Origin of the sequence: Nitrosomonas sp. (assembly GCF_019752095.1) — a bacterium.
GTDB lineage: Bacteria > Pseudomonadota > Gammaproteobacteria > Burkholderiales > Nitrosomonadaceae > Nitrosomonas.
The window spans coordinates 1-57,671 of record NZ_JAIEMO010000032.1 but is presented as its reverse complement, the minus strand read 5'-3'; the positions used below and the strand labels follow the sequence as shown (position 1 = coordinate 57,671).

Here is a 57,671-nt window from a genome sequence, read left to right as displayed (position 1 = left end):
CCAGGAACTGATTGCGTCCAAATAGCGATTGCCGTCCGCATCATGAAGCCATGCGCCTTTTCCGCTGACCACTGGAACGAGCGGACAAGTTTCGTGTTGCTTCATTTGCGTGCATGGATGCCATACGGTGTCAAGGCTTCGCTGTTGCAGAGATGATGTGGCTACGAGCGTGCTGTGATTAATTTTCGTCATGTGTATTTGTTAACTGGAACACGTGAATCCTAGAAGATTGTGCTGCCAATTATCGACAGTCGTAAATGACAATTGTAGACTAAGAGCCGCTGTTTTTCTGTATTTTTGACCTTGTGCTGAATCCTTGGTACATTCAGGCTTTCCAATAAAATTTGACGCTTCCCGCAGCTATGGGTCCAGAAATTAATACGTATTTGTCCAATTTGTTGCCCGGCAACGACCCGCAACGTGAGTTGCTGCATAATGAAGTGCATGCCCGTCCGAGTCAGCGTATCCAGCTGCCCGCATTGGTAATCAATGTTGTTGTAATCAATGCGGGTATTACGCGCGAACAAGAATGCGAGCATTTGCGCCGTCTTCCTGGACAGCAGGCTTTGATGCCTGAACAATTGCAAAATAATTTTTTACAATTGTATCTGCAGGATTATGTTGTGAGATGGGAGCGCCACTCGGAGTTCACACGCTATTCATTATTACAGCACTTGCCTGAAACTGTGCAATTAGGTGCAGCAGATCCCGAGTTACTGTTTTATATCGTGTTACCGCAAGGATGGTTGGCCGGAATTCCTGGAAGAACCTTTGCGGCTATCGAGTTGGCGATGATGGAGGGTGAAATAAGTCAAGCGGACAAAACGCTTGAGAAAGCGCGCAATTGGTTTGGCGATAATCGCGTGGTAGCGTCACTGATGGGAAGAGATGGACACTCGCTTGCAGTCACGGATTTTATGTTGCGTTCAAGCGGTTTTGAACGTATGTTGGTGATTATGTCGGCTGATGTATCCGAGACACGCGCTGGGCGTGTTGCGCAGCGTCTGCTGGAAATTGAAACATATCGGTTAATGGCGTTGAAAGGATTGCCGTTTGCTAAGCGACTTATTCCTGAATTAACGCGTGCCGAGCAGCAATTATCTGATATCACGGCGCAGCTCGAAAATAAAGCAAGCTCGGATCAGGAATTGCTTGATACATTGATCTATTTAGCTGCGCGCATTGAGCGCGCTACGGTTGAGCATGGCTATCGTTTTGCAGCGACACAAGCTTATAACAAGCTGGTGGCACAACGTATTAGAGAACTTAGAGAGCAGGCTATACCCAGCACGCCAACCATTGGAGAATTCATGCAGCGGCGACTTTCTCCGGCGATAGCAACCGTGGATGCGACCGCACAACGCATGAGCTATCTTTCCGCGCGCGTATCTCGGGCCAGTGCTTTGTTGCGCACACGCGTTGATATCCAGACAGAAACCCAGAATCAACAGTTATTGGAAAAACTTACCCGTGGTCAGGAATTACAATTGCGCTTACAAACCACAGTAGAAGGCCTATCGATCGCGGCGATTTCGTACTATGTCATCAGTTTGCTGCTGTATCTGGCTAAGGCAGGCAAAGCAGCCAATTTGCCGATACAGCCTGAGCTCGTGACCGGATTGATGATTCCTGTCGTCGTGTGGCTAGTCTGGCGTACCACACGACGCATTCATGATAAGTTTTTTAAGTTACCTTAACCGTTTTCGTTTTTCATACTGTTATTGCAAGAAGCGGTCAAATGGTTGCAATGGTTTCGTCCTGCCCTCAGCGCCGATAGCCGGAATAAACAGAAACTGATCGGCTGCAAGCGCCGCATTCATGGGGCTGGACTTGGTGATTGATGAGTTGTCTCCAACATGACCGTGCGGTACCCGTATTTCCGGATGGTCAAAGGGCGCTCTCTCATAGCGTACGCGATCATCCGTCAAACTTTTTAGAAAATTGAGCAGATCTTTGCGCTTTTGCGGTGTGAGTCGTAAATCAACCAGCGCGAAAATTTTGGCAAACTCTTTCGGTGGTGTTGCAAAATTACCGCCTCGTGTATAAAACTCCAATACTTCATCCAATGTTGCCATGCCACCGTTATGCATGTAAGGGCCGGTCAAATCAATGTTTCTTAGACTGGGGATTTTGTATGAGCCTTTGGCTGCGCTCAAGAATCGCTTTCTATTGGGTTTGCCCAATTCTGCCAATGCGGCATTAATCGTTGGTACAAATATGCCCGCCGGATTAAAACAGTTGATAGTATTTTGTTTTTGTCTTTGAATCCCATCCACGCGTGTGAAAAGTAAAGCGTGCGGATTGTCACTTTCGACAGCAATCGACGTATCCAGATCACAAGGCCTTACGTCTGCAACATAGGGATCTACGACTCCGGATGCGTTGCCTGCCAGAAGTTGTAAGTATTGATCAGAGAATGAAAATGGATTGCCGAAGGGGTCAGTTCCACCCAAACCAATATCATTTCTTACTGGAGTGACACCGGTGCCGGAAAAACCAGTATCTTGAAACATCATTCCACCGGTTAAAGATAAACTGGTCACTACAGTTGTCGTGCTGACGCGGAAAGCAGGATTACCGAAAGCATGCGGGTTTGATTTTTGCAAAATGCCATTGGTTACCACAGCTGATGATGTAAAGTTAGGACCAATATGACAAAGCGCGCAGTGCGAATCGCGGAAAATATCCATTCCACGCTGTGCCGATGCATTTAAATCGATGGGCATGCCATGCTCGTCCACAGCGCTGCGATCAAAGGGGGAATCATCGGATATCAAGGTCGATTGATATATTTGGATCGCAAGCGCAAAGAACATGGCAAAATTAGCTTCTACCTGGCGATAAGGTATGCCATGCGTTGCAGAGCTAGGCGGTGGAGCGCCAAATTGGCCAGTATGGTTATAATCCCAATATTTGGGATTGAATGCTTCCATGATCAATTGGTAGTAGTTTGTATTTAACCCTTTCTGCAAATTATTGGGTGTGCTGTATGCCAATCCACCCAGTACACTATCATTCCAGTGCACACGCTGATGTTCGAGTGGCTTACGCTCTAATAGTTTACGACCCAGATCAGCAAAGGTGCGTCCATGACAACTCATTTCGAAGTCATCCAAGGGAGGAGAGACAGCTAGGGAAGCCAGAGCAGAATTGATGAGTCTCAAGCGCTCTTTGGCAACAGTACCATCACCATTTCTAACCCAAACGCCGGCATCGGGATCACGATCTCCCCAGGGACTGCTGCCGTTAAAAATATTGTTGGCACGGCCATCCCAGAAGTTACGAAAATTGAAAACGGCATTAATGACAGTAGGTGTATTTCGTGGCTCAACTTTACGGGTACCTTTTGCGCCGACATGAAAAACTGGATCGGAACTGCGATTACATTGATCATTTGTCGCTGCAATCGATTTGGCATCTCGGTATTCGCCGCCAAAAGTTCCCGAGGAAGAAACCACATCATCGCTGTTATAGATAGGGGTACCGGTGGGGTTAAGCGGATTATCGGTTTGGAAAAAAGGAAAGTCGCTTCTTTTCAGGATTGCATTGGCCCCACGCAGGGTTCCATCGCTTGCAAGTTCAAATTCCCGCGGCAAATCACTATTTCGACCAATCGGTGCTATTTGATTTTTAGTGCGTCGATCTGCGCCTGCATGAAAATGGCAGCTGGCGCACGCGATACCATCGCTTCCGATATTAATATCCCAGAATAAGGCTTTGCCAAGTATTAACGCTTTATTTTTGTTGATGATGATAGGGTCAGCGCCACCCACCAAGCCAGGCACATTGGGAACCGGCGCTCCTTTTAAAGTCATGGGAATAGGGCCGAAACCGTCAGCCTGAACGAGTGAACCTGCAAAAAAAGTGAGAAAACCTATCTTGGTGAGTGTGCTTATAATTTTTTTTATATTGTTTAGCATGATCGCATTCCTTTGCTAGGCATGTACATCAAGGAACTTCAGGGTGCTTGTGCGTTTTATTGAGTACGTGCTAATGACTTATTGATTAAACGTAATTCACATCACTCTTGCGTGAATTATTTTGTGCCTAGGTAAAAATTTATTCTTCCCGGTAAAAACGGAGCGATTCGGTAAAGCGCTCCGTTTTTGCTATGGCTTTACGACTATTTATTTAAGCTGGAACACTAAGATTCAATGTTTTTTCCCGGTTTCTCAGGCGCCAGGTAACTAGACCTAAGCCTGCCAGCAACATAGCGTAAGTTTCTGGTTCAGGTATTGGACTAACAGTCGAGTCAACAGTCAAACCAAATGCCCCGCCTGCAGTGGCATTGTTAGTGCCGCCGATGTACATCGCATACCAGCCTGGTGCTAAATCATCGAATACAAGCGACGCAGAATTAGCTCCAGTGCTGCCACCGACGCCGTTTTCAAAAGTACTTGTCAAGCTCACGTCGTTTGCGCCTGTGAGAATGGTTTCGCCCCATCCGGTTCCAGCGGTATGCGATGGGCCGGAAACCGCATAACCTAGAGTTTCGAGCGCATTGCCTCCGTTGCCGTTGGCCATCCATAACGTACCTGCATCGCCCATGGCTCCCGTTGCATTAAAGGTATGCGGCGTGCCAAATCCTGCCGAACTGAGTTCGCCGCCAAAACCGGTGGTTCCACCATCGAATGCAGTGCCTCCAGTAGCCCAAACCGTAACGCCGGGAGCAAAACCGGAATCTCCGGTAACTGTTATGGTAACATCGGACTGGCTGTTGTTCTGAAAGGTATACCAATCTCCGGTATGCGCCCAGGCAGAATTATTCAAGAGTGGATTATCTGAATAGGCACTTTGCAGACCGGTCTCAGTGGCGGAAATACTGCCGCCCAAGTTAAGTACATTAGCGCCGCTATTCCAAGCTTTAAATCCTACGGCATCAGTAGCATGTACATTGGTATTCAGCGCGGCAATAGAAATGATCGCTGCTGAAATAAGCAGACTTGTTTTCTTTACATGTTGTTTTTTCATCTGGAATCTCCAATAATAATTGAGTATTTTTTGAATCGGTTTCACTGCTGGTCTTCATGCACCGCTAGCTATGTGTTGAATTAGTGAACAATAGCTTCCGGCATTTGATTGACGAATGATGGTCTGAAGTCGATAGATTTTATACTGTTCGATTCAGTGACTCCCATCACTCACGGGAGGCAACCCAGCCGTCTCATTTGGGGAGATCTGTAGGCTTTCCGAACTTGCCTTGCGACAAGGGTGGCTATATCTAGTTATTATCAATTTTATTGTGTATTGATAAAAATACAATGCGACAAATTGTCGCTGCGGCAAATTGTCGCACCTTGAATTGACAGGGCATTACCGGTGAGAACTTGCTGGAATTGTCTGAATATCATCTTTAGTTCAAAGCAGGCATGCTAAAATTCTGGCTTCAAAAAAATTTAAAACATCATGAACTTCCCGGTTATTACAGCGTTGTCCCCACTGGATGGCCGCTACCACAACAAAGTTGAAGCTTTACGATCCTATTTCAGCGAATTTGCTTTGATTCGTTTTCGTGTGCATGTTGAAATTGCATGGATTAAAGCATTAAGCAGCGAGGCTGGGATTGTCGAAGTGCCTTTTTTTTCAGATCAAACTAACCGTGAACTGGATGATTTAGCGGAAAATTTCTCGCTGGTAGATGGCGAGGCGATTAAAACTATTGAGGCGACGACCAATCATGATGTAAAAGCGATCGAGTATTGGTTAAAGCAGAAACTGTCCAACAATGTTGAGGTGGCCAGAGTCAGTGAATTCATTCATTTTGCTTGTACTTCTGAGGATATTAATAACTTGTCACATGGCTTGATGCTCAAAACCAGTTTGCAGCATGTTATGTTGCCCGCGCTCGGTAGGGTTATTGATCGGTTAATCGAGTTGGCACATCAATTCGCCGATATTCCAATGTTGGCCCGTACTCACGGACAACCCGCTACGCCGACAACATTGGGTAAAGAAATTGCCAATGCGACTTATCGCCTGCAACGTGGAAGAAAACAACTTGAATCTGTCGCAATTCTAGGAAAGATTAACGGCGCGGTAGGTAATTACAATGCGCATTTATCCGCTTATCCGGATTTGGATTGGGAAAAATTTGCGCAATTGTTTGTTGAAAGGTTAGGGCTGGAATTTAATCCCTACACGACCCAGATTGAGCCTCATGACACGATGGCAGAATTGTTTGATGCGTATGCAAGGATTAATACAATCTTGCTGGATTTGAATCGCGATATTTGGGGATATATTTCGCTGGGTTATTTTAAACAAGAAACCAAAGCAGATGAAATCGGATCTTCGACGATGCCGCATAAAGTCAACCCGATCGATTTTGAGAATTCGGAGGGTAATCTGGGCATTGCTAATGCGCTATTGCGTCACTTGAGCGAAAAATTGCCGATATCGCGCTGGCAAAGGGACTTAACCGATTCCACAGTACTTCGCAATATGGGCGTAGCATTAGGGTATACCTTGTTAGCTTATGATTCTTGTATCAAAGGGTTAAATAAACTGGAAGTTAATACATCCGGAATAATGGTTGATCTGAATAATACCTGGGAGGTTCTGGCGGAGCCGATTCAAACTGTAATGCGACGTTATGGTGTGGCTAATCCTTATGAGCAATTGAAAGCTTTAACACGGGGTAAGAATGGAATTACTCAGGAAACATTGCATCAGTTTATTAACGCTTTGAGTATTCCAGAAGCCGAGAAAGCTCGTTTGTTGACATTAACTCCTCAGAATTATATCGGTAAGGCAAATATTTTGGCCTTAAGAATAAAGAATTAATCCTTAATTCGAATAGAAATCTGAAGCAAACCGGTGAATTTTTTCTGGCGAGTTTGCTGGCAGTATAAAAAATTTCGTTTAAGGCTTGAAATTTCATTGTGTAATCCCAATATCGCCTGCACACTCATTTGGAGGTAAGATGCAAAATCCAGAAAATACACACAACACAGAAAGTAATCAAGCTGATGCGGCTGATATAAAAGAAGAAATCAATGTTCCTGGAATAACCAGCGATGCAACCATACAAACTGGTGAAATTAAAGATTCGCAACCTAGTCTCGAACAGTTGTTGAAAGAAGCGGAGATCAAATCGGCCGAGCATCATGATGCTTGGATGCGTGCAAAAGCGGAAACGGAAAATATTCGCAAGCGTTCACAAAGTGATATCACAAATGCACATAAATATGCCATCGAGAATTTTTCTACAGAATTGTTGGGCGTAATGGATAGCTTGGAAGCAGCGCTGATAGTTGAAAATGCCAGTGTAGAGAATTTCAAGAATGGTATTGAATTAACCCAAAAACAGCTGATAAGTGTGTTTGAAAAATTCAACATTAAGGTGATTGATCCGACTGGAGAAAAGTTCGATCCCCATCAACACCAGGCAATGTGTATCGTTGATTCGGATTCGGCTCCCAATACGGTCGTCCAAGTCATGCAGAAAGGTTACAAATTGCATGATCGTATTATCCGTCCTGCACTTGTTTCGGTTTCGAAAGCGCAAGGTTCTTGAATTTTTATCAGGCATCTCCATTTCTAAACCAATGGACAGACAGAACAATCTCTTTAAAAGGATCTAAAATATGGCAAAAATTATCGGTATCGATTTAGGCACTACTAACTCTTGTGTATCCGTAATGGAAAATGGCAAGCCTAAAGTTATAGAGAACTCGGAAGGCACGCGGACAACACCTTCTATTGTTGCCTACACTGAAGAAAATGAAGTGCTTGTTGGTGCTTCAGCTAAACGTCAGGCGATTACCAATCCAAAAAATACTTTATTTGCGGTTAAGAGGCTTATTGGGCGACGTTTTGATGAAGATATGGTTCAGCGGGATATCAAAATGGTGCCATATAGCATTGTCAAAGCCGAAAACAATGATGCATGGGTGGAAGTGCGTGGTAAGAAGATTGCGCCTCCAGAGGTGTCCGCGCAAGTGTTGATGAAAATGAAAAAAACTGCCGAAGATTATCTTGGTGAAGAGGTGACCGAGGCGGTGATCACGGTGCCTGCATATTTTAATGATTCACAGCGTCAGGCAACGAAAGATGCAGGAAGAATTGCCGGTTTGGAAGTAAAGAGAATTATTAATGAGCCAACGGCTGCGGCATTGGCATTTGGTTTGGATAAGAAGGAAGGTGATCGGAAGATCGCAGTATATGACTTGGGTGGTGGTACTTTTGATATTTCCATTATTGAAATTGCCGAAGTTGAAGGCGAACATCAGTTTGAAGTGCTGGCAACCAATGGTGATACATTTCTGGGTGGTGAAGATTTTGATATGCTTGTGATTGAATATCTGGTGGATGAGTTCAAGAAAGAAAGTGGTATTGATCTGAAGAAAGACATGCTGGCATTGCAACGTTTGAAAGATGCTGCAGAGAAAACCAAAATCGAATTGTCATCCAGCCAGCAAACTGAAGTCAATTTACCCTATATTACTGCTGACGCCTCGGGGCCGAAACATCTGGCCGTTAAGATAACTCGTGCCAAATTGGAAAGCTTGGTGGAAGACTTGATAGAACGTACCGTCGGGCCTTGTCGCACGGCGATTAAAGACGCTGGCCTGACTGCCTCCGATATCGACGATGTGATCTTGGTTGGTGGACAAACGCGGATGCCAAAAGTGCAAGATAAGGTCAAGGAGATATTTGGCAAGGAACCACGCAAGGATGTTAATCCTGATGAAGCGGTAGCTGTGGGTGCAGCCATTCAAGGTGGTGTGTTGAAAGGGGATGTGAAGGATGTTCTGTTACTTGATGTGACACCTTTATCACTGGGTATCGAAACATTGGGTGGTGTAATGACCAAGCTGATTCAGAAGAACACTACTATTCCAACTAAGGCGCAGCAGGTATTCTCCACTGCGGAAGATAATCAGACTGCGGTGACGATTCATGTGTTACAGGGTGAACGTGAGATGGCTTCAGGCAATAAAAGCTTGGGCCAATTTAATTTGAGTGATATTCCATCATCGCCACGAGGTATGCCGCAGATTGAAGTGACGTTTGATATTGATGCCAATGGTATTTTGCACGTTTCTGCTAAAGATAAGGCGACCGGTAAAGAAAACAAGATTAAAATTCAGGCAAGTTCTGGATTGTCGGATGAAGAAATTGATCGAATGGTACAAGATGCAGAAGCGCATGCTGAAGAAGATCACAAAGCATTAGAGTTGATTTCCAGCCGTAATCAGTGTGATGCGATGATCCATTCTGTTAAAAAATCCTTGAAAGAGTATGGTGATCAGTTAAGTAGTGATGAAAAAGCCAAAATTGAGACCGCACTGAAAGATGCTGAAGATGTGCTCAAGACTGATAATAAAGACGAAATTGATGCAAAAACCCAGGCTTTGACCGAAGCAGCGCATAAATTGGCTGAGAAGATGTATCAGCAAAAAGATCAGCAGGATCCACAAGCGCAGCCTGGATCAGAATCTTCCTCTAGCTCTAGCCATAGCGAAAAGCCTGTCGAAGGCGAAGTGGTCGACGCAGAATTTGAAGAAGTTAAGAACAAGAAATAATTCCTGTTAATACGTACTGGGCGCAGAAGCGCATGATGAGAATTTTGAATCTCTTCTGCGTGTTCTGCGTTTTAGTATTTGATGCGAAATTAAAAACATCGTATAAACTCAAACTCCACGAAATTAATTACAGCGGCAGGAAATCAATATGAGTAAGCGCGATTACTATCATGTACTCGGTGTCAGTCGTGATGCCGACGAAAATACAATAAAAAAAGCTTATCGTAAGCTGGCAATGAAATATCATCCCGATCGGAATGCAGGTGATGTTAAATCGGAAGAAATGTTTAAAGAAGCCAAGGAAGCTTATGAAATATTGACTGATTCGAATAAACGTGCGGCTTATGATCAATTTGGTCATGCGGGTGTCGATACGAATACGGCTGGTGGAGGCGGTGCACAAGGTTTCGGTGATGCATTCAGTGATATTTTCGGGGATATTTTTGGTGGCCGTAGTACACGCTCAAATATGCATCGTGGTTCCGATTTACGCTATAACCTGGAAATTACTCTGGAGCAGGCTGCACACGGGACTGAAACGAAAATTCGCATTCCGACCATGGAAAATTGTGATACTTGTCATGGCAGCGGATCCAAGCCAGGAAGCTCGCCCAAAACCTGCTCTACTTGTAATGGTCATGGACAGGTAAGAATGCAACAGGGTTTTTTCTCTATTCAGCAAACTTGCCCTAAATGTCATGGCAGCGGAAAAGTGATAGCGAATCCTTGCGTATCGTGTCATGGAGTAGGACGAATTAAACAACAGAAAACACTCAATGTAAAAATCCCGGTGGGTGTCGATGATGGCGATCGCATCCGTATTTCTGGGGAAGGAGAAGCTGGTGTGAATGGCGGTCCATCGGGCGATCTCTATGTCGTGGTTCACCTATCGGCGCATTCGGTTTTTCGTCGTGATGGGGATAATTTGCACTGTGAAATACCAATCAGTTATACAGTGGCCGCATTAGGAGGAGAAATTGAAGTGCCTACACTTGATGGGCACGCTAAGATTAAGGTGCCGGAAGAGACTCAGACGGGTAAAATTTTTCGTTTGCGTGGTAAAGGGATAAAAGGTGTGCGTAGCCATGATAAAGGGGATTTACTTTGCCATGTTGCCGTAGAAACTCCGGTTAAGTTGACCGCGCGTCAAAAAGAATTATTGGAAGAGCTAGAATCAATCAGTCTAAAAGATGGGCCTCGCCACAGTCCTCGCGCTAAATCATGGATGGATAAAGCGCGAGAATTTTTCTCGGAATAACAAAGGTGATTTAATTATTGAGATCCGCTACGTGTGAAATACTCTGAGAAATTGATGGATGCTTCTGTATTTTGGCTTACTGCGCGCATCTGTAATAATGTTGATTTATCTGGATTTTTTTACTGATGAAATATGATTTGTAAAGAATAGAGATAAATGACTTGTTATATAATGTTTTTTCTGATATTAGTACAAAATTTTTATACACTACCCCACTGCTGGAAGAGATAGGAGCCTTAAAAGATGCCAAAAGAACTACAAAGTAAACAAGTGACTCCCTATGAACCAAAATCAGGTGAAGAATATATGAGTCCTGATCAGTTGTTGCATTTTCGCAAAATATTGGAGGGTATGAAAATTGAACTTAGTCAAGAAATTGATCGTGCTGTTCATACTATGCAGGATGACGCGACAGTTTTTGCTGACCCTAATGATCGTGCAAGTCAAGAGTCTGACATGACGCTTGAGTTGCGCAATCGTGATCGTGAACGCAAGCTCATTAAAAAGATTGATGAAATTGTTGGTAAGATTGATTCTGAGGATTATGGCTATTGTGAGAGCTGCGGTGTAGAAATTGGATTAAAAAGACTTGAGGCTAGGCCAACAGCAACGCTTTGTATTGATTGCAAGACATTGGATGAAATGCGTGAAAGACAGATAGCTAAGTAGCGTAATAAGTAATAATATAAAGCTAAATCATTATAAGTTAATGAGAACCCTGTAAGAATACAGGGTTTTTGGGTATATTTAAGTGAGAAATTTTATCTCACGACTCTTCTTCCGCAACAGAATTAGAATCAGGTTGATTTCCATCAGAAGATACAGCTTTCATGCTTAATCGCAGTCTTCCTTTGTCGTCAGCCTCAAGAACTTTAACGCGCACCTGTTGGCCTTCGTTAAGGTGATCAGAAACGTTATTGACTCGTTCATTGGCAATCTGGGAAATATGAAGTAATCCATCTTTACCAGGGAGTACACTCACTATAGCTCCAAAGTCAAGCAGTTTTAGAATTACACCATCATAAATTTTTCCAACTTCAACTTCTGCAGTAATATCTTCTATACGTTTTTTTGCGATTTCACCGCCCTCGGCATTGACACATGCAATTGTTACCTGGCCATCGTCGGTGATATCAATCGTGGTGCCTGTTTCTTCTGTAAGCGCACGAATGACAGCACCACCTTTCCCGATTACGTCACGAATCTTTTCTGGATTGATCTTGAGTCTAATGATACGTGGCGCATGCACCGATATATCTTCGCGAGTTGAAGGTAAAGCTTGTTTCATAATTTGCAGAATATGCATTCGCCCTTCATGAGCTTGTATCAATGCCGCATGCATGATTTCTTGGGTTATGCCTTGTATCTTAATATCCATTTGTAACGCGGTAATACCTTTTTCGGTACCAGCAACTTTAAAATCCATATCACCCAGATGATCTTCGTCGCCGAGAATATCCGTAAGGACCGCAAAGCGGTTTCCATCTTTAATTAACCCCATGGCAATACCTGCGACATGAGCTTTTAATGGTACACCTGCGTCCATCAGTGCGAGACAGCCGCCACAAACAGAAGCCATTGAGCTAGAGCCATTGGACTCGGTAATTTCAGATACGACTCGTAAAGAATAGCCGAACTCTTCAGGCGAAGGAAGAACGGCGACAAGAGCGCGTTTAGCCAAGCGTCCATGACCAATCTCACGGCGCTTGGGTGTGCCAACGCGACCTGTTTCCCCGGTGGCATAAGGAGGCATATTATAGTGCAGCATAAATCGTTCGTTATAGTCACCTTGTAGCGAGTCAATTTTTTGCTCGTCACGAGCGGTGCCTAAAGTAGCAATAGCAAGGGCTTGCGTTTCTCCACGGGTAAAGAGTGCCGAGCCATGTGTTCGAGGTAATACACCATTACGAATCGTTATAGCTCTGACTGTGCGAGTACCTCGACCATCGATACGAGGTTCACCATCCAGTATTTGATTGCGGACGATTTTTGATTCCAGTGAAAAAAATGCTTCCATAAAAACTTGTGATTCTGGTCCGTTTTCTGTGCCGATCTTAAGTTCATCCGATATACGTTCTCTAGTTGCTTTGATTGCTTCAGAACGGGCTTGTTTTTGTTTTATCTTGTATGCTTGTCGTAAATCAGCTTCTGCCATACTGGCGATTTTTTCTTCAAATGCCATGTCTTTTGCTGGTGGTGTCCAATCCCATGTGGTCACTCCTGCTTCATCAGCAAATTCATTGACTGCATTAATAACAATTTGCATTTGCTCATGGCCATATGTTACAGCGCCAAGCATAATATCCTCCGACAGCTCTATTGCTTCAGATTCAACCATTAGAACTGCATGTTGTGTTCCTGCAACGACCAGATTTAATTGTGTATCTTTAAGTTCTGAAGTGGTTGGGTTTAAGACATACTCATTATTGACGTAGCCAATGCGAGCTGCACCGAGGGGGCCATCAAAGGGGATCCCGGAGAGAGTTAGAGCGGCAGATGTACCAATAATCGCAGGAATATCAGGATCTATTTCATTGTCGGCCGACATGACAGTGGCTACAATTTGTACCTCGTTATAGAAGCCTTCGGGGAAAAGAGGACGAATAGGGCGATCAATTAAACGCGAAGTTAATGTTTCTTTTTCGGATGGACGACCTTCACGCTTAAAAAAACTGCCTGGTATTCTACCTGCTGCATAAGATCTTTCTTGGTAATCAACGGTAAGTGGGAAAAAGTCCTGACCGGGTTTTGCATTTTTTGCACCCACTACGGTAACAAGTACTACGGTATCATCCATCGTAACCACTACGGCGCCATGTGCTTGCCTCGCTATTTCACCTGTTTCCAGTGTAAGTTTATGCCGTCCGTAAGTGATACTCTTCTTTATAGATTTCAATTAATAATCCTTTTTCCTTTTGAATAAATTGTTCCAAATTTTGAATTGCCTGCAAGACAATGTATTGATTTCATGACAACTTATATGGGATGGATTTGTTCGGATAGCTGCCAACCCAGTGCATGAAATACATTTATTTACGTAAACCAAGTCGTTCAATCAATGTTTGGTAAGTGTCTGTATTACACTGTTTTAAATAATCAAGTAGCTTGCGACGACGACCGACCATGCGTAATAAGCCGCGGCGGGAGTGATGATCCTTAACATGAATCTTGAAGTGTCCTATCAAGTCATTGATTCTGGCTGTTAAAAGTGCAACTTGGACTTCTGGAGAGCCAGTATCTCCTTCGGCTCTTTGATAGTCTCGCACTACCTGTGCTTTTTGGTCGATTGTAACTGACATAAATTTCTCCGATTTAATTACCCTATTTAAAAGCCCCGAATTTTACTCTTTAATATTGCGCTTGTCCAAACCAGATAAGGTATCTTGCATTAAATTTCGAGACAATGATTGGCGGTGGTGATGATTGCAAAAATAAATATAGGCATGAGTAAGCGACAAGTTGTGATAATTCTTGACTCACTTTAGTGAGTATTTACTGTGTCATAGAATACTTCAGTGCTTATATAGAGTGTGGCAATAAAATCTAATTCCGAGTAACAACGATATTAAACACGTAGCACACATGGGTGACGTTTTTTTGTTTGTTAGTCGGATAAAATAAAGAAAAATGATGCGATAAATTCTCTATGAACCTGAATTAAATCTTTATGCTTGTGAGTTTTTACCTCCATTGCCTGAGGGATTAGTGAATTGATCATTTAACGCCTGAATGTAATCGTTAGCTTCGTTAATGATTTCATCAATTGTTTGCTGCGTAATTTCATTCCAGCCCGCAGGATTTTTTAGCAACATTGGGCGATATGCTGCTGTGCTTTTGTTGAATGCATGTAGATATTGTTTAAATGTTTCATGGTCATTTCCCAACTCTCTACACAGTTTTCTCAGCAATCGATTGGCAACAGTACGTCGGATAGAAAAATGTACATAAATGATACCGATCAAAAGAAATGCTGCAATAGCAACTGCTGCAGTTTCGCCTTGCATGAGTTGAGTCTGAAATGTTTTGAGAAGACTCCAGGATTTGTTCATAGTCAAGACGGTACCTGCCAATATTGCCAGAGTGCCGAATACCAATCCATCAAACAGTATGACTTTATTTTTCCACTGTTTTAACATTTCAGATAGCTTATTAATCTTTTGATTTTTTATATCTTTTGCTGTTTGTTCGAGTTTCCCGACGATTCGGTAGGAACGTTCCACTTCGATTTGGTGCATCCGTGCATCGATATCCGCCATATCTTCTTCGCGTTTTTTCTCAAAGCGTTCTCGAACATGTTGATTAGCGATTGGAACAGCTGCGCTTGGATTATAAATACGATAAAAGCGTCCACTGATCAGCCCTACTTCTGCGAGAGAGCGTTGCCAAGCTGATACAACTTCTTCAGGATTATCTTCTTGTGCGGTAACATCGATTTGATTCAGAATGTATAGAAATTTATTAGCATCAGCTCGGTTTACACTGGCAGATACCAGGTAAGCCAATGTATCTTGCATGGCTTTTGGCTCTGGGTGGCGTGCATCAAAAAACACCAACACAAGATCTGATAAATTGATGATGTGCTGAGTTAAGCGCAATGTAGATGCACGCTGATTGTCAGCATCAAAACCTGGAGAATCAATGATAATTTTCCCGCGTATGTTTTCAGATGGACAGGTTTTTAATTGTAAATAAGCATCGATACGTTCTTGCCCAGCCTCAGAGATCTCATCAATACTGCGGCTAATCTGGAAAAATGGAAATCGTGGATCCGCATCAAGTGCAATACCAGGAAGAGTTTTTGCTTCATTGTGGCGGCTGAAGCAAATCACCGTGAATTTATCATCAACAGCCTGATTGCCAGTACGTTGCAGCGGCATATTCAAATAAGAATTAATATAGGTTGATTTGCCCGCAGAAAATGTACCCAATACTGCAATCATGGGCCACCATGTCACACATGTCGCATAAGATTCATCTTTATTAATTAGCCCCATACTTTGGCCTACATAGTCCATTTTCCTGAAACTTTTTACCGCATTGGCCAGAGTCGGATTGTCTGGGTGCTCATCGACAAGATGTTTTTGTAGACTTTTCAGGTGCTTATTAATTTGGGTCGAGTTGTGTGACATAACAATCCCTTTTCGTTTTTATAAAAAGTGTATTCTGAGCATGGAATAGATGATGAATTTTAGTAAATTCATTTTGCTTGTCTGTAGTTAACCTTTTTCTAATGAGTTATTTGATCTTCTATAAGAGGAATGTAAGTTCACTAGACTATTCTATATACATACAGTAAAAAGATATTCGCATCGCAGTAGATTTAACGCATTAATGCAGACTTAATGTTAATCGAAAACGGCTGACTTCGTGATTCTATCAAGAACAATGATAGCTTGTCAGCAAATCATATTCTTAATATTGATGCTTAATCTCTTCCGGGTTTAATTCCTCGCCCCTTGGGGCGAAGGCTGGTTGAAAACCAGCAGTCTGAAGAGCGCTTTTAATACCTCGCTGCTTGCGGCGGGGTGCTTTATTTTTAGAAATTGCAATTATTTCATGACCTAATAAGAATTCGATTGAGTTCTGGTTATTTTGTGGTGCATTACATGTTAAAAAGTTTAAGGAGAGTTTGTTTTTCAGCTATGGGAAATTTTGAAACATGACGATGAAAAATAATCGGGAACGAGGGGAAGTGCGCTCTGCACATTTAGGTCGTTATATATTAATAGGTTTCCTTACAGTGGCGCCGTTGTGGGTTACTTGGTTGGTGTTTGATTTTTTATTGAATTTGTTGGCGCAGATCGGGGACCCTCTATTAAAAGCCACGGCACGTGCTATACGCCCATTTTCAGATACTGCTGCTAGCTGGTTGCTGGATTCCTATTTTCAGCATGCAGTTGCCGCATTGTTAACAATAATCAGTCTGTATGGAATCGGATTGTTAGCGTCTTTTGTTATTGGTAAAAAAGTTATTAATATTTATGAAAAGATATTGGCGCGATTGCCTTTGGTACAAACGATTTATGGTGCTACCAAGCGATTCTTAAATACCATAAGTCAACCGCCTGTTACCGGGCAGCGCGTTGTATTGATTAATTTCCCATCTTCAGAAATGAAAGCGGTTGGTTTTATTACAAAAATTATGCAAGATAAGGATAGTAATAAGAAATTAGCTGTTGTCTATGTTCCGACTTCACCTAATCCTACATCAGGTTATATTGAAATCTTGCCGGTAGAGGATGTCATAATGACAGACTGGACAACGGAAGAAGCTATGACTTTTGTTGTCACGGGAGGCACCACTGCACCAGAAAGTTCACGATTTTCTCAAAAAAAGCAACCGGAACACTCTAACAAGTCGTAATGAACAGCACGAATATTTCGGCACTCTCTTTTATGCTGGTAATGTGTAAGGTAGTGATTTGATTTCTAGTATCGGACCTTGCAAGGATTGCCAATGAATATTGCTGGTATCCGCGCTACTTTGCTGGATGACCGCCAACGCATCATGTCCTCCGCACGGCGATGGTGCGGTGTTGACAATATTGCCGCAGGACTGGTCAGCCATGTCTGCACTGTAGAGTGCATCACCAGCCTTAATTGTTTCCGTAGTGGTTAGATGCACTAAAAACATGCGACGTTTAAGCTTACCCAGATATTGTGTTCGTGCCACAATTTCTTGCCCGGGGTAACAACCCTTTTTAAAACTGACTCCACCGATTGCATCCAGATTGATCATTTGCGGCAAGAATTCTTCTTGCGTTTCTGGCAGAATAACTGGAATACCTGACTGAATATCTAGCCAATCCCAGCAAGCTGTGCCAACAGGTTTGGCATTTTGATTAAGACGCTCCCAAACAGCAGGCGCATTTTCAATCGTTGTAATCAGTTCCATACGGTTATGTGCAACATGAAGTATGCTGATTTCTTTTGTATGTGTGACATCAATTATTTGATCCGAACTATTTGCAGATCGGGAAAATTCGGCTGTTAATGCAAGAGTGTTGGGGCCAGAGACACCAATTCGAACCCAGGCATTGCTCACATCAGTCAGCTGTACCTTGGAACGCAGTATATAAGGTGATAAACGTTTTATCGTGGCAGCAACCAAGTTAGCAGGTAATTGCATAAGCACATCTTGATTCTTTTGCCAAAGTAAAAAGCTTACTAAAACTCGGCCTTTAGGGGTGCAATAACTTCCGTGTTGCGCTATTTCCGGACTGATCTCCAGAATATCGCAACTAAGCTGGCTTTGGAGAAAACTTTTTGCGTCATCTCCGGAGAATTGAATTAATCCGCGATGTGAAAGATCTGTCATAATCGTTTTGTTTTGCGTGTCGCTAAGTTCTATAGCAATATCGCCAAAATGCAATACGCGATTGTTCTCTATGACAGCGTGCTGATCATTTAAATAAGTTTGCCAAACAGGATTCATACCAATAGTTCGAAAATAAATATGGACTTGATTATACGGTATTGTGTCCGGGTTGATTGAATAAGCAGCGAATGGAGTTGTTATTACTCATTAATAGTTGAGGGTTACGTAATTTATTATGGCGGTTTTATCTATTCACCGTAAACCCTCATTTTGGCTTGCCGCGATGTTGACTTTAGCTCATATTGCAACAGCTATTTTATTGTGGCCACTGCTACTTCCCTTGGGAGTCAAAATGTTAATTGTTATCCTGCTGGTGATTAGTCTAGCTTATTATTTGTGCTGTGATGCTTTGCTCTGTGCCAATAAAGCTGTGATTTCTTTTTCGCTATCGGAAAAGATGCGATGTACAGTGACCACTCGATCCGGTAAAACGATTGCTTGTGATGTACTAGGGAGTACTTTTGTTGCGCCTTATTTAGTGGTGTTAAACCTTCAATCCGAAGGTGAGTTTTTTCCTTGCAGTATTGTGATATTACCCGATGGTATTGATGTTGATATGCATAGACAATTAAGAGTTTGGCTTTGCTGGAAATGGCAAAGCGATAGATAAGATGACGATCTAAATGTAATTGCATTCCCCAAGCGAAGCACAATTAATAGCGCAGCCTTTTATCAATGAACAACACTCAAAGCTATTATGTTCTGCATTTTGTTATGTTCAATACATAAGATTGCTGATGTTTCACTAATATTTATTTGTACTATTAAAAATCATTTTTGATATCCTACACTAAAGACAACAAAGAGCCTTCTAGACTTGGTAGATTAGTATTCGGACTTGCTAGTTATTAATGTCATGGCGATAGGGTAAATAGCTTTTTAATTCAAAATATACGTAGTAATGAAACGATTTTTTTTAATGCTTCTAACGATAAGTTTGCTTGGCTGTAACGCCATCACGACTGTAAATCAACGTTCATTTATCGATGTCAAGCTGATTGGAGTATGGGAAGGTGAGTATGTGGAAGAAAGTGGAACTGTAAAAAAATGGACACAAATACGAAATGCTGATGGTACATATACGATTGATTTCAGTTTTACCGAGTTAGATGACACGGCAAAGAATTTTACTGAATCAGGTAAATGGTGGGTGAAGGGAAGCTTTTTTTATGAAGTTGCTTTGCCACAAGAGGGACGCCCGGATAAGTACCAGTATTTTTTCAAAAAGAAAGATTGTGTAAGCTTTGTTCTAGTTGAAAGTGATGGATTAGCTGAAGGGGCGGGTAGTTATGAGTTTAGTGAATGTCTTGTTGCAGATTCACCACCAGCAACTATTGGAGAATCGATCTGAATTTCTGCGCTGCGCGCATACTTGTTACTGAACAAAAAATAAATTTTACTATACCCTGGGAAGCACATCTACAACAGATCATAAGTCGAGTCACTATTTTTCCGAATCATTGGTAGCTCAATGTAGATCAATCCGTATGCTTAATTGCAGCTTTTATGTTTTTATGAAGAATTCAATACCAATGATTATTAACAAATTCTTAATTTGATGGTAATAAATCTGAGTCGGCGACTAAGTGCCTAGTGTTCTATCATGGCTTGTTACCACTTTGATTAGCCATGATAGATGAACAAAGTTAGATTAGCGCATTTTTGCTTCAACGAAAGTCGTTTCCCGGCTAAAATCCTCCCAAATATACGCTGGCTTAACAAAAGATGTCGTAGGGATCAGGAATGTTGCAATATCGAACGCACCACTTAGTGATCGACCAACTGCATTGGCGATACCCGTAATAAATCCAATTGTCATACCGTGGATGACGCCATCTTTATTGCCAACTATACTAATAGTCTTAGGTATCTCGGCTACGCCAGTTACAGCATTCGCAAGACCATTGCCTAGTTTTTCAACTACTTTATCAGGGTACTGATGAGCAAGCGCAGAATTAGTTGCAGCCAGTGAAATCGCAAATATAATTATCAGCATTTGAATTACTTTTTTCATGATAATGATTCCTTAAGAAAGTGATTTGAGTATGTAATATTTATTGTACAGAAATAAAGGTTTTCTATTTGCGGTTTTCCACTTTGATTGGTTGTTTCAGAACATTTGTGATTTTCTCAATTTCACGTTCGATTTGTTGCGCCGTATAATCGCGTTTTTGTAGTTCAATCCTGATCCTATAAGCTATTTCCAGAACCAGGAGATCCATCGTGCTTTTGTCATTTCGCTGCGACGCTTCTTGATATTCCGTTTGGAAGCGATTAATGGCTTTTAGTATGGTATCTTCATTAAGGTTAAGACTAAATAAAATGGACTCCAATTCAAATTTTAGGTTGCCAGATAATAATGCAGGCTGCATTGATTTTTGTTCTTGTATCGGTTCGTAGGCTATGTATTTAGGTAACATTACTGATAGCATAATCAATGCTACACCGGAACTCACGGAAGCTAATACAAAGCGCCAGCGCTGATATTCTTTTCCGAGAAGTTTTATACGATCAATTCGTTGAAAACCAAGCCAGGTTTGAGCAATTATTCCTACAGAAAACAGAATGACACCAAGTGCCATGGTAATAGGTACAATCGAATGCACAGTTGACTCCTATGTTCTTATCTTAATGTTTGTTTATGTATCTTGCTGTAAAAAATTAAATTTCAGTTGTCTTGCACAAGATTTTTGATGAAAAACGATTCAATGATCCTGCCTGATTATATATTCTAGCTCAAAATGATACTGAGTTATCATTCGTTTGATAATCCTGTTCATTGAAGTCGTGGTTTCTTCATGTCAGATATAATATAAAAGTTTCAGTCGATGCAAAATCATTGACGCCGGATTCGTATAATAAGTGGAATAAATTTTTAATCAATAGCCGCTATATTTTCATATCCTTGTAACATAAGTGGCTGCAGACGACGATCAAAGTGTACTCTTGGTATACAATATACTTGTTATTAATGCAATTAACCTAGCTTGATAAAAATGCTAGCAGTTTAATGCGGCTACTTTGAACTAATAGCATCGAAAAATGAATCCTCGCTGCCAAATCAGATGAGAAAGAAGTATCATACACAAAATAGAATTACCCTGTACCTTGCTTGGTACGATGAATATATTTTTTAGGAGAAAATTCGCATGTCGCAAAAACACCCGGTTATCGCCGTTACCGGATCGTCAGGTGCAGGCACCTCAACGGTAAAATCCAGTTTTGAACATATTTTCCGTCGCGAGAAACTAAAAGCGGTTATTGTAGAAGGGGATAGCTTTCATCGCTATGATCGTGAGGCGATGAAGCAAGCTGTGGCTGAATCAGAAAAAAATAATGGGCGTCCGATCAGTCATTTTGGCCCGGAAGCCAATGAGTTTGAGAAATTGGAAGCGTTATTTAAGGAGTATAGCAGTAACGGCAGCGGCCAGACACGCCTATATTTACATAACGATGAAGAAGCCAGGCCGTGGCAGCAAGAAGCTGGTACGTTTACTCCATGGTCACCGATTCCGGCGGGCTCTGACTTATTGTTTTATGAGGGATTGCACGGTGGCGCTAAGAGTGATACGGCCGATGTTGCCAAGTACGTGGATTTGCTAGTTGGCGTGGTTCCGATTGTTAATCTGGAATGGATTCAGAAAATATTTCGCGATACCAATGCGCGAGGTTATTCAACGGAAGCGGTAACTCACACCATTCTGCGCCGTATGCATGATTACGTGCATTACATCACACCGCAGTTTTCTCGTACACATATCAACTTCCAACGTGTGCCTACGGTCGATACGTCCAATCCATTTATTGCACGTGAAATTCCAACGCTGGATGAGAGTCTTGTTGTAATTCGTTTTAGAAATCCAGGAATGGCGGATTTTCCTTTCTTGTTGAGAATGATTCATGACTCGTTCATGTCGCGTCCGAATACCATTGTTGTTCCGGGCGGGAAAATGGGTATGGCGATTGAACTCATACTGACACCAGTAATTCTGAATATTGTCGCTAAAAGTAGAGGCTAACAATATTTGATCAACTTCGATTAATTCATGAGTCGCGATAATATGTGGATACTCATTTATCGGATTCTGGATTAATCAAAGTGTCAGAAATTCAATTCATACAGTTGGCTTCAAATATGCTCAGGTTATACTAGACTTTATTGGTTCATGACTTCTCTATTATCCGACCTGAATCCGCAGCAACTGGAGGCGATTACGCTGCCACACCAGTCTGTATTGGTTCTGGCTGGCGCCGGTAGCGGCAAGACACGCGTATTGACAACGCGCATTGCATATTTGATCCAATCAGGGCAAGTAAATCCACATGGCATTCTGGCTGTAACGTTTACCAATAAAGCCGCCAAGGAAATGCTGACGCGGATTACTGCCATGCTGCCGATTAATCCGCGCGGAATGTGGATCGGGACATTTCACGGACTGTGTCACCGCATGTTGCGCACTCATTATCAAGATGCGGGTTTGCCTCAGGCATTTCAGATTCTGGATTCTGCGGATCAATTAGCTTCAATTAAGCGCATTCTAAAAGGCTTGTCCGCTGATGATAAGAAATTCCCGCCGCGCCAAGTGCAGTGGTTTATCAATAATGCCAAAGAATCTGGATTGCGCGCTGCCTATGTCACGACCGATGATGTTTTCTCGCGCCACATGTTCGAATTTTATCAAGCATATGAGCAGCAATGTCATAAAGAGGGTGCTGTGGATTTTGCCGAATTGCTGCTACGCAGTTATGAATTGCTGAGCCGCAATGAAATCTTATGCCAGCATTACCGAGAGCGTTTCAATCATATTTTGGTGGATGAATTTCAGGATACTAATCCATTGCAATATAAATGGCTCAAATTGTTGGCTGGTACAGGAGCGATGAATGCTGCGGCGGCGGTCTTCGTGGTTGGTGACGATGACCAAAGCATTTATGCATTCCGCGGTGCATATAGCGGCAACATGAAAGATTTTGAACATGATTTTGGTATCACCAAAGTTATTAAGTTGGAGCAAAATTATCGCTCCCATGGCAATATCTTGGATGCAGCTAATGCATTGATTGAAAATAATAGTGAACGTTTGGGAAAAAGTCTTTGGACTGCGGAAGGAAGAGGCGAACCATTGCGCGTCTACAACGCATCAAATGATTTTGATGAGGCTGCATTTATTGTTGAGGAAGTCAGAACCTTGCATGCGGAGGGCATCGGTTTATCAGAAATGGCGTTACTGTACCGATCCAATGCGCAATCCCGGGTGCTTGAACACAGCTTGTTTAATGCCGCAATACCGTATCGTGTCTATGGTGGCATGCGGTTCTTTGATCGTCAGGAAATCAAGCATGCATTAGCCTATTTACGCTTAATTGCTAATCCTGATGATGATGGCGCTTTATTACGCGTCATTAACTTTCCGGCGCGCGGCATAGGTGCCCGTAGCCTGGAGCAATTGCAAGATGATGCCAAAGCTCGGGGCAGTAGCCTGTGGGTGGCAGCGTTGCAAAAATGTGGTGGTGAAGCGGCATTGCTGCAAGAACCGCAGAAATCCTTAAAAGGCATTGCCAAATTTGTATTTTTAATTATGACGATGCGTCAAAGCTGCAGCGAGTTGCTGTTACCTCAGATTGTGGAGCACGTGCTGACTCACAGCGAGTTATTGCCGCATTATGCCAAAGAACGTGAGAGTGCGGAAAGGCGTGAGAATTTGAATGAATTAATCAACGCAGCAACCAGTTTTGTGCATGAAGCTGAAAATGACAGTCTGGCCGAATTTCTGGCGCATGCTTCGCTGGAAGCAGGTGAGCATCAGGCCGGCAGCGGCCAAGACGCGTTGCAATTGATGACTGTTCATGCCGCCAAAGGACTGGAATTTCACACTGTGTTTTTGAGTGGATTGGAGGAGGGACTTTTCCCGCATGAAAACAGTTTGAATGAAAGTAATGGCATCGCGGAGGAAAGGCGCTTGATGTATGTCGCCATGACACGCTCCCGTCGCCGACTATATCTTAGTTTTGCGCAAAGCCGAATGTTACATGGTCAAACTCGATATAACATTGCATCACGTTTTCTCGATGAAATTCCGCAAAGTTGCCTTAAGTGGCTGCAATCAACACCGAGGAATCTGAATGCGTCCTATTATTCAAATTCGATCAACCAAACTGCTACAAACGTATTAAGAGCTTCGCCAAATATCCAATCAAGATCCACTAGCAGCGGATGGAGAATCGGACAAAACGTGATGCATGCCAAATTCGGTGCTGGTGTTATTGTTAATTGTGAAGGTTGTGGCAGCGATGCGAGGGTGCAGGTGAATTTTGATCACGTTGGAATGAAATGGTTATTGCTTGAATATGCAAAGTTGATGGCAGGTTAGACAAAGAAAGCTTGTTGTACAGGTGTTGTTTCAGCAGGAATTCAGTTACTGATAATCCTTCCCAGTCTAGACTAGGAGGGATTATTTTCTTATTATCATCAACTTCTTAATTATCTGGGAATCCTGCTGCTACCCAAGTTAAACCACTGTCCGTTGATTTATAGATACTTTCTCTTGCTGCACCTAGAATTGTAGAATCCGCTGCGTAAGTGGGCGATATCTGGAACTCAGTAAATTGAACATTTTCATTTTCAAGCAGTGATGAAGTTGTGTTCAGAGAGGCGGTTACTGCTCCTCCTCCATTCAGATTCACGCGAAATAGACCTTTACCGCGGACATTAACAAAGGCTTCTCGATCAGCACCAAAGTTTGGCGAAAATTCCACTTGTTGAACAACGGCATTTGCTCCAACTGAAGTATGGATTTCTTTTGTCCAGGTAGTGCCGCCATCAGTTGAGCGGTAAATACCATTATTTGTGCCAACAAGTACAAGATTATCGGTTGCGAATTGCGGAGATATCGCAACCCACGTATATCTTTGTCCAACCCATCCGATTGATTTAATCGAACTAGTACCTACGCGTAGGAACGTATCTCCGCCATCTTGAGTACGCCATACTTGTCCACTGCGGGTAGCGGCAAATGCAGTGCGGTCATTGGCATAATTAGGCGATATGGCTACGTTTGTTGTAGGATGATTCAGTGGAACACCATGTTGCAAGCGCCAGGTTTTTCCGGCGTCTTTTGTTTGCAATACGCCATGAAATCTCGAGCCGAGATAAATCTCCTTGTCGTTAGCAAAGTTCGGCGATGCCGCTAGAGTCGTGAAAGTGACGAGACCCGGATTTATGGCAGGAAATCGAGGTACAAATTTAACGGTCCAACTATCCCCAAAATTGGTGGAGTTCCCTACACGTCCAGCGGTTGCAGAAATGACTGTTTGGGTTCCGTTAGGATTTTTCACGATCTGTGAATCGAAAAAATTCATCTTCCGTTCTTTTGGATTTGGCCAACCACTGGTAGTCCACTCTGTGCCGCCATCAGTAGAAATGGCTATGCTTCTTCCGACATACATTGTGGCAATCATCTTTTGATCACTGTTGAAACTTGAAGATAATGCAAGCCCAGTCAATATACCCCTTCGTGTTTTTTGTCTTTGCTTCCATGTGTTGCCACCGTTTTGCGATAAAAATAATCCATCAAATACCGGTAAAAAAACGGTTTTATCCGTTGCGTATGTCCGAGATACTTGTAAATCAGTTAATTCATTGAGTAATGATGTTTGTTTAGTGATTTGTGCTTTTGAATCAAATAGCGTCCAATTATCACCGTTGTCGGTGGATTTAAATACCGATTGTTTTAAGCTGGTACAAAATACCGTGCGATCAATCGCGTAGTTCGGTGAAACCGCTATATTATTAATCGCTTCATTGGGGAGATTAGTCCCTTTGTTAACAAATGTACTTCCTCCGTCGCTACTATAAAAAATTCCAAAACTCGGGGTGGCCAGAAACATTTCTGTGGCGTTTCCTGGTGCGATGGCCATATCGTAGATGATCGATCCTGTCGGATTCCCTAATTCGGTCCAGTCATTACCTCCGTTGGTGGATTTTTTCAAGTAACCCGTATTGCTTGCAATCACCAAAGTGTTATCGGTGGCATAGTCCGGTGAAACTGCAATGATAGTTACTTTATTGGTTTTATCAAGTACTTGAACCCAATTTGTATCGGTGTTGGCGCGGCGGAATAGGGCTCCATTGGCGTCAGCGAAAAAAAGCACATAACCCGAGCTGGATTCAGCAACCTCCATCTGCCTTACAATCATGTTCCAAGCAGCAAGGCCGGTGTTATAGGGTTCCCAGAAGTCACCTCGGGTTGTTGATCGATAGATGCCGCCTTTGCCTTTGAGGCCCGCAAAAACAGTTTGATCGCTAGCAAACTTCGGCGAGACGCGAAGAACGCTATATTCGAAGGGATGATCCATTCCATTCGGAATATCGGTCCAGCTAAGCCCCTTGTCAGTTGAGCGCAGAATTTCATTGTAACGCCAGCCAGTGTATGCACCATCGGTTATTAGAAACATCGTACTATCGTTGGCATAATCAGGTGATGCGGCAAATGCGTATACCATATCATGCGGTGTGTGCGCATGCGCATTCATGCCGATGATGCCAATTGACATGAAAAATGCGGTAATCACGGTAATTCGCCGCGTGAGATTGATTTGAATTTTGTTTAATTTAAATAGCATTGTTTAATCCTTCAAGTTTTAGTTGCTCATTGATTGTTGACTCCATCAAATGAAGCTTTGCTACGAATTAATCGATAAACCCTGAATCTCTTCGTCTTCGTAGTTGATTGATCTCGCAAGATGAAGATTAAGGGTAGTGGAAATGCTTTTATATACCAATAGGTCATTGTGACTTTTTTTCTAGTACATATATCCCAACAACTGGATCTTTTGGAGGAGCTGTTAAATAAAATACAATACGTTGCGCGCCTTTATTTGTTACGGAAGCTATTGCTACAAATAACAAAATAGGTATTTTTAATTTTCATTGTATATTCCGAGAGTGCGTGTTTCCAAAAGATGTAAGTTTTCCAGATATGAGAGCAGTTCTCAGAAATTTTGAGTACACAGCAAATCAGCGTGTCAATTCGTATTGGTCACATCAATTTAGTCGTGTTGTATTTCACCCCTAAACTATACGACCTGTGTGCAACCTCAGAAGTTTTACTGTGGTAACTGGATAAACCTCCAGATTAAACTGGAGATGCGCTTTATCACTTGACATCACTTGGAGACCGCCACCTATACAATTATGAAGATAATGTGTAGTTAAGGGTTTTGGTAATCTGTGCTATGACACTACTTGATGGAAAATATTGTCATCTTCTTTTTAAATCACCGCGTGGATTCAGCAGTTATCTTTTTCGGAGACACTACAAAGCAACCTTATCGGATAATAATTGGGTTTACTCTACTGTATATACATAGAGATTCACTAAGACTAAGAACTCTAGACTAACCCATTTTTTCTATTAGTCTAGAACCCTTGCAATTGTCAATTACGATTAGTTATCGGGAAATCCTGCTACTGCCCAAGTTGATCCGCCATTGGTTGATTTATAGATATTTTTTCTGGCAGCACCTACAATCGTAGAATCCACCGCATAAGTGGGTGATATCTGAAATTCAGTAAACTGAATATTTTCGTTTGTAAGTAACGACAAAGTCGTGTTCAGTGAAGATACTACTGCTCCTCCTCCATTCAAATTCACGCGAAATAGACCTTTACCACGGACATTAACAAAGGCTTTTCGATCAGTACCAAAGTTTGGCGAAAATTCTACTTGTTGAACAACAGCATTAGATCCAACTGAAGCGTGGATTTCTTTTGTCCAGGTGGTGCCACCATCGGCTGAACGGTAAATGCCATTATTTGTGCCAACAAGAACAAGATTATCAGTCGCGAATTGCGGAGATACTGCAACCCACGTATACCTTTGTCCAACCGATCCGGTAGATACGATCGAGCTAGTGCCTACTCGCAAGAAAGTATCTCCGCCATTCTGAGTGCGCCATACCTGACCTGAGCGTGTGGCAACAAATGTAGTGCGGTCATTCGCATAATTAGGCGACACTGCTATGTTTGTAACTGGATTAGTCAGTGGTACGCCACGCTGCAGCTGCCAAGTTTTTCCAGCATCTTTTGTGTGCAGTACGCCATGAAATCTCGATCCAAGATAAATCTCTTTGTCATTAGTAAAGTTAGGCGATGCGGCTAGACTGGTGAAAGTAACAAGGTCTGGGTTTATGGCAGGAAATCGAGGCACAAACTTGACTGTCCAGCTCGCTCCGAAATCTAAAGAACTTCCTACGTAGCTATTGGTTGCGGATACCACAGTTTGACTACCGTTAGAATTACTGACTACCTGCGAATCGAAGAAGTTCATCTTCCGTCCCGATGGGTTGGGCCAGCCACTGGTAGACCAAGTTGTGCCGCCATTAGCAGAAATGGCTATTCCCCTGCCGACATACGTTGTGGCAATCATATCTTGATCACTGTTAAAACTAGTAGATAACGCAAGCCCCGTCATCAGGCCCATGCGCGTTTGTCTTTGCTGCCAGGTAGTGCCACTGTTTTTCGAGATAAATAGTCCGTCGAATACCGGTAAAAAAACGGTTTTATCTGTTGCATATGTCCGGGATATTTGCAAATCAGTCATTTCATTGAGTAATCCAGTTTGTTGGGTGACCTTGGCCCCTGAATTAAACAGTGTCCAGTTATTGCCATTATCCGTGGATTTAAATGCCGATTGCCTCAAGCTGGTGCAATACACTGTGCGATCAATTGCGTAGTTTGGTGAAATCGCTATATTATTGATCGCTTCGTTAGGTAAATTGTTCCCTTTGTTGATAAAGGTGTTTCCACCGTCGCTACTATAAAAAATCCCAAAGCTAGGAGTGGCCAGGAACATTTCCGCAGCGCTTCCTGGTGCGATGGCCATATCGTAGATGATGGTTCCCGTCGGATTCCCTAATTCGGTCCAGTCATTACCTCCGTTGGTGGATTTTCGTAAGTAACCCGTATCGCTTGCAACCACCAAAGTATTATCGGTAGCGTAGTCCGGTGAAATCGCAATGACAGTCACTTTATTAGTTTTATCGAGAACTTGAACCCAATTTGTATTGGTGTTGGCTCGGCGGAAAAGGGCTCCGTTGGCATCAGCGAAAAAAAGGACATAACCCGAGCTGGATTCAGCAACTTCCATTTTTCTTACAATCAAATTTGAAGCGGCGAGTCCTGTATTATAGGGTTCCCAAGAGTCGCCGCGATTGATTGATCGATAAATGCCGCCTTTACCTTTGAGCCCAGCAAATACGGTTTGATCGGTACTAAATTTTGGTGAAACGCGAAGAACGCTATATTCGAAGGCATGATTCATTCCGTTTGGAATATTGATCCAGTTAAGTCCCCCATCAGTTGAACGCAGAATTTCATCGTAACGCCAGCCGGTGTATGCACCATCGGTTACTAGAAACATCGTTTTGTCGTTGGCATAGTCTGGTGATGCAGCAAATGCAAGCACCATATCATGAGGCGTGTGTGCGTGCGTATTCATGCCAGTGGTGGCAATTGCCAAGAAAAATGTAGTGACCACGGCAATTCGTCGAATGAAATTAATTTGAATTTTGTTTATATTGACTAACATGTTTGTTCCCTCAAGCTTTAATTGCTTATTTATTATTTATTGACTTTGTTAAATGAAGCTTTTGTTACGAGTTTATTGATAAACCCTAATCTCTGTGTAGTTTATTGGCATCAAAACTAGCGCTTGATATTGGTGTAAGTATATATTATACAACAAGTTATAATTATTTTTTAATATAAATATACACACTGTAGGACATTTTTACAACCTCAAAAGTTTTACTGCGATAACAAAAAAAACCTCTAGACAATATTGGATTAGCGTTCTTTTAGCAAGAAATGATGGCTCCAAGCAATTTGGTCTCTACACGCAAAGCAATATTTTTCATCATGTAAAGCTTCTTACTTCGAGTTAAGGATTAAAGTATTCACGTTTCAGAATTGATCATTTCAATTGACAAGGTAAATTGGATTTTTTCTATCATTTTACCTGTCAGGTGTGGAATTGTTGTTATATTAATTTTCCAGACTTCATGAGTTTGAAGTCTGCGTCATCATTGCCACATCTCAGAAACCGATAATGAATCTTTTTGATTCTAGCAAAGTAGAGCAAGCGCAAAAGCGAGATTCCAGACACGGGAAGAGAAATATGCTTAAATTTGAAAAGTCAGCAGATTTTTAATCCTCATTTCGAGCGGAAATGTAAATGTATTCCTATGTTATTTGGTCAAAATAGCGGTTACAGAATGAATTATTGGTGCATTATCTCAAATGGTTGTGTGTGTCTCAGAAAGCGGTCAACAATTAACTTTAGATGTTTTTTCGAGCTAGGCTAGAAGCTTGAGTTACTGAATCGATTAACTTCTGTAAGAAAAAATGTTATTGCAAGGTTATTCGATTTTTGAACCACCAAGGCACGGAGGGGATTCGTTTAACTTCCCTCTTTTTTCAGCCCACTCTGCTATGGTCATAGTATGCATAGCAAGCGCATGAATAGAATGAAGCTCATCAGCCAGAATGCTGCTGACCATTCGATGGCGAGCTAGAAGCATTTTTCCATTAAATTCATCAGAAACGATCGTCACCTTGAAATGAGATTCGGATCCTTTTGGCACATTGTGCTTGTGACTTTCATTGATCACTTCTAGAAATTGTGGTTGCAATAATAGAAGCTTGATCTCGATTGAGTTTTTTATATTCATAATTTAACTGACATGTGCTGTCAAAAATGGAGTTGGTTGGGCAGCAGCTGGCCTATTTTAAAGACTTATCCCAGTAAGGTATATCTCCAACGTATTCTGACAGGAAATTAATAAAAGCGCGTATCTTTATGGGCAAATGCCTGCTAGGGAGATAGCAGGCATAAATATGACGCTCTACCGATAGATATTCCGGCAGCACCGTTTGGAGTCGCCCCTTTTGTAATTCCAGGCCAATTGTATAAGTGGGTAGCAAAGCAATTCCTAATCCATGAAGAGCTGCCTGTGCAAGCGCGTCATTATCATTAATACGTAAGGTTCCTGATATTGGCACCTTGATTTTGCCCTCGGGTCCGTTGAAGCGCCAGTAGCCTTGCTCGGCTGAGAGTGCGCAATCAAGACAATTATATTTCTCTAAATCTTCTGGTGTTTTTGGCACGCCCCACTGCTGGAAGTATTGAGGGGTTGCGCACAATATGCGACGTACAGGTGCGATCTTGCGTGCCACTAGATTATGATCAGGCTCGCTTGTTACGCGAATTTGTACATCATATCCTTCTTCAATCAAATCACCTGGATGATCGGTAATAGTCAAATCAATTTTGATCTTGGGATAACGCGCAAGAAAACAAGGGAGTGCCGGAGCGACATGGCGCGTTCCGAAAGAGCTCGATACACTTACCTTCAACGTTCCACGTGGTTCAGCATGGAGGCTATTGACTGCTCGTTCGGCGTGCTCAGCTTCCTCCATGATACGGGTTGCATACTCTGAAAGTGCGGTGCCTGTTTCAGTCAAACTAAGATGCCGAGTGCTTCGGAGAAATAATCGAGTGCTGAGATCTTTCTCAAGTTTTGCAACGGCTTTACTCACCGCTGCACGAGAGATGTCCATGCGACGTGCTGCTTCCGAAAAACTTCCTGCTTCGGCAACTCGAGCAAAAATTACGAGAAGATTGAGATCTTGCATCATATTATTGTATCTAATATGGAAACAAAATGTTTCATTTTTTGGTACTTCTCTCAGCTGTTAACTCTCCGTATTATCCGTTTCAAGGCGAGATATTTAAATACATCCACGAAGAAATTAGGGTTGTTATTGTAATTAAATAACTAATATGTATCGAACCTTAATTAGCTCGCTCTTAATCACTTAAGGTGATGTGCTGTTGGTTATTCGGCGAGTATTTTATTGTCAACCATAAAGAGCGTATTATTAATGAGGTTATTTCTGCAAGTTAGCCGGGCATTTGTGCTTTTTGCAAAGATCACCAATAAAAGGAGTAAAACCAATGGAAACCAAAGAGTTAATAAAAGCACCTCAGTTATTTATTGTTTATGCAATTACTATACTTTACACAATCACGTTCATCTTGGCGGCAGTTGTAACACCGACTGCTGGTAATGCGATAGGTAGCCCGCAAGGCATATATCAGATCGCCAAGATGGAAACAAATAACCTTAATCATCGTCAAGCAGTAAGGAATGATAGTTCAGGTTAAATCTGATATGGATCGTGCCCCCGTGTTTGTAATCAAGTAAATTATGGTGGGAGAATATAAAAATTCTCAACGGGGGCAATTGAACAAAAATATTTGCGTTTGAACAAACGCGATTCCGTCAATACAAAACGCGTTTTGAAGCTATGTGAGTACGGTTAAGCTGACTGTCATGAAGTGCCCAACGTTGGAGTTATCGTTTGTTGGTGTAAAAAAGTCCGGGGTAAATTTTCTGTGGCAACATCGTCATTTCTCAACTTATCAGTGAGAATTTTTCTCGGTTCATTTCGGTATTTTTTTGAGAAATTGTTTAAGAAACGTTTGACCGCTTTGTCATCTCGACTTGACTGCAGCAAAACATAGTCCACTCTACCGTCTTGGTTTACCATCAAGCCCTTGGTTTATTTCCAGTTATCACGAATATCTCATCAAGGAAGAACGTATTCCCATATCTCTGCTGTTAGTGGCTCAATTTTCTATCATATCTTGGGCCAAATTTGATGTGTCACAGACAAATCGATTCATGAGGTACATCGATCCCATTTTCAGCCAAATATCTTCGATAACTGGCTCAATATTTGTCAGTTACTGGAAGCTGTAGGAAATATTCCGCCGATGGAATTTGAAAGGGCGTATTATTCCCAGCAGGAGGAGTCTACTGATGCAGCATGACTCAAACAGACAAGTCTTTGGAGTAGTCGGGCCGATTTAAAGCTAATTTCTGCAATCAGAGGTTATGAAGCCGGCGTCACGTTGACTAACATGAATTTGAACAAGGAGAATGTTATCAACATCAAGAAGTTCGGATTCTCAGCACAAACGTCGAATGTACTTCGTAACGCTCATGATACGGAATTACTTCGTTCCGAGTTGTTCAGTATCGAGCAATTGAAACGTCAAGGGGCGATGCTGGCCGGGCAGTATAAGATCGACCCACGTCCCGGACCGGACCGGTTGCTACCACGGCTCGCGGATAATGAACGCGTGCTTATAGCAGCTTATGACGTTGTGACTGCCGCAGTTGAACCGGGACAAAGAATCATTCCAGCAGAGGCTTGGTTGCTGGATAATTTTTATCTCATCGAACAGCAGATCAATCAAGCGCGTCGGCATTTGCCCCGCGGATACAGTCGCCAATTGGCGCGATTGGCGAATGGCTCATCAGCTGGTTTCCCTCGCGTTTATGACTTAGCACTTCAACTCATCTCCCACATGGATGGCCGCATCGACAAGGAAAACGTTACCCAGTTTGTTGCCGCCTACCAGACTGTTGAGCCGCTAAAGCTAGGTGAGTTATGGGCATTTCCGATCATGTTGCAATTGGCGCTACTAGAAAATATTCGCCGTGCTGCATTACGTATCGCTCGTCGACGCGAAGAGCTAAATGCAGCCATCAACTGGGCAGATCGGATGCTTGCGGCTGCTGAAAAGGAACCGAAACAACTTATCCAGCTGCTGGCAGAGTTTGCCAATGCCGACATACCTCTAACTGCACCTTTTGTGGAGGAATTTTATGCCCGGCTGCAGGCTCAAGGGACAGCAATGGCATTCGTTCAAACCTGGGTCGAGCATAAACTATTGGAGCAAGGAATAACGGCAGCACAATTGTCAGAAGCATCTGGTCGAACTGGTGCCGCCAATCAGATTTCCATTGCCAACAGTATCGGGAGTTTGCGTTTTATCGACACCATGGACTGGAGGAATTTTGTCGAATCGCTGAGTGTAGTCGAAGAAACCTTGCGGGAAGATCCGGCGGGAATGCATGCTTTGCAAGATTTTGTCACTCGTGATCGCTATCGGCATGTGATTGAGGATGTGGCGAGAAATAGTTCGTATAGTGAATTGGCAGTGGCTCGTGAAGTCATTGCTTTAGCACAGGCTGCGGCTGAACAATGGGGTATCCATAACCGCGCAGCGCATGTCGGATATTATCTGATTGATCAGGGTCGGCCAATATTGGAAAGTACAGTCGGTTTCCAATTATCGTGGAGATTAAGAGTTCGTCGTGTCAGTCAACATATCAATCTGATACTTTATCTTGGCCCGATCCTGCTGCTTACCGCATATGCGGCATCGGTCGTGCTTTTCTCATTCGACGAACTTGGGCCGGGGGATTGGCGCTTCTGGTTTTTTGCGATTACTGGGATAATAGGTGCTTCGGCGCTGGCAGTTCCATTGATAAATCTACTAGTTACGCTGTTTCTGCCCCCGCGTACCATGCCGAGATTGGATTTCTCTCAGGGAATTCCAGCAGCTCACCGCACCATGGTCGTGGTTCCCACTTTATTGAGTAAACCGCAGCAAGTTGATGATCTGCTTGCAGCACTGGAGATCCGTTATCTTGGTAATCGTGATCCCAATCTGTTCTTTGCTCTACTGACGGATTTCCATGATGCTACGCAATGCACGCAACCAGAGGATGATGCTTTATTGGCTTATACGCGTGCTGCAGTCCAGATGCTTAACACTACCTATCAGGGTGGTCGGTCATGTATTTTCTATTTGTTTCACCGACCACGTGTTTGGAATCCACATGAACAGGTGTGGATGGGGTATGAGCGCAAGCGCGGCAAACTAGAACAATTCAATGCCTTGCTGCGCGGTGGGGAAAAAACGATGTTCTCGGATATTGTCGGAGAGATGTCGATTCTCCCGTCTATCCAATATGTGATTACCCTCGATACCGACACGCAACTCCCCCGCGAGGCGGCGCGTACTTTGATCGGTAATATGGCCCATCCGCTCAATCGGCCGGTATATGACGCTGATCAACGACGCATCGTCGAAGGCTATGCAATCCTGCAGCCTCGCGTTTCAATCAGTCTAACCAGTGCAGGTCAAACGCGATTTACAAAATTATTTGCGGGCGAATCGGGTATTGATCCCTATTCACGAGAAATATCCGATGTCTACCAGGATATTTTCGGTGAAGGATCATTCATCGGTAAGGGTATTTACGATATAGATGCCTTTCGTCAGGCTGTTGATGGACGTTTTCCCGAGAATCTTATTCTTAGCCACGATTTGCTGGAAAGTGGATATGCGCGTTGTGCACTGGTGACCGATGTCGATCTCATTGAAGAGCATCCAGCCAGTTACGCCATCGAGGCTAGTCGACGACACCGCTGGATACGCGGTGACTGGCAGCTTGCGAGTTGGTTGCTTCCGCGCGTTCCCGGACCGCCCAACTCCAATAGGCCTAAAGCTGAGCGACAGCCAAATCCGCTCAACGCATTGTTAATATGGAAAATATTCGACAACCTTCGACGTAGCCTTGTGCCACCGTCACTACTGGCATTATTGGCAGGTGGATGGATATTCGGCCCAGGACCAACTTGGTTCTGGGTTCTGTTGATCGTTAGCGTGTTGTTCTTGCCCGTCTTAATGGGAAGCGTGATCGAATTAATCCGTAAACCGGTAGATCGTGATTGGCTGGTGCACTCTAGTCTGACCAGCAAGTCAGTCAGTCGCCCCATTGCACTGTCGTTACTGACGTTGATTTTATTGCCCTATGACGCGCTAATTAGCCTAAGTGCCATTATGTATTCGGGTCTTCGCATGTTATTTACGCGACGTAGCCTGATGCTGTGGCATCTACCATCTTATAAACGCCGTAATGCATGTCATACACTGGCCGATTTTGTGAAGGAAATGTGGATCGGGCCTGCTTTTGCAGTGTTGCTGGTCCTGCTATTAGGAAGTGAACAATCATCGGGATTGCTGTTTTGTACGCCTATATTGTTAGCATGGTTCTTGTCGCCTGTTGTCGGATGGTGGATCAGCAAATCACTGGTATCTCCGCTACCTCAACTGACGATGAATCAACGTGTGTTTCTGCATAAATCGGCTCGACGAACATGGCGTTTCTTCGCGCAGTTTGTTACCTCACAGGATAATTGGTTGCCACCCGACAATTTTCAGGAATACCCGGCTCAGACCATTGCTACTCGCACATCACCCACGAATATCGGTATGTCTTTGCTGGCTGATCTGGCCGCCTATGATTTTGGTTATATCTCCGCTGGTGAGTTTTTGCGTCGAGTTCAAAACACACTGGACACGATGGAAAAGCTGGAGCGCTACCTTGGTCATTTTTACAACTGGTACGACACGCGAACACTGAAGCCGCTTCATCCGCAGTATGTTTCTTCAGTGGACAGTGGAAACCTTGCCGGTAGTTTGCTCACCTTACAAGCTGGATTAGCCGAGTTAAAAGATCAACCGATTCTGTCAGCCAATACATTTCAGGGGTTGCTGGATACTTTACGAGTACTCTCCGAACACGTTCCCAAATTACTTGTTACGGATATGGCAAAGAAGATCAATGTCATTGAAGACGATCTACACAGACTCACTTTGGATGAATCTGAACAAACGCTGGTGATCACCGCTAGTTTATTGAATGAGATGCAGCGTATTGGCAAGGAGATGATTGCTTGTCTGCCCACAGATATCGATATCGACGGCGAACTGTATTATTGGGCGCAGGCATTTGTTGAGCAAACAAGCGCATTTCAAGAGGATCTTAGGTATTTGGTGCCCGAACCGCAACAATTAAAAAATATTCCAACACTTGCTGAATTAGCATCTGCAGGTACGGAAATGAGAGTGTCAATTAGACGTGCGCAGGAGCGAATTAAAACAATTGGTGCTCTGGTGGATCGTTGTCGCCAATTTGCAATAATGGATTTTGATTTCCTCTACGATGCGGCACGTGATTTACTGGCTATCGGTTATGACGTGAGCGAGCGACGCCGCGATCAGTCATGCTACGATTTGCTGGCATCTGAAGCGCGTCTGGCAAGTTTCCTGCTCATTGCACAGGAACAAATTCCACAAAAGCATTGGTTTGCACTTGGCCGGCTATTGACCAGCCATGGTGGAGACGTAAGTCTGATTTCGTGGAGCGGTTCGATGTTCGAATATCTCATGCCGAGCTTGATCATGCCAAGTTACGAAAACACCTTATTGGAGCAAACTTGCAAAGCTGCGGTGTTGCGTCAAGTCGAATATGGTCGACAACGCGATGTACCTTGGGGTATTTCTGAATCCTGTTATAACGCCACCGATATAAACCAAATCTACCAATACCGGGCATTCGGAGTGCCAGGACTCGGTTTCAAACGCGGATTGGGAGACGATCTGGTCATCGCACCCTACGCTAGCGCACTGGCACTGACGGTGATGCCGCACGAAGCATGTCAAAATTTGCAAACACTGGTCGACAACGGTTTGCTCGGTGCATATGGATTCTATGAAGCAGTCGATTACACACCATCACGTGTACCGCGCGGCAAGACCAACGTTATTGTGCGTACCTTCATGGCGCATCATCAGGGGATGAGCCTGCTGGCCTTTGGGCATATATTGCTTAACCAACCTATGCAGCGTCGTTTTATGTCTGATCCGTTAATTCAGGCGACGAAATTGCTGCTGCAGGAGCGCATACCGAAAAAAGGAGCAACATTGCATCCGCACGCGGCGGAAGTCAGTGCCGCTGCGCGTCCGGCAGTCGCAGAAGCTGGCGAGATCATGCGTGTATTCACCGATCCGAACACACTAATACCGGAGGTGCATTTGCTATCCAACGGACATTACCACGTGATGGCTACTCATGCCGGTGGCGGTTACAGCCGCTGGCGTGATCTTGCTGTCACTCGTTGGCGAGAGGATGCCACCTCTGATGGTTGGGGCACCTTTATTTACTTGCGTGACCGTGATTCCAGATATTATTGGTCCACCGCATATCAGCCTACTCTGCGCAAGGCTGATCACTATGAGGCGATTTTCGTGCAAGCACGCGCGGAATACCGTCGCCGTGATCAGTCGATCGAAACGCACACTGAGATCAGCGTTTCAGCCGAAGACAATGTCGAGATTCGCCGTGTCACACTCACTAACCAGTCTTCCCGTATCCGTCATATTGAAGTAACCAGTTATGCAGAAGTGGTGTTGGCACCGTTGAATTCCGATTTGGCCCATCGTAGTTTCAGTAATTTGTTCGTGCAAACGGAAATTATTCGCGACCGGCAGGCGATACTCTGCACACGACGTCGCCGCACGCCGGAAGAGCAGATACCATGGATGTTTCATCTGTTAGCGGCGCCAGGTGCAGTGATTGATGAACCATCCTATGAAACGGACCGCGCTCAATTCATCGGACGGGGGCGAACACCGGCTAATCCTGTGGTATTGGATGCCGGAAATCATATGTCAACTTTGTCGAACACGGATGGTTCGGTGCTCGATCCGATCGTGGCAATCCGTCGCACTATCACATTATTGCCAGATGTATCAGCCACGGTGCAAATCATCTCCGGTGTCGCGAGCACGCGCGAAGCGGCTTTGGGATTGTTGGAGAATTATTGTGATCGACACTTTGTGGAACGTGCCTTTGAAATGGCGTGGTTTCAGAGCCAGGAAGTGCTGCGCCATCTCAACATCACCGAAGCCGATGCTCAAATCTATGGTCGTCTTGCCAGTTCCGTCATTTACAGTAACGCTTTTCGACGCGCTGCACCCAGTATCATTGTGCGCAACCAATTGGGTCAATCCGGGCTTTGGCGCTTTGCCATTTCGGGTGATTTGCCAATCATACTGATACGAATCGGCAATCTTAATCGTATCGATCTGATAAAACAAACGATACAAGCCCATGCCTATTGGCGAATGAAGGGTTTGGCTGCTGATCTGGTGATTGTGAATGAGGATTTTTCAGGCTACCGGGCAGATTTGCACGATCAGATTATAGGATTGATAAATGCAGGAGCTGACGCGCAAATAATCGACAAGCCAGGAGGTGTCTTTGTGCGGCGTGTCGAAGAACTCTCTGAGGATGAAAGGGTCTTGCTTCAAACGGTCGCCCGCATCGTGTTTAGTGATACGGCCGAAACATTGATTGAGCCATTGGAACGTCGCATATTGTCTGAACGTGCTTCTGATCTCCTGGAACCCCGGTTGTTGCTGCCGGTGTCTGAACTAGTCAGTCCATTAGCAACGCGTGAGCGGATTTTCTACAACGGCCTGGGAGGATTTACGCCCGATGGGCGCGAGTATGTCATTACTCTAGAACCAGGCAAAAATACGCCTGCACCGTGGGTCAATGTGATCGCCAGTCCTTACATCGGAACGGTTGTCAGTGAGTGTGGTAGTGCATATACCTGGGTGGAAAATGCGCACGAATTCCGATTGACTACTTGGCACAATGATCCATTGAGTGATAGTAGTGGCGAGATGTTCTACATCCGTGATGAAGATACAGGAATTTTCTGGTCACCAACACCATTGCCAACCGGCGGTCAATCCGGATATGTGTGTCGCCATGGGTTTGGGTACAGCGTGTTCGAACATTACCAAGCCGGTATTTCTTCGGAACTGCATACCTATGTCGCCATGGACGCACCCGTGAAATTCGTTATGATCAAGCTGCACAACCATTCCAAGCACACAAGGCGATTGTCGTTGACCGGCTACTGGGAATTGGTACTCGGTGAATGGCGACACACTAATCTGATGCACATAGTGACTGAGGTGGATCCACACAGTGGAGCACTGTTTGCTCGCAATGCCTATGGCCGCGAATACGCCAAACGAGTCGTCTTTGTAAAAGTGAGCGAACAAGAGCGCTCAGTAACAGGGAATCGTACCGAGTTCATTGGTCGCAATGGCTCGCTGTCCAACCCAGCGTCGATGCGTCGCAAGCGCTTGTCAGGAAAGACTGGAGCGGGTTTTGATCCGTGTGCAGCGATTCAGACCCAAATCGAACTGGCTGAAGGACAAGATCGCGAAATTGTATTTATATTCGGCGCAGCTCATAGCGCCGATGAAGCGCAGCACTTTATTCAGAAATACGGAGGACATTCAGGTGCTCGGCAAGCATTGGAAGCGGTATGGGGGTATTGGAACCACACATTGGGCGCGGTGTATGTGGAAACACCAGACCCCGCTTTGAATATATTAACCAATGGTTGGCTTATCTATCAAACGCTATCTTGCCGATTCTGGGGCCGTAGCGGATATTATCAATCAGGCGGTGCTTACGGTTTTCGTGATCAATTACAGGACACCATGGCACTGATTCATGCGACACCGGGGTTGGCTCGTGAGCAATTAATCCGCTGCGCCGAACGGCAATTTCTTCAAGGTGATGTGCAGCACTGGTGGCATCCACCTAACGGACAAGGCGTGCGCACTCATTTCTCCGATGACTATCTGTGGCTGCCATATGCTACCTGCCGCTATGTGCTTGCGACTGGCGATATCGACGTACTGGACGAATCGATTCACTTTCTGGAAGGGCGCGAACTATATTCGGAAGAGGAAGCTTATTTCGACCAGCCGCAGCGCTCCCCAGAAGCAGGAAGTCTCTATGAACATTGCGTACGTGCCATAAAACATGGTTTGCGTTTTGGCGACCATCATTTGCCGTTGATGGGGTGTGGCGATTGGAACGATGGTATGAATCTTGTCGGTCGTGACGGTAAGGGCGAGAGCGTTTGGCTTGCATGGTTTTTGTATGCGAATCTTAAAATGTTTGCCGACTTGGCGCAGAGCCGGGGAGACGAAGCTTTTGCCGATATTTGTGAGCAACAGGCTGCATTGCTGTGCGAGCATATCGAAGCCCATGCCTGGGATGGCAAATGGTATCGGCGGGCCTATTTCGATGACGGTACACCCTTGGGATCGTCCAGTAATGATGAGTGTAAAATTGATTCGATCAGTCAGAGCTGGTCAGTCATTTCTGGTGGTGGAGATCCTGCACGCGCGAGCCAAGCGATGGCTGCGGTAGACAAATACTTGATACGGCGCGATACGCAATTGATCCAACTGTTCGATCCACCCTTCGATAAATCAAAACTTGAACCCGGATATATCAAAGGTTACGTGCCAGGCATCCGTGAGAACGGCGGCCAATATACCCATGCTGCGATATGGTCCACAATGGCTTTTGCCATGCTAGGTGATCGGAAGCGTACCTGGGAATTGTTTACCATGCTCAATCCTATCAATCACGGTCGAACAGCAACGGAAGTCGAGCGCTACAAAGTTGAGCCATACGTTATGTGTGCGGATATATATGGCGTAGTACCACACATTGGCCAAGGTGGTTGGACCTGGTACACCGGGGCAGCGGGTTGGATGTACCGACTAACCGTGGAAACGATTCTGGGTCTACAGCTGGAAATGGACCAACTGCATATAACACCGTGTATCCCGACTCATTGGAGCGGGTACATTATCCACTATCGCTTTCGCGAGACTTTCTACCACATCACCGTCAAATGCAACGATGAGAAGCTAGGTCATGAGATCCATGTAACGTTAGACGGTATCGCGATCAATAACTTAGTTACCGATGAAAAAGGGCGATCACAATGTATGATTCCACTTGTAGACGATCACCGTGATCACTACGTTGAGGTATGCTTAAATTCGTTGTGACAGTTCTATTGATCCTAAGCTTATCTGTATTTCTGACACCGATCATCTTTTACATGACGATATTTTAGTGGCTTATTGGATAGTGGGGGAAGTTGTGCAGAGGTCTTATCAATTTCGATACCAACTACAGCTATTGCTATAGCCACCGCTTTCCTGGAAATAGCATTATTGTTTTTTATCGGATACTTGTATGCTTTCAGAAACGGCTAATTGTTTTTCCAATCGCGCAAATGATCAGAGCCATCGAAATAGCGCCCGGATCGGGTGTGCCGAGGCTTTGTTCCGCATGAGGACGAGCGCGACCAATTTTAGGTAGAAGATTCTTGGTGGATTGAGCTGCTTCATTTGCAATATCGGTTGCAACGGCCCAAGAACCGGCAATCGAAAGCCCTTGTGATGCCGCCGTAGCAAGTGCCGCTGAGAATGGAAGAAGAACATCAACAAGCGTCTTATCGCCCAACTGTGCTTTTCCGAGATTGGTTACATCGTGAAGTGCTGAAGCAATGCCGACAGCAATTGTTGATGCTTGAGGTGCGGCTTCATCACCCAGAGCATTGCCTAGATTGCGGAGGATAACGCCCCATAAGGCCCCAGATGTACCACCAGCTCGATCCGACCAGGCATCGCCAGCCACTGTAAGTAATGTCCCAACACCGTATTTGGCATCAAGCGCTTCTTGTGCTGCTACAACTGCTGCGGTTATTCCACGTTGCATACCTATGCCGTGATCGCCATCTCCAGCAATAGCATCCAACCTCCCAAGTTCCTCGCTTTTTTTGTTAATCACTTTGCAAGCGGCCTTAAGCGCCGCAAAAACTATTACTGCAGCGGATTGTGAGTCCACAGAACCCATTTTTAATGTGTACTTGTCTTTAATTCGACTGGATGCAGGCGTGTCTTCATTGGAACGAGCGATGTTGCCAGTATGAAATGCAGGCGTGTCTGCCGCAGCAACCCAGGTTTGCTCAAGCTCTTCGTTCATCCAGAATAACGTGAGTGAGATGCCTGCCATGTCAAAACTTGTGAATAATTCATCCACTATGGGTTCGATGATGATCAACCCGCGCTCGAGTAGCAGTCGATCAATCCGGCGATAGACGACAAATAATTCTTCATATTTCACAGCACCAAGGCCGTTCAGTATTACGCCGATACGTGCGCCATCAGGGTTGACGATGGTCGAAGGAATTTCGGCGAGTAATTTGTTGACCAATATGTCTGCCAAGCCATCAGCAGTTGGTGCATCAATGCGATAGAGGCCAGGTTCACCATGAATTCCCATGCCAACCTCCATCTTTCCATTTGCAACTTCGAACAGTGGTTTATTGGCACCAGGCAGAGTGCAACCAGAAAATGCCACGCCAAGTGTTCGCACGCGATCATTGGCATCAGTTGCGATGCGAAAAACATCATCGAGCGATTTCCCAGAATCTGCGGCAACAGCGGCAGCTTTGAAAACGGGTAAAGTGCCGGCAATACCGCGGCGTTTATGTTTTTCAGTCAAAGGTGCAGAAGCAATGTCATCGGTCACAACGACTGTCCGGACGTCAATGCCCATCGCGCAAAGCCGTTCCTGCGCTTGATTGAAATTGAGTACATCGCCAGCATAATTGCCGTAGCAAAATAAAATACCGCCACCCGCATCCACAGCCTGCGCCACATTACAAATCTGTTGTGCCGATGGCGCTGCAAAGACGTTTCCCATGGCTGCGCCGTGTGCCAATCCCGAGCCAACAAACCCACCAAAGGCAGGGTAATGTCCAGAACCGCCACCAATAACAAGTACGACTTGGCCTAGTTTAACCTTATGCTTACGGATTACGCCACCCTCAACTGGGTGTACTAGATTGCGGTGTGCCGCAACATACCCCTCAATCAGCTCGTCTGCAAAATTTTCTGGATTATTGAACAGATAAGTCATAGTTTGGTAGTAGTCTATTGCTGATTCTTAATTTGTCTCGGGAAACATGCATTGTGTTTAATTATTTCCACTATATTTCATTACTTGCTTCTATATTCCAAACACAGATTTGCAACATGATATATGCAGATACAGAATCATGTTAATCGTATTGCCTCAACAACGAAAAATTGTGTTGCCTGACGTCATTCATCTTTCGCATATAAAGCACTTAGATAAGTTTTGATACTTATTAACTGCGCATCAAATGCTGTAAAGAATACAGCTAGTGTTTCTGCATCACTGTTTTTACCTGCTTGCTCCATTTGTGCGCATAATTCACCTAATGTAAGTGCACCAACAGAACGTGCCGACGATTTGAGTTTATGCGCCAATGAACCTACCGTTGTTAATTGACCAGTCTGATAAGCCGTATGGAGCTCTGCAGCAATTTTTTCCGCGCTGCTGCGAAAATCCAGCAACATTTCCTTTATCATTACCGGATCATCTCCAACTAGTTCTTCGAGAACATGGATATTGAGCGGTGTTTCGGCTAACTCGGATTTGGCTTTGCTGTTGGATAAATCAGGTAGAGAAGCAGATTTGATAGCCTCAATTGATTGCTGATTGGGTAGATATTTTTCAAGTATCGAGCGCAGATCTTCAAGCTGAACCGGTTTGCTTAGATAATCATCCATTCCGGCTTGCAGGCAACGTTCCTTTTCACCTTTTAGCGCATTCGCTGTCAAGGCAACAATCGGAATATGTTTTTGATCGGTCTCTACTGCTCGAATATCTTTTGTCAACTCGAATCCATCCATTTCCGGCATGTGCAAATCAGTCAATAACAAATCATAATCACCACTTTGCCAACGTTTCAATGCTTCTCTGCCATCGCTGGCAATATCTGCCGCATATCCCAGCAGATTGAGTTGCTGGCGAATTACTTTCTGATTAATATCGTTATCTTCTGCTACCAGAATCAGCATGCGCTGCTTTAAGGCTTCTTCACGTGAAATGGGCTTAGGCGCTGATGTGATGATGTTCAGAGGAGGCGCTTCTTCTGTTTCTGCATCTATTCTTCCGGCGGCGATCTCCATCGCGCGAAATAACGATTGACGGTACATGACATCGCCATCCAATGTAATAATGTCGATATCTTCGATACGTGCTTGCCGCCGGCGACCTCGTTTAATCACCACAAATCGAGGCTCTATATATGGATGCGGTTGGTACAAGCCTGTATCAGCGTCTTTCTTTATAACTTCAGAGCGGGCGTTAAACGCAGCGCGTAATGTTTCAATGGAAGGCACTTCCTCTCCGGCATCGATAACAACAAGCCATAAACCAGGTGCAAGCTTTTGGATAACTTGATCAACGTTTGTGAGATTGGATACTTGCTCGACCACGGCGCCTGCACTTTTTAAATAAATAGCCAGATCACTACTTAATCCATCATTTTCACCTAATATCAAGCAATTCATGCCTTCGAGATCATCGATCTTGTGGTCGGCATATGAGATCTTGGTTAAAGGCTTAAAAGGCATTTGTATAATAAAAGTGGAGCCATGCTGAGGTTCGCTTTGCACCGTGATTTCTGCATCCATCAATTCTGCCAGATGATGCGATATTGCCAAACCGAGCCCGGTTCCACCAAATCGCCGTGTGGTAGAAGGATCACCTTGAGAGAAGGATTTAAACAGTTTCTCCTGAGTCTCTTTATTCATGCCGATACCATTATCGGTGACCTGGAAAGTTACCACCACTTGATCGGGATTAGATTCAGTCAATAATACTCGCACCGATACTTTGCCTTGCTTTTCCTGCTTACTGGAAAATTTAATTGCGTTATTGATGATATTTACTAATACCTGGCGAAGTCGCAAGGGATCACCCAGCATATTTTCTGGGATTTCCGGATCAATAAACAAGGTTAGTTCTACTTTCTTGCTGAGTGCCACGTGTGCCAACATACCGCAAGCGTTTTCTACAATACTTGCTAATGACATTGGAATCTTTTCTATTTCCAGCTTACCGGCCTCAATTTTTGAAAAATCAAGAATATCTTCAATGATGGAAAGTAGCGAATAAGCAGAATCGCGTATCAAGTTAGCCATTTCCATTTGGTAGCCAGTCAAACTGGTTTGCCTAAGTACGTCAATCATGCCAATTACACCATTCATCGGTGTGCGGATTTCATGGCTCATAGCGGCTAAGAAAGACGATTTAGCTTTATTGGCTTGCTCTGCTTCAGTCCGTGCTTGCCGTAAGTCATTCATAATGCGCACATGCTCACGGATATCCCGCAGTACACCGGTAAAGTGTCGCTCTTCGCCCACAAAATACTCACTGACCGCCAAATATAATTCAATTCGTTCGCCATTCTTTCGAATGCCTTCTACTTCACGTCCACGCCCGATGCCATGCGATCCAGACAAATAAGGGCGGCCGACATATTCCTGGCCATGCCCAGTGCGGCAATAATTTTCCATATAACTGATATGTTGGCTACGATCCGGCTCAGGCACGATGATCGACACATTTTGTCCTATCATTTCATCATGGCTATAACCGAATAGCTTTTCCATTACTGGATTGACAGAAAGAATTGTGCCTATTTCATCGGTGGTTACCACGCAATCAACCATGTGTTCAACAATAGAACGCATTTCTTCTTCTTTAATCGCTAAAGCAGAATTTGCCCGTTGCAAATCGTCTGTGCGTGCGGCAACTCTATTTTCAAGCTCAAGGTTACTGGCGTTTAGCCGTTCCACCATAAGATTAAATGTTTGCGCAAGTTGCCTCATTTCATCCCAACCTTCAATCGCGGCACGCTGATGTAAATTACCCGTCGAGATTTCCAGAGCACTTTGGTTCAAGTGCTTCAAAGGGTCGACAACACGGCGATTAAATAAAAAGGCCCCGAATAAAGCGGCGATAAAGGTTAGAATAACAATCACTACACCAACAAAATGTACATGATAAACAGAAGCGAATGCCTCATCGGCATCAATATTTACCACCATACCCCACTTCAATCGCGGCAAATAACGCCATGCCGCCACAACTTCCTTGCCACGGTAATTAACAGTTAATGCGCCACCAGAATCGCCATCTAGAGCATATTGGATTGCTGTGGACAATGGTGGATTATCAAGATGTATTTTTCGTTTTAATGCGGCATCAGGATCATATTTCATTGGAGCCATTACCAAAGCAGTTTGATCATCTTCAAGTCGTGCAACGATTGTTTCTCCGCTATTTCTAAGACCCACGTTATTTGAAATTACTGAAAACACGAGTTGACTATAGATTTGTAACGCTAGCACCCCTTTAATTTCACCCTCAATAATAATAGGTGTCGCAACGAACGCGGCTATAGCGCCTTTGGATGGTTCGTAATATTCAAAGTCTGAAATACTGCTTTCTAAATTATCTAGCGCATGGCGGGCGACTTTACCTAAACCGGTGTCACGATAGGGGCCAGTCCGCAGATTAGTTGCAAAGTCAGATTCATGTGCTTGAGAATAAACGATTGTTCCTTGAGTTGAAATCAAAAACAGATCGTAATACTTGGCATTGTCCAAAAAGCGTTTGTAGCTTTCACGATATATCTTATCCAGCTGGTGATATTCATCGGAGTCGACCCCATTTTGTTCAAAAGTTGCGGAGAATTTAACAATTGCTTCATGGGTTGTACTTGTGCCACTTGCTAAATAAGCATCAAGCAAACGTTCTTGAAGGTAATAGTCAATTTGCTCGGCTTTTTTGTCAGCGATAGCAGAGACATTCTGAATAGCAGATTTCTTTATCTCGGCTTCAAAGGTGTGCAGTAAGCTGTTCCCAATGAACAATATGGGCAATAAAGAAACCAATGTAAACCAGACAGCAAAACGCTGTGTAAGTGATGTGAATTTCATCAGTTTCTCCTATGGATCATTGCCGGTCGAGTTACTCAACTGATTTTCCAATCAAATAAGCAAAGAAGTCGATTCAATAATTAAGTCTGCAAGACTCAGATTAAACTTTCACCTCCCTCGACATCATCATTATATCTGTCGCTCCTCTCATGTTGTGATTGACATTTATTCATTCTGTTCTAATGTTATTGAAGATTGTGCCGTAATTCTATTGCTTTAAATTTCTGTAACATATACAGGACATTTTGTATCATTAATTTAAACCTAATTGTTAAAAATAGCGACACTTAGGTAGGAATGGATCAAAAAGTCGATTTTTCTTATAGAAAAATTGTTGTTAAAAATAATTTTATGAGAACATGCTAAGGGAAAGGAAAGGCGATTCTGTCAAATATCTGCGAAATTCAGGTAATGATAATGCGAACTCTGAGAATTTGAAGTTGATGAAATATCTGTTTAGTGAAAGTACGGTTACGTACATCTGTCAGTGTCTTATGTCCAGCGTGATTGACTTGTTACGATCCATTCGGTTCGGGTCTTTTGTTTCAGGATGCATGATGTTGGTTTTTTTTAGCTCATCTACTCATGCACAGCAGACTTTTGGAAAAGTGATACAGCCTTTCGGAAGTTATTCTTATACTGCCGATGACAATATATTGCGCTTCAGGGATAACCAGAGGGTCGACAACCTTCCTGATGGAACTATTCGTAGTGCAATTCTTCAAAAAGATCTTTTTGATATGTCGCATCGATTTACCGGCGGTGTTATTTTTCAGAAGGAAATCAGCCGGCAGCGCTTAAGTGCTAACTTTAACTATAGTCGCGTTCAGTTTGATAGATTTAGCATTATGGACAACAATCTGAAAAATTTTAGCGGCAACTGGAACTGGTTGATAGGCAACCAGCTAGAAGGTAATATGGGAGCCAGTTATACACAATCATTGGCGCCTTTCCTGTTTCAGCCAGGTATTAAATCTATCCGTACTGAACTGACAGAATACGTTAACGCAGCCTGGCGGTTTCATCCCAGATGGAAATTGAACGGTGAATTTACACACTATGATCTTGGTATCAAAGCTCCTCCTGATGTTCCACGCTTAAGATTCCTTGAACGCACTGAAAATCAGTTTGAGGGGGGGGTTGACTATGTTTCTTCGCGCGGAACAGTTGGTAGAAATACGATTGGGGTGCTTTTTCGCTACATAGATGGTAATTTTCCTTTTGAGCCTTCATCAGCATTTGTCAATAATGATTACAATCAAAAAGAGGTTATGGCCAGAATTAACTGGGATGTCACAAGTAAAACCAGCTTGCAGGTGCGTGGAGGGTGGGTAGAACGTCTGAATGCCAGCTTTGCACAGCGCGATTTTAGTGGATTCAATGCGCGCGGCATTTTTCAATGGAGACCCACAGATAAAACGGGATTGACTCTTAGTGGATGGCGCGAAACTTCAGCCAGGCAGAATTTAACCGCAAGCTTCAGCCTTAATACCGGTGTAAGTGTAATACCCTTTTGGAATATCACAGAAAAAGTACGCATGGAAGGAGATTTCTCGTACGAAACACGCAATTTTGGTGACCGCATAACCAATCTCACTGATCCAGATTTATCCAATTTTTTAGGTATACACAATAGAATCCGCAATGCTACTGTCAGATTCGTATACAACCCTTATCTTGGTCTCGAGCTCAGTGCCTCAGCTTATCATGCTGACTTGAAATCAGATTCTGTTTTCGGCGGCTTTAACGCCAATGGCGCCAATGTCAACCTACAATATACTTATGGACAACGATGACAGTTAATGATTTGCCCATCGTGGCTTTTTTCAAGCATTTACTTGATCCGTTCATTATATGGAGCATGCTGATACTGACAACCTGGTTCTATCAAGAAGATTTCACCAGTTACTATTTAATACTAGTCATTATCACTTTTTTTATTTCTTCGTACATTTTCGAGCGTATCCTCGTTTACCGCAACTGGCGCAAGGGTCGCTTGCTTGCTTATATGCGCGATACCGTGATGGGTTGGCTAATTATTGTCACTATCCTGATATTTCTAGGTTATGCCACCAAATTTCATAACCAATTTTCTGGGGAAGTTTTGCTGACTTGGTTTATTGTCACGCCTTTGATGTTGATAGCAAGTCATTTTACAGTGCATAGCATCGTCTCCAATCTGTATCACAAAGGCAATTTGCGTTCGGCGATAGTTATTGGTATCAACGAGAACAGTTTACACTTCATCAAACATATTGCGGAGCATCCTTTTTTCCTAATCAATTTTCAAGGTTTTTTCGATGAACGTGGTAGCGCACGAATCACGGATAAATTTCAATCTCATGCAATGGATTCGGTTGCCCAATTAGTCAACTTTGGCTCGCGCTTGGGGGGGCTGGAGGGTGTCGTGCCTTATGTTCAGAAGCATAGCATTGATATGGTTTTTATCAGCTTGCCAATGTCATCACAACCACGAATTCAGAAGTTAATGGATGAATTACCGGATACAACAACTTCTATATATTTTCTTCCGGATATTTATATCTTCGATTTGATGCAGGCGCGGTTTGAATATATTGGTGATATTCCCGTAGTCGCCATGAATGAATCACCTTTTACTGGTATCGATGGTGTAGTTAAAACTATCAGCGATTTTGTGCTTGCGTTGCTCATCCTTATTTTGCTGTCTCCTTTGATGGCAAGTATAGCATTAGCAGTTAAATTTACTTCACCAGGTCCAATTATTTTTAAACAGCGACGTTACGGTCTTAACGGTGAAGAAATCACTGTTTATAAGTTTCGTTCAATGACGGTTATTGAAGATGGTGTTAATATTCAACAGGCACAGGTAAACGATCAACGGTTCACAAAAATTGGTGGATTTCTGCGTCGCACATCATTGGATGAGTTGCCGCAGTTTTTCAATGTGCTGCAGGGACGTATGAGTATCGTAGGTCCGCGACCTCATGCAGTTGCGCATAACGAACTCTATCGCAAATTGATCAAAGGTTATATGCTACGGCATAAAGCCAAACCCGGCATTACCGGATGGGCCCAAGTTAATGGTTGGCGCGGTGAGACTGAAGTGCTGGAGAAAATGCAAGCGCGCATTGAACACGATTTATATTACCTTAAACACTGGTCCATCTGGCTCGACCTTTGGATCATTCTTAAGACTGTTTTAATCGTTTTGCGTAAAGATAATGCATATTGATACGTGGATTTGAGTGCGCAAGCGATAGCCAATAGATAATTAAGATGAGCGCCGGGTGGTTTGACAGTTTCTTAATCTATTTAGCAAAATGATTGTCCGCGTATCGACACTAAAATATGCGTTTCAAGTAGCTTTGGTGATGGCATTACTGATTGGAATTCTGCTAAAATATACCATTCTATAAAAGTGTTAAGCAAGGAAGTTGTCATGACTTATGTTGTAACTGAAAATTGTATTAAATGTAAGTATACGGATTGTGTGGATGTGTGTCCGGTAGATTGTTTCCGTGAGGGTCCAAATTTTTTAGTGATAGATCCGGATGAATGTATTGATTGTACATTATGTGTTGCAGAATGTCCGGTGGAGGCTATTTACGCTGAGGATGATGTGCCCGATGAACAGGTGCACTTTATTCCGCTGAATGCCGAATTATCTAAAACATGGCGCCCGATTATTGAGAAAAAAGATGCACTGCCTGATGCAGATGACTGGGCTAGTGTTAAAGGCAAGTTGGATCAACTGCAACGCTAAGTAAAAATGGCGGTAATTTAGATACCGCATGTTTGATTTCTCACAATTCCCACAGATTCCCTTTGATGAAATTTCTAAGCGCATAAATGCTGGCTGCTTGGTGGTTACACCTAACAGGAGGCTTGCATTAGCGCTTAATGAAAAATTTAATCAAGAGCAAATCAACCAGCAAAAAACTGCGTGGTATTCGGCAGATATCCTTCCATTTTCATCGCTAATTGAGCGAATTCACCTCGAATCATTGTATGCTAAAGCAGCATCTATATTGCCTTCGTTATTGTCTGTGTATCAGGAGCAAATGCTTTGGGAATCAATTATTCTATCTTCAAAAGATGGAAAAGTATTATTGAGAGTTTCACAAACGGCCCGCTCGGTCAGTGAAGCGTGGTATCTCGCACACGCTTGGCGATTGATCCATCGTTTAGGCAATTTTGCACCAAACGAAGATGTTAAAGTGTTTCTAGATTGGGCAAAAACATATCAAGATATAACGGCATTTAACCGGCAAACAGATCAAGCGCGTATTTGTGATCTGATTACAGAACAATACGAATTTCTTGGTATTGATAAACCATCTTTAATGGTTTGTTACGGCTTCGATGTTATTACACCACAGCAAATCACCTTCCTAAAGAAAATGAGCGATTGCGGTTGTGAGGTGGTGATAGCTAATCCAGCTACACAATACCAGCAATCGCTGGCGAACATTCAGCGGTTTGAATATGTAAATAGTCAAGAGGAGATTCATCAAGCGGCAATATGGGCGAGGTCCAGAATTGAAACAGCTAGTTATGGTGTTCGTGTGGGTATCGTGGTGCCGGCGCTGCCCAACTATCGCAATAAGCTGATTCGTGTTTTTAATGAGGTGATGGATCCGGATATCCGATTTGCGCTACCGGGAGCAAAACATAGTATCGCCCCTTTTAATGTTTCGTTGGGTTTGGCACTAACAACTTACCCATTGATTGATGCAGCTTTTGTAAGCTTGGCATTACTGGATCAAAAAATAGAATTTAATCGTATTAGTCATTGGTTGTGTTCGCCGTTTCTTGCAGGAAGCGAAGCTGAAATGGGTCAACGCGCGCTGCTAAATGCGCAAATGCGCCGCTATACTGAACCTGAAATCTCTTTGGAGCGATTACTCGTACTCGTATTGCAAGCAGATGGACAAAAAAAATGCCCAATTTTGCTGCAGTGTTTGTCAGTGTTAAGGATATTTCGTCAAACTAAGCTTCCGGAATCGGCCAGTCATACTGTATTTTCCAGAATTATGTCCGAGGCATTGCAAATTTTGGGTTTCCCTGGAGAGCGTAGTTTGGATTCGAATGAGTATCAGACACTTAAAAAGTGGCAGACACTTGTCGCAAATTTTGCAGTGTTGGATCAAGTCAATGCAAAAACCAGCTACCATGAAGCCATCGGTCGGCTGAGACAAATGGCAGACAATACGTTGTTTCAGCCTGAAACACCTAATGTGCCTGTGCAAATTATCGGTGTATTGGAAGCGATCGGAATGGAGTTTGATCATTTGTGGATCATGGGGTTATCTGATGAACAGTGGCCTTTGCGAACCCATCCGAATCCTTTTTTGCCGTTAGAGCTGCAACGCAAAGCAAAATTACCCTTGGGGTCAACACTGGAGTCATTTGCCTACTGCCAACGACTGACGCAGAAGTGGTTTTCTAGCTCCAGAGATATTGTTTTAAGTCATCCCCAATATAGTGATAATCGTGATGGGCATGAATTAAAGCTCAGCCCATTAATTCAATCGATACCACTCAGTAGGTCGGCATTTCCTGATATGGAACGGCATCATGATCGGATTATCCAATCGTGCAAAATGGAATACATAGTAGATTGTGAATCGCCACCACTGGATAAAGAAATCGTCAAGCAAGGCATAAAGGGGGGTACATCGGTAATCAAGGATTATGCTGCATGCCCATTTCGCGCTTGGGCTAAGCATCGATTGTCTATCACCAGTTTGGATGTGCCGCATACAGGCCTGAATGCAGTAGAAAGAGGCTCGTTGGTGCATCAGGTTTTAGCTCAGTTATGGCAACAATTGAAAACCAAAGAGGCGCTCGATGGCATCGGTGATCACAATCTTGACCGTATGTTGAAGGATATTATAAACAGCGCCATTTCAAAAATGCAGCAATATGGATCTACAGTACTTTCGGGGCGTTTTGCACAAATTGAACAACGACGTTTGTTTCGCTTGGCACTTGGATGGCTGGCGGAAGAGAAGAAGCGTAGTTATTTTAAGGTAATTGCTGTAGAACAAAATCGAACCATCCAAATAGGTGACTTGATCCTAAATGCACGCTTAGATCGAGTCGATGAATTGGAGGGTGGGCAACGTATTGTTATCGATTACAAAACAAGTAAAAAATCCATTCAATCGATGATAGGAGAGCGTCTAGATGAGCCGCAACTACCTTTATATCTGGTAATGACTGAAATCGGACAACAAGCTGCAGGTGCCGCATTTGCTGTTATAAAGCGAGGTGAAATGGGGTTTGCGGCAATATTGCGGGAGCCGGATCTATTGCCAGGTATAAAAGATTTTTCGCAATTAGATAAATTTACGCGGTTTGAGACGTGGGAGGATTTGATTGAAGCCTGGCGGCAACATTTGACAAATCTTGCAACAGGTTTTTGCAATGGTGATGCCAAAGTAAATCCCAAAAATTTTCCTGCAACGTGTAAGTATTGTGACATGCAGTTATTTTGTCGGATTCGTGAGCGGATTTATGATGGTATGACTGAGCCGAGCAAGGAAAGTGACTGATTCTAAGTTGAGTCCTGATGCAGATCAACGTTATCAAGCACTTGATCCAGCTCAATCATTCATCGTCCAGGCACCGGCTGGGTCGGGCAAAACGGCGCTACTTATCCAGCGCTATCTAAAATTACTTGCTTGTGTCGATACGCCTGAAGAGGTTGTGGCCATTACCTTTACGCGCAAAGCTGCAGCAGAAATGCGTACTCGGGTTCTTGCCGAGATTGAAGTTGCATGCAATCCTACTAAAGAGGTTCGAACTGCTCATGAGAAACTGAATCAGGAGTTGGCAGCGGCTGTTTTATTACGTGATCAGCAAGCTGGTTGGCATCTTGTTGAGCACCCCGAGCGACTGCGGATACAGACGATTGATTCATTGTGCGCTTCCTTGACACGACAGATGCCTTTGCTGTCAAAATTCGGAGCGCAGCCTGAGACGATTGAGGACGCTACCAATTTTTACTTGGAAGCGGTACGAGCTACGCTAGAATCGATGCAGCAAGACCATGCAATTGCTGATGATGTGGAGCAGCTGCTTGAGCATTTGGATAACGACATGGGGCGTCTCGAATCTTTACTTGCCGAGATGCTGGCGCGTCGTGATCACTGGCTACGCCATATACATGGTAGAACCCGGCAAGAGCTAGAAAAATCTTTACAAAATTTGCGCTATCGTGCATTGCAAAATGTTTCGCTACAATTTCCCAACTTATTAGAGAATGAGCTACTAGATTTGTTGCATTATGCTGCTGCAAATCTGATTTCTGATGACAGAGAATCATCCATAATATTTTTTAATCAAATGGATAACCTGACTCCAATTGATATCGAATATTGGCATGGAGTTGCAGAATTGCTACTTACTCGAGAGGGTTCTTGGAGAAAAAAAATCTCTATTAACGAAGGCTTTCCGTCTGGCGATAGCAAGATTGAGAAAAATGTAGCAAGAATGTGGAAAAACCGATGGAGTGCTTTGATCACTATGCTTGGCTCAGAGGAAATTTTTCGGCAGGTTCTGCACGATATACGCCTACTGCCACCAGTATACTATACGGATCAACAATGGAGCATTCTTGGTGCAATAACAAGATTATTGCCGTATGCCGTCGCACAACTTAAGATTATTTTTCAAGCCAGTGGTTTTGTGGATTTCTCGGAGGTCACGCAGCGCGCATTGCTTGCATTGGGGGATTCCGAATTCCCTACGGACCTGGCGTTGGCATTGGATTATCGTATTCAACATTTGCTAATCGATGAGTTCCAGGATACTTCGATCAGTCAGTTTAAGTTAATTGAAAAACTTATTGGTGGCTGGGAAGTAGGAGATGGACGTAGCCTATTCGTTGTGGGAGATCCGATGCAATCCATTTATCGTTTTCGGGAAGCGGAAGTAGGTCTTTTCTTGCAAGCTAGAAATTCTGGGATTGGTCAACTGATTTTGCAACCGATCACGCTCAGTGCTAATTTCCGTTCACAGCAAGGCATTATTGATTGGGTTAATGAAACCTTTACACAAATTATGCCTGATTGTGAAGAGATTCAATCCGGCGCAGTGGTTTATACACCTGCAGCTGCGGTACACCCTAAGCTTACTGATGCTTCAGTGCGGGTATATCCTTTTTTTGATAGAAATCAGGGTGGTGAGGCCAGACAGATTGTAGAAATTATCAAGCAAAATCGCCATGATTATCCGACAGATACCGTCGCAATTTTGGTGCGTAACCGCAGTCATCTGCAGGTGATTGTTCAGAAGTTAAAAGAATCTGATTTGCAGTTCCGTGCAATTGATATTGAGTTGCTGCGTTACAAACCAGTAGTTCAAGATTTGCTTATACTTACCCGCGCCTTGATAAATTTGGCAGATCAGATAGCTTGGTCTGCATTATTACGTGCGCCGTGGTGTGGACTATTGCTTAAAGACATTGATGCATTGTTTAAAGCCGGCAATGGGCAGAAAGGAAAAAATTGCGACACAACTACCAAAGAAACAATCATATGGAAGTTAATTTGTGATGAAAATTATTGGCGGTATATCTCAGCTGATGCAAAGGCACGACTCGAAAGACTACGCAAAACTCTAATACCCTGCATATTTCATCGGCAACGTCAGTCGCTACGTATGACGGTCGAGGCAGTCTGGCAAGCCTTGGGCGGACCAGGGTGTATTAATCTAGTTGGAAAAGATAAGAGCGAGATTGCGACAATCTGGGATGATGCCATGATCTTCCTGGATTATTTGGAGAAACAGGAAGAAATCGGCACGATTCGAGACCTGACGAGCGTTGAGAAAGGACTGAATGAGCTCTATGCATCACAGGATCTGGTTGTAGATAACTCTTTGCAGATTATGACGATTCATAAAGCTAAAGGGCTCGAATTTGATACAGTCATTATACCTGGGCTTGGTCGGGAACAGCGCCGAAGCGATAAGCAATTGTTGAGATGGATGGAGCAACCGCTTGATTGGATTGGAGTCGGACACAAGTTAGTTTATCCAGAGTTATTACTTGCGCCTATTCAGGAAACAGGGCTAAGTTCTGATCCGATTTATAAGTGGATGGAGAAAATTGAGTGTAATAAAGAGCAACATGAAGCGGATCGTTTGTTATATGTGGCTGCGACACGTGCCAGGAAATTTTTGCATTTGTTGGGTGATGTGAGCCTAGTTGAGGATGAAGAAAGAAAATATATACCTAAAAAGCCAGCGGCGAGTTCACTGCTAAATAAGCTATGGCCTGTTGTGCAATTAATTTATTATGAAGCAGCTGAAAAAAATACGATAAATGAGAACTCTAAACTAGAAAACAAAGATTGTGAAGTGATTGTCGGTGGTATAAACAATCAAGGCATATATAGACTGAAGGAAGGATGGGCATTGCCAGATGCTCCAAAATCGATAGCTTGGAAGGAAGTATACGAAACTAAAAAAATTCTGGAAGAGATTGAATTTTCATGGGCGGGAGAAATGGCTCGTCACGTGGGTAATGTAGTGCATCGCTGGTTAAGAAAAATTGCTGAAGATGAGCTGCGTGGCTGGGATGCTGTTCGCATACAGATGATGCGCGGTTGTTTTAAAAAGAATTTGCTTGCTGATGGTATGAGCGGAGACGATGAGGAAGTGGAAAACACGATTGATCGCGTGATTTTAGCATTGGTCAATGCAATCAGTGATGAGCGAGGGCGGTGGATTCTGAGGGATCAGCAGCATGCAAAAAATGAATTGAAGATTTCCGGAATTGTTGATAATAAGCTCATGAGTTGCGTGATTGACAGAACGTTCAATGATTCCACGGGAATTCGGTGGATAATTGATTACAAAATAAGTAGTCATGAAGGCGCAGATATTCAAAATTTTCTAAACTGTGAACAGGTTCGTTATCAGGAGCAGTTGAATTGTTATGCAAAAATGATGCGGCAAATTGATTCGCGACCAATTAAATTAGGAATTTATTTTCCGCTTATTAAAGGTTGGCGTGAGTGGGAATAATTGTGTGG

At 43.6% G+C, this 57,671-nt stretch carries 34 protein-coding genes and 1 riboswitch (1 of these 35 running past the window's edge); of the genes, 18 read left to right on the top strand and 16 right to left on the bottom strand.

From position 1 onward, the window contains the following. A protein-coding gene (gene bioA, locus K2Q13_RS09785) for an adenosylmethionine--8-amino-7-oxononanoate transaminase (RefSeq protein WP_292920879.1) crosses the window boundary here: on the bottom strand, positions 1 to 192 show its 5' portion. Its footprint begins 1,146 nt before the window's first position; the window shows 192 of its 1,338 coding nt (coding positions 1-192); its start codon is at positions 190 to 192; its stop codon lies off the left edge, out of view. A 170-nt stretch (positions 193 to 362) separates the two neighbouring features. Between bioA and K2Q13_RS09780 the strand changes: the two genes are divergently transcribed. Further along, positions 363 to 1,697, top strand: a complete 1,335-nt coding sequence (locus tag K2Q13_RS09780; protein ID WP_292920878.1) for a DUF3422 domain-containing protein — start codon at positions 363 to 365, stop codon at positions 1,695 to 1,697. A 21-nt stretch (positions 1,698 to 1,718) separates the two neighbouring features. On the opposite strand, the gene K2Q13_RS09775 is transcribed toward K2Q13_RS09780, so the two are convergent. Next, complete coding sequence (locus K2Q13_RS09775) at positions 1,719 to 3,920, bottom strand: cytochrome c peroxidase (protein WP_292920877.1); 2,202 nt, start codon at positions 3,918 to 3,920, stop codon at positions 1,719 to 1,721. Between the two features lie 211 nt (positions 3,921 to 4,131). Then, the gene (locus K2Q13_RS09770) at positions 4,132 to 4,971 is read right to left on the bottom strand and encodes an FxDxF family PEP-CTERM protein (RefSeq protein WP_292920876.1); all 840 of its coding nucleotides are present in this window, start codon (positions 4,969 to 4,971) and stop codon (positions 4,132 to 4,134) included. Between the two features lie 175 nt (positions 4,972 to 5,146). Continuing rightward, positions 5,147 to 5,226: riboswitch (cyclic di-GMP riboswitch) on the bottom strand. A gap of 180 nt (positions 5,227 to 5,406) precedes the next feature. Between K2Q13_RS09770 and purB the strand changes: the two genes are divergently transcribed. From purB to dksA, 5 genes are all read left to right on the top strand, one after another. Then, on the top strand, positions 5,407 to 6,783 hold the full coding sequence (purB, locus tag K2Q13_RS09765) for an adenylosuccinate lyase (protein ID WP_292920875.1): 1,377 nt from the start codon (positions 5,407 to 5,409) through the stop codon (positions 6,781 to 6,783). Positions 6,784 to 6,922: 139 nt separating this feature from the next. Then, positions 6,923 to 7,516, top strand: a complete 594-nt coding sequence (grpE, locus tag K2Q13_RS09760) for a nucleotide exchange factor GrpE (protein WP_292920874.1) — start codon at positions 6,923 to 6,925, stop codon at positions 7,514 to 7,516. Between the two features lie 70 nt (positions 7,517 to 7,586). Beyond that, complete coding sequence (gene dnaK, locus K2Q13_RS09755; RefSeq protein ID WP_292920873.1) at positions 7,587 to 9,527, top strand: molecular chaperone DnaK; 1,941 nt, start codon at positions 7,587 to 7,589, stop codon at positions 9,525 to 9,527. A gap of 148 nt (positions 9,528 to 9,675) precedes the next feature. Beyond that, on the top strand, positions 9,676 to 10,785 hold the full coding sequence (dnaJ, locus tag K2Q13_RS09750) for a molecular chaperone DnaJ (RefSeq protein WP_292920872.1): 1,110 nt from the start codon (positions 9,676 to 9,678) through the stop codon (positions 10,783 to 10,785). A 243-nt stretch (positions 10,786 to 11,028) separates the two neighbouring features. Beyond that, positions 11,029 to 11,454: an RNA polymerase-binding protein DksA gene (gene dksA / locus K2Q13_RS09745; protein WP_292920871.1), complete on the top strand. Its 426-nt coding sequence runs from the start codon at positions 11,029 to 11,031 to the stop codon at positions 11,452 to 11,454. Positions 11,455 to 11,551: 97 nt separating this feature from the next. Here the strand turns inward: dksA and pnp are convergent, their stop codons facing one another. From pnp to K2Q13_RS09730, 3 genes are all read right to left on the bottom strand, one after another. Next, positions 11,552 to 13,681 (bottom strand): polyribonucleotide nucleotidyltransferase, encoded by a 2,130-nt coding sequence (pnp, locus tag K2Q13_RS09740; protein WP_292920870.1) that lies wholly within the window; start codon positions 13,679 to 13,681, stop codon positions 11,552 to 11,554. 133 nt (positions 13,682 to 13,814) lie between these two features. Beyond that, positions 13,815 to 14,084 carry a 30S ribosomal protein S15 gene (gene rpsO / locus K2Q13_RS09735; RefSeq protein ID WP_292920869.1) on the bottom strand — a complete coding sequence of 90 codons (270 nt, stop codon included), beginning with the start codon at positions 14,082 to 14,084 and terminating at the stop codon, positions 13,815 to 13,817. A 366-nt stretch (positions 14,085 to 14,450) separates the two neighbouring features. Further along, complete coding sequence (locus K2Q13_RS09730; RefSeq protein WP_292920868.1) at positions 14,451 to 15,914, bottom strand: dynamin family protein; 1,464 nt, start codon at positions 15,912 to 15,914, stop codon at positions 14,451 to 14,453. A gap of 530 nt (positions 15,915 to 16,444) precedes the next feature. Here K2Q13_RS09730 and K2Q13_RS09725 point away from each other — a divergent pair. Beyond that, positions 16,445 to 17,149: a DUF502 domain-containing protein gene (locus K2Q13_RS09725; protein WP_292920867.1), complete on the top strand. Its 705-nt coding sequence runs from the start codon at positions 16,445 to 16,447 to the stop codon at positions 17,147 to 17,149. 30 nt (positions 17,150 to 17,179) lie between these two features. Here the strand turns inward: K2Q13_RS09725 and K2Q13_RS09720 are convergent, their stop codons facing one another. Continuing rightward, positions 17,180 to 18,220 carry a folate-binding protein gene (locus tag K2Q13_RS09720; RefSeq protein WP_292920866.1) on the bottom strand — a complete coding sequence of 347 codons (1,041 nt, stop codon included), beginning with the start codon at positions 18,218 to 18,220 and terminating at the stop codon, positions 17,180 to 17,182. A 118-nt stretch (positions 18,221 to 18,338) separates the two neighbouring features. Here K2Q13_RS09720 and K2Q13_RS09715 point away from each other — a divergent pair, with 118 nt between their 5' ends. Further along, entirely contained in the window at positions 18,339 to 18,773 is a 435-nt protein-coding gene (locus tag K2Q13_RS09715; protein WP_292920865.1) for a protein YgfX, read from the top strand. Between the two features lie 291 nt (positions 18,774 to 19,064). Beyond that, positions 19,065 to 19,514 (top strand): hypothetical protein, encoded by a 450-nt coding sequence (locus K2Q13_RS09710; RefSeq protein WP_292920864.1) that lies wholly within the window; start codon positions 19,065 to 19,067, stop codon positions 19,512 to 19,514. Between the two features lie 300 nt (positions 19,515 to 19,814). On the opposite strand, the gene K2Q13_RS09705 is transcribed toward K2Q13_RS09710, so the two are convergent. Both K2Q13_RS09705 and K2Q13_RS09700 read right to left on the bottom strand, forming a co-directional pair. Then, entirely contained in the window at positions 19,815 to 20,177 is a 363-nt protein-coding gene (locus K2Q13_RS09705; RefSeq protein WP_292920863.1) for an exosortase system-associated protein, TIGR04073 family, read from the bottom strand. Between the two features lie 64 nt (positions 20,178 to 20,241). Next, a complete protein-coding gene (locus K2Q13_RS09700; RefSeq protein ID WP_292920862.1) occupies positions 20,242 to 20,769 on the bottom strand; it encodes a hypothetical protein in 528 nt (175 codons plus the stop codon). Between the two features lie 543 nt (positions 20,770 to 21,312). Between K2Q13_RS09700 and K2Q13_RS09695 the strand changes: the two genes are divergently transcribed. Further along, positions 21,313 to 22,182 carry a phosphoribulokinase gene (locus tag K2Q13_RS09695; protein WP_292920861.1) on the top strand — a complete coding sequence of 290 codons (870 nt, stop codon included), beginning with the start codon at positions 21,313 to 21,315 and terminating at the stop codon, positions 22,180 to 22,182. 147 nt (positions 22,183 to 22,329) lie between these two features. Next, positions 22,330 to 24,534: a UvrD-helicase domain-containing protein gene (locus K2Q13_RS09690; protein ID WP_292920860.1), complete on the top strand. Its 2,205-nt coding sequence runs from the start codon at positions 22,330 to 22,332 to the stop codon at positions 24,532 to 24,534. A 106-nt stretch (positions 24,535 to 24,640) separates the two neighbouring features. Here the strand turns inward: K2Q13_RS09690 and K2Q13_RS09685 are convergent, their stop codons facing one another. The 4 genes from K2Q13_RS09685 to K2Q13_RS09670 form a co-directional block, all read right to left on the bottom strand. Continuing rightward, positions 24,641 to 26,785 (bottom strand): hypothetical protein, encoded by a 2,145-nt coding sequence (locus tag K2Q13_RS09685; protein ID WP_292920859.1) that lies wholly within the window; start codon positions 26,783 to 26,785, stop codon positions 24,641 to 24,643. Positions 26,786 to 27,609: 824 nt separating this feature from the next. Next, positions 27,610 to 29,751, bottom strand: coding sequence for a hypothetical protein (locus K2Q13_RS09680; protein WP_292920858.1), 2,142 nt, complete (start codon positions 29,749 to 29,751; stop codon positions 27,610 to 27,612). Between the two features lie 829 nt (positions 29,752 to 30,580). Then, entirely contained in the window at positions 30,581 to 30,892 is a 312-nt protein-coding gene (locus tag K2Q13_RS09675; protein WP_292920857.1) for a BolA/IbaG family iron-sulfur metabolism protein, read from the bottom strand. 52 nt (positions 30,893 to 30,944) lie between these two features. Beyond that, positions 30,945 to 31,856, bottom strand: coding sequence for a LysR family transcriptional regulator (locus K2Q13_RS09670; RefSeq protein ID WP_292920902.1), 912 nt, complete (start codon positions 31,854 to 31,856; stop codon positions 30,945 to 30,947). Between the two features lie 322 nt (positions 31,857 to 32,178). Between K2Q13_RS09670 and K2Q13_RS09665 the strand changes: the two genes are divergently transcribed. After that, a complete protein-coding gene (locus K2Q13_RS09665) occupies positions 32,179 to 32,388 on the top strand; it encodes a hypothetical protein (protein ID WP_292920856.1) in 210 nt (69 codons plus the stop codon). Positions 32,389 to 32,555: 167 nt separating this feature from the next. Here K2Q13_RS09665 and K2Q13_RS13320 read toward each other — a convergent pair whose 3' ends face one another. Beyond that, the gene (locus K2Q13_RS13320; RefSeq protein WP_365725728.1) at positions 32,556 to 32,774 is read right to left on the bottom strand and encodes a DDE-type integrase/transposase/recombinase; all 219 of its coding nucleotides are present in this window, start codon (positions 32,772 to 32,774) and stop codon (positions 32,556 to 32,558) included. 373 nt (positions 32,775 to 33,147) lie between these two features. On the opposite strand from K2Q13_RS13320, the gene K2Q13_RS09660 reads away from it, so the two are divergent. Beyond that, a complete protein-coding gene (locus K2Q13_RS09660) occupies positions 33,148 to 41,826 on the top strand; it encodes a glucoamylase family protein (RefSeq protein WP_292920855.1) in 8,679 nt (2,892 codons plus the stop codon). A gap of 196 nt (positions 41,827 to 42,022) precedes the next feature. Here K2Q13_RS09660 and K2Q13_RS09655 read toward each other — a convergent pair whose 3' ends face one another. Both K2Q13_RS09655 and K2Q13_RS09650 read right to left on the bottom strand, forming a co-directional pair. After that, positions 42,023 to 43,747, bottom strand: coding sequence for a dihydroxyacetone kinase family protein (locus tag K2Q13_RS09655; protein ID WP_292920854.1), 1,725 nt, complete (start codon positions 43,745 to 43,747; stop codon positions 42,023 to 42,025). 185 nt (positions 43,748 to 43,932) lie between these two features. After that, complete coding sequence (locus K2Q13_RS09650; RefSeq protein WP_292920853.1) at positions 43,933 to 47,646, bottom strand: ATP-binding protein; 3,714 nt, start codon at positions 47,644 to 47,646, stop codon at positions 43,933 to 43,935. A 443-nt stretch (positions 47,647 to 48,089) separates the two neighbouring features. On the opposite strand from K2Q13_RS09650, the gene epsL reads away from it, so the two are divergent. The 5 genes from epsL (at position 48,090) to K2Q13_RS09625 (ending at position 57,663) form a co-directional block, all read left to right on the top strand. Then, a complete protein-coding gene (gene epsL, locus K2Q13_RS09645; RefSeq protein ID WP_365725704.1) occupies positions 48,090 to 49,442 on the top strand; it encodes an XrtB/PEP-CTERM-associated polysaccharide biosynthesis outer membrane protein EpsL in 1,353 nt (450 codons plus the stop codon). Continuing rightward, a complete protein-coding gene (locus tag K2Q13_RS09640; RefSeq protein WP_292920851.1) occupies positions 49,439 to 50,860 on the top strand; it encodes an undecaprenyl-phosphate glucose phosphotransferase in 1,422 nt (473 codons plus the stop codon). The genes epsL and K2Q13_RS09640 overlap by 4 nt, the downstream gene beginning before the upstream one ends. A 207-nt stretch (positions 50,861 to 51,067) precedes the next feature. After that, entirely contained in the window at positions 51,068 to 51,391 is a 324-nt protein-coding gene (fdxA, locus tag K2Q13_RS09635; RefSeq protein WP_292920850.1) for a ferredoxin FdxA, read from the top strand. A 28-nt stretch (positions 51,392 to 51,419) separates the two neighbouring features. Continuing rightward, positions 51,420 to 54,185, top strand: coding sequence for a PD-(D/E)XK nuclease family protein (locus tag K2Q13_RS09630; protein ID WP_292920849.1), 2,766 nt, complete (start codon positions 51,420 to 51,422; stop codon positions 54,183 to 54,185). Then, positions 54,178 to 57,663 (top strand): UvrD-helicase domain-containing protein, encoded by a 3,486-nt coding sequence (locus K2Q13_RS09625; RefSeq protein WP_292920848.1) that lies wholly within the window; start codon positions 54,178 to 54,180, stop codon positions 57,661 to 57,663. Before K2Q13_RS09630 ends, K2Q13_RS09625 begins: the two co-directional genes overlap by 8 nt. The last annotated feature ends 8 nt before the right edge of the window (positions 57,664 to 57,671 follow it).

Coding starts and splice junctions, on each gene's coding strand:
- K2Q13_RS09780 (WP_292920878.1), top strand. CDS start 363: ATGGGTCCAGAAATTAATACGTATTTGTCCAATTTGTTGCCCGGCAAC.
- K2Q13_RS09775 (WP_292920877.1), bottom strand. CDS start 3,920: ATGCTAAACAATATAAAAAAAATTATAAGCACACTCACCAAGATAGGT.
- K2Q13_RS09770 (WP_292920876.1), bottom strand. CDS start 4,971: ATGAAAAAACAACATGTAAAGAAAACAAGTCTGCTTATTTCAGCAGCG.
- purB (WP_292920875.1), top strand. CDS start 5,407: ATGAACTTCCCGGTTATTACAGCGTTGTCCCCACTGGATGGCCGCTAC.
- grpE (WP_292920874.1), top strand. CDS start 6,923: ATGCAAAATCCAGAAAATACACACAACACAGAAAGTAATCAAGCTGAT.
- dnaK (WP_292920873.1), top strand. CDS start 7,587: ATGGCAAAAATTATCGGTATCGATTTAGGCACTACTAACTCTTGTGTA.
- dnaJ (WP_292920872.1), top strand. CDS start 9,676: ATGAGTAAGCGCGATTACTATCATGTACTCGGTGTCAGTCGTGATGCC.
- dksA (WP_292920871.1), top strand. CDS start 11,029: ATGCCAAAAGAACTACAAAGTAAACAAGTGACTCCCTATGAACCAAAA.
- rpsO (WP_292920869.1), bottom strand. CDS start 14,084: ATGTCAGTTACAATCGACCAAAAAGCACAGGTAGTGCGAGACTATCAA.
- K2Q13_RS09730 (WP_292920868.1), bottom strand. CDS start 15,914: ATGTCACACAACTCGACCCAAATTAATAAGCACCTGAAAAGTCTACAA.
- K2Q13_RS09725 (WP_292920867.1), top strand. CDS start 16,445: ATGACGATGAAAAATAATCGGGAACGAGGGGAAGTGCGCTCTGCACAT.
- K2Q13_RS09720 (WP_292920866.1), bottom strand. CDS start 18,220: ATGAATCCTGTTTGGCAAACTTATTTAAATGATCAGCACGCTGTCATA.
- K2Q13_RS09715 (WP_292920865.1), top strand. CDS start 18,339: ATGGCGGTTTTATCTATTCACCGTAAACCCTCATTTTGGCTTGCCGCG.
- K2Q13_RS09710 (WP_292920864.1), top strand. CDS start 19,065: ATGAAACGATTTTTTTTAATGCTTCTAACGATAAGTTTGCTTGGCTGT.
- K2Q13_RS09705 (WP_292920863.1), bottom strand. CDS start 20,177: ATGAAAAAAGTAATTCAAATGCTGATAATTATATTTGCGATTTCACTG.
- K2Q13_RS09695 (WP_292920861.1), top strand. CDS start 21,313: ATGTCGCAAAAACACCCGGTTATCGCCGTTACCGGATCGTCAGGTGCA.
- K2Q13_RS09690 (WP_292920860.1), top strand. CDS start 22,330: ATGACTTCTCTATTATCCGACCTGAATCCGCAGCAACTGGAGGCGATT.
- K2Q13_RS09685 (WP_292920859.1), bottom strand. CDS start 26,785: ATGCTATTTAAATTAAACAAAATTCAAATCAATCTCACGCGGCGAATT.
- K2Q13_RS09680 (WP_292920858.1), bottom strand. CDS start 29,751: ATGTTAGTCAATATAAACAAAATTCAAATTAATTTCATTCGACGAATT.
- K2Q13_RS09675 (WP_292920857.1), bottom strand. CDS start 30,892: ATGAATATAAAAAACTCAATCGAGATCAAGCTTCTATTATTGCAACCA.
- K2Q13_RS09670 (WP_292920902.1), bottom strand. CDS start 31,856: ATGCAAGATCTCAATCTTCTCGTAATTTTTGCTCGAGTTGCCGAAGCA.
- K2Q13_RS09665 (WP_292920856.1), top strand. CDS start 32,179: ATGGAAACCAAAGAGTTAATAAAAGCACCTCAGTTATTTATTGTTTAT.
- K2Q13_RS13320 (WP_365725728.1), bottom strand. CDS start 32,774: ATGGTAAACCAAGACGGTAGAGTGGACTATGTTTTGCTGCAGTCAAGT.
- K2Q13_RS09660 (WP_292920855.1), top strand. CDS start 33,148: ATGAATTTGAACAAGGAGAATGTTATCAACATCAAGAAGTTCGGATTC.
- K2Q13_RS09655 (WP_292920854.1), bottom strand. CDS start 43,747: ATGACTTATCTGTTCAATAATCCAGAAAATTTTGCAGACGAGCTGATT.
- K2Q13_RS09650 (WP_292920853.1), bottom strand. CDS start 47,646: ATGAAATTCACATCACTTACACAGCGTTTTGCTGTCTGGTTTACATTG.
- epsL (WP_365725704.1), top strand. CDS start 48,090: ATGAAATATCTGTTTAGTGAAAGTACGGTTACGTACATCTGTCAGTGT.
- K2Q13_RS09640 (WP_292920851.1), top strand. CDS start 49,439: ATGACAGTTAATGATTTGCCCATCGTGGCTTTTTTCAAGCATTTACTT.
- fdxA (WP_292920850.1), top strand. CDS start 51,068: ATGACTTATGTTGTAACTGAAAATTGTATTAAATGTAAGTATACGGAT.
- K2Q13_RS09630 (WP_292920849.1), top strand. CDS start 51,420: ATGTTTGATTTCTCACAATTCCCACAGATTCCCTTTGATGAAATTTCT.